Below are 57671 nucleotides of genomic sequence, written 5' to 3' on the forward strand. Positions count from 1 at the left end.
GTTTAGCTATTGTAGCCTTAGCAATTATCTTCGACAGAGTCACTCAGCAGTACGGTCAAAGAATTCAAAAGCACAGAGGTCAGCTTAAGAAGTAATTTTAGCGCGAACGAATTTTCTAGACTCATATTTCAAAATCAATAAAGATCCGAAATATGAATTTTTCTTTGGAGATTGGTCCAAAAACAGATCTTGAAACTTTACCTCCATTAAGTGATGTCTATATCACTATGCTCCCAGGAGGAGATTATAAAGAAACAGCAGACAAAGCAGCTGAGCTTGTAAAAAAAGGATTTAATCCAGTTCCACATTTTCCGGCAAGATCTATGGGGGATGAAAATGAGCTTAAGGATTATGTTAAAAGGTGCAAAGATGCAGGAGTGAAACAAGCTTTAATTATTGGAGGAGGAAGAGAGCCTCTTGGAAAATTTGATAGTTCATTTCAACTTTTAGAAACAGGTTATTTTGAAAAAATGAAAATAGGAATAGCTGGACATCCAGAAGGAAGTCCTGATATATCCGACACAGATTTAGAAAAAGCAATGACAGATAAAAAGCCTTACGCTGATTATATAGTAACACAGTGGTTATTAGATCCTCAGCCTATCATTGATTTTATTTCTAAACAAAGCGTGCCAGTGCATGTTGGAATCACTGGGCCCTTAAAAATATCTAGCTTAATTAAATTTGCTAATATTGTTGGGGCAAAAAATTCCTTAAACTTTCTTAAATCTAATTTTAGTAAGGCGTTAGATTTATTGAAACCTAAAGACCCTAATGATTTAATTGGGAAAGTTAAATCGCACACTGATAACTTCCACATTTATACATTCGGCGGCTTGAAGGAAACTAACAAGTGGTTGAGGGAGAATAGTTATGTCTAATGAATTTGACTATACTAAATTAAAACATGTTACTTCTGTTGATCAGTCAGACAGAGAAGTACCATATAACTTAAGACAAAGTGGGCCAACAAAAGTTGAAATGTTAATTTCAACAAGGGTAAGAAAATCACCTTATTGGCATTTATCAATGCAGGCAGGTTGTTGGAGAGCAACTGTATACAATCGTATTTATCACCCAAGAGGTTATGTAAAACCTGAAGATGGTGGAGCGATGGTTGAATACGATGCTATCGTAAACCATGTAACAATGTGGAACGTTGCTGTTGAAAGACAAATAAGAGTTAAGGGTCCAGATGCAGAAAAATTTACTGACTACGTGATCACAAGAGATGCAACTAAAATTTCACCAATGAGAGCAAGGTATGTAATTTTATGTAATGCCTATGGTGGAGTTTTAAATGATCCAATTCTTTTAAGAATATCTGAAGATGAATTTTGGTTTTCATTATCAGACTCTGATATTGGAATGTATCTTCAGGGTGTAAATGCAGATGGAAGATTTGATTGTACTATTGAAGAAATTGATGTGAGTCCAGTTCAAATACAAGGTCCTAAATCAAAAGCACTAATGAAAGATTTGTGTGGAGATCAAGTGGATTTTGACAACATGCCTTTCTACGGACTAGCTGAAGCAAAAGTTGGAGGAAGAGATGTTGTAATTTCACAATCTGGTTTTTCAGGAGAAGCTGGTTATGAAATCTATCTAAGAAACTCTACATTATATGCCGAAGATATGTGGAATGCAGTACTTGCAGCTGGAAAAGCACATAACTTAATGGTTATTGCACCAGCGCACCATAGAAGAATTCAAGCTGGAATTCTTTCTTGGGGTCAAGATATGGATGCTCAACATAATCCTTTCCAATGTAATCTAGGTTATCAAGTTTCATTATCTGGAAAAGGTGAATGGCAAAAAAAAGGTGACTACGTAGGTAAAGCTGCTCTTGAAAAAATGGGCGCTGAACTAAAAGAGGGAAAAAAACCATATAAACTTCAATTGGTTGGACTTGAATTTGGTGGTAAGCCAGTTGAAGATTATGCGCCTGACTTTTGGTTAATTTCACCAGAGAGTGGTGGAGATCCTGTAGGATTTATTACGTCTCCTTGGTATCACCCTGAGAAGAAGCAAAACATTGCAATGGGATATGTACCATTCGATGGAAATTTAAATGCAAATGGTTTTCCAAAAGGAAAAGTAGGAACTAAATTTAAAGTTCATCTACCTGAACAATACTCAGATACTCCAGGAACACCTGTTGATGCTGTAGTAGTGGATATTCCATTCAAAGAGTCTTTCAACGCTAACACAAGAGAAGTTGTAAAAGGCTAAATTTATTTAGGGGGAGTTATTCAAACTCCCCCAAAATTCGATGACAAAAGGGTTTTTAATCGCAGTTTGCATTATTATTGCGATTGCTTTAATAGTATTTCCATTAATCGTTTCTTACAAAGCTCAAAGAAAAAAAAAGATAAAAATTAATGTTTGGTGAATTTTTAAATATAGTTTTTAAGTCAATAAAATTAGATAAAACACTTTATTCTGATAACAGAAATTTTGGTGAGGCTTCAATATATTTTGCTGGATTGATAATGATTTTAGACGGAGTTGCTGGAGCCGTTGCTGCAAACACTGTAATTAAAACTGCTGTTGCAATGTCGGGTCTGACTGCAATTGTTACGTGGTTGATATGGGCTATTTTTATTTTTGTTATAGGAGTTAAACTTTTTCCAGATAAACAGACTAAAGTTTCATTTAAAAAAGTACTAACAGCAGTTGGATTTGCTCATGCACCAGGTTTATTAAGATTTTTTGCAGTAACTCCAGATTTAATGATACCTATAATTTTTCTTACTCAATTCTGGATTTTTGCAGGCTTAATAATTTCTACAAAACAAATTTTAAATTTAAAATCTAATTTCAAATCTTTTGGTATTATATTGTTGTCTTTTTTAATAATTGCTTTTTTGTCAATTTCTTTTGTAATGAGCAGAATGAATATGCTCCCAGTTAATCAAATTAGCTAAATTGGAAAAATAGTTTTAGAAACTCTGCAAGATTTACAAATTTTAAAACCAGTTAATATTAGATTTTGAGATACACTCTCATCTTCATCTTTACACTCATCACAAATATTATTTAAATCTTCAATATTTTCTTGATTATTAATTTCATCAAAATTATCAGTCATTGTCTGTCAAACCTGCTCCCGCTCCACCTTGTTTTAGACTGTCAGATTCCTCAACAAAAGTATCTTCAGACAATTTGTATAAATTATTCCACTCCTCTTCAGTAAAGCTATCTATATTTTCTAAAAAACTAATCTTCAAATGATTTGCAACAGATGGAAATTCATAGTTAGCAATATTAGAATAGATATTTACATTTAAATTTAAAATAATTTCTTTTTTATCAAGGTTTATTTGGATTTTTTTTCCAATAATTTCTGATGCCCTACTCAAAAAAGCTAAAAAAATTGATGGGTAAGCAACGTTATTTAACTCAATTTTCTTAAGTGTTTCCAAAAATTTTGATTGGTCTAAAAAACTAACTCCTAAGACAATTGGACAATAAGGATTTGTAGAAGGTATGTTGTTTTCTAATATTAAATTTAAATTCTCAAAACTATTTATTTTTCGTTCACAAAAATAATCATTTATATGTTTAATTCCTGGAAGACCAAACGATTCTAAAAGTCTAATACACTTTGCTGTTTCTTCAGCAACTCCCCATGAATATCCAATAGCTTTCGTTGCTCTTTTAACAGTAGTTTCAATTTCACTTAATGATTTCATGATTAAATATTAGTTTTATAAACCCACTGCTCGTCATAATTTTTTAATTCATGTGGTAGTGGTGCTCCTTGAAACATGCATATTCTTAACCATTTATCAGATCTTGGGTCAAATTTTAAAGCTCCAAAAAATGATAGCTTTAACCTTAACATATCTATGGGTATTATGTTTTTGCCAATAGTATTATCTTGAATTTCAGAATAAGGAAATTTTTCAACAATAAAAGCTCTTCTAATTACATGTCTTAAATCTGAATTATTTATTAAAAATTCAGATATACTTTGACTATTTTTTGAAACTGACAAAATATCATAAAGTTTTTTTATATCTCTTGCTATAGCTAAAGGTTGTTCTAATTCTGAACCATGTTCTTCAAATCTATCAGCTAATCTTGGTTCTTCTTTGTTTTTTGAGATGAACCAAAAATTTTGATTGTTTTCTTTTTTTTCAAAATTAATTTCTAAAATATTTGGATATTTTTTTACTATAACATTTCTTAAATCTTCAACAGTTCTATGAGTAGGTATATTAAAATATTTTTCTTCATCAGAACTCATTTCTTTTACTAACGGGTCAGTAATTTCATTGTATGGCTCCATCATAATAGACACTACATACTCAATGCATTCTTCACATGTTTCTTTCTCTAACCATTCATAAATTGAATTAAATGGATAATCACTTGTAAAATTAAACTCTGTTTCAATGAATTTTAAAAATTTTTGAATGTCTGTTAGTAAATTATTAATTTTATTTTTTTGATATTCGCTCTCTGTGTTCCAACTGGTAATATTAGTTAGTGATTTTTTTACACAATCGATAAAAAGCTCTCTATCATTCTTATTTACATCTTTTATTTCTCTAATTTTTTTTAGAGCCACTTCTCTACATAAAATCCAATTATTTAATAACGTTGGATGATTAACAATAAAAGGTGCCATGCCCAATCCTGTTGAGTTACCAATACCTAAATTTTTACAAATTTGTTCATCTAACTTAACAGCCTTTTTTGGATTCATGTGGTAAGCGACATGATTGACTTGATCAAACGTAAATTGTCTTACTAGATAAACCAACATCATTTCCAGTCTAAATGGTCCGTTGATTTCATCTCGATTTTTAATTCTAAATCTATCTGCTAAACCAAATTTACCAGAACCATAAACAGCTGTAGTTCTGTATAAATACCCAACTTTTGACAATAAATTTAAATCAGGCTGCAATCCTTTGCTTAAGTTTTCAGTTACATGATTAAATAATCTTACAGATTTATTTGCTCTTGATAATGTTAGCTCTTTATAAGATAGCCTTCCAACTTCCTGTTTGGGTACTTCATTTTTTAATCTTTCAATATCTTTTTTACCTGGAACCCCGTCATGGAGAGTGAAGGCAGCATCCCACTTTGTAGCTATAACTCTATCCGATCTTTCTTCATCTTTAATCTGGTTTGCAAAACAAACTAATGAATAAACTCTTTTATTTTTTTTAAATGAATAAACTGCTTCACCATATCCATTTTCATCTAAATTAAATAAATCTCTACTAAATTCCCAATCTTTAAATTCACTCAAAAAACTTCTCAAAAAAGATAATTTAGACTGATGAAACGAACCTAAACGAGATAATTTCATTATGGTATTAGGATCTCTTAATTGTACTTTCATAAATTAAATAGATTTATAAAAATTGTACCAGTTATTTCCTAGTATTCCATGTGTCTCATCATCAGAAAAACCAATTTTTTTAAGACCTATTTCTATATTTGAAAATCCTCTTGCATCCTTAAACCAATCAGGTTGTTCTGGGAAGCCTGGTTTATTTTTTGATCCTTCTCCATAATTTTTGGTTTTAGTCCAAGTGCCATTTCTCATCCACTCAACTACACTATCAGGTTGATCGAGACAAAGATCTGAACCTATTCCAATTTTACTTACATCCATAATTTCTGCTGTCTTGGCAACCATTTCACAGAAACTATCAAGACTGCAATTTGTATTATCTCTCAAATGATGTGGATATAAAGATAATCCTAAAATTCCTCCACTGTCACTTAAAGCCCTGAGTAAATCTGAAGATTTATTTCTTTTTGCTGCATGCCAAAAAGATGGGTTTGCATGAGTAATAGCTATTGGTTTTTCACTTATTTCAATTGCATCAAATGTACTTTTTTCTGCAGAATGTGACATGTCAACAACAATACCTACTCTATTCATTTCTTTAATTGCTTCTCTACCAAAATTTGTTACTCCACTATCAATTTTTTCATAACAGCCTGTGGCCAACAATGACTGGTTGTTATATGTAAGTTGCATAAATCGACAACCTAATTGATGAACTTTTTCAACTAAACCAATATCATCTTCGATAGGAGAACAATTTTGAAAACCAAAAAAAATTGCAGTTCTGTTTTCATCTTTTGCTTTTTCAATATCTTTAAAACCATATCCAGGAAAAATAATATCAGAATTATCTTCAAATAATATTTTCCACTTATTTACTTCAGTTTGTAATTCATCAAAATCTTCATGATAAACTATCGTGACATGTACTGCATCAAGACCCGCTGTACGGTTAATCTCAAATATTTTTCTCGACCATTTACAGTATTGCAAATTATCAATTTTATAATTCATAATATGCTAAACTTTATTCAATCTGTTTTTTAAATACTATGAATTTTATTGAAATTTTTAAATTATTTTGAAATAAACATATTGATTAATTTTCATGAAAAAAAACATAAAACTTAAAGTGTCAATTGTTATGGGTAGCCAATCTGACTACAAAACAATGGCACTAGCTGAGAAAATACTTAAAAAAATGGGCGTAACATTTGAAACAAAGATTGTATCAGCTCACAGAACCCCAAAAAGAATGTATGAATTTGCTAAAAATGCAGAAAAAAACAATATTGGAGTAATTATTGCAGGCGCTGGAGGATCGGCTCATTTACCTGGAATGATTTCAGCTCTAACACATATTCCTGTTTTAGGTGTCCCTATTGAAAGTAAAAAATTAAAAGGCTTAGATAGTCTTTTATCAATCGCACAAATGCCAAAAGGAATTCCTGTTGGCAGCCTTGCAATTGGAGAGGACGGAGCTATTAACGCAGCGTTAATGGCATCTGCTATAATTGCGAATAATAATTTAAAGGTGAGAAAAAAATTAAAAAACTTTAGGACTTTACAAACAAAATCAGTGAAGAGATTACCTAAATAATATGTCAGAAATTACACTTGGTATCATTGGAGGTGGTCAACTAGGCAGTATGCTTGCTATTGCTGCTAAAAAATTAAAAATTAAAACTGTAATTTTTTGTGACGATAAAGATGCACCTGCTCAAAATTTTTGTACTCAATTTATTTGTGGAAATTACGAAAATAAAGAAAAGATAATGGAATTTGCAAGTAAAGTGGACTTAGTAACTTATGAGTTTGAAAACATTCCTTACAATACTCTTAATGAAATCAATAAATTAAAAACTGTTTCGCCCAAACCATCTGTAAATAGATTGATCCAACATAGATTGGCTGAAAAAGATTTTATAAATAAATTAAATATTAGAACTACAAGATATGCCTCGATAGATAAAAAATCAGATATGGAATCTTTGGAAGATTTGTTGCCAGGAATTTTAAAAACTACAACTCTTGGATATGATGGAAAGGGCCAATATCGAATTCAGTCAAAAGATGAATTTGACTCACTCAATGTAGACTTCACTAAAGGTTATATTTTAGAAAAACTAGTTAAATTAAAAAAAGAAATCTCAATTATAATTACAAGGTTTGATAGAGATAAATATGAAATCTATGAACCAATAGAAAATACTCATGAAGATCAGATATTAAAATACTCTAAAATACCATCAGAGATTAGTGAAAAAATTTTTAATCAATCTAAAGAATGGGCAATTCAAATTGCAGAAGAATTAAAATATATAGGAACATTGTGTGTAGAATTTTTTATAGATAGAAATGATAACCTATATGTGAATGAAATTGCTCCAAGAGTGCATAACTCTGGTCATCTAACCATAAATGCTTTTAACGTAAGTCAATTTGAAAATCATGTAAGGGCAGTTTGTGGACTAGAACAAATACCCTTAAAAAAACTATCAAATGCAAAAATGATTAATTTGTTAGGAGACCAAATTTTGCATTATAGAAATTTGCCAAAATTAAAAGATAATGAATTTTTCTTTGATTATCTCAAGAAAGAGGTAAAAGACAAAAGAAAAATGGGACACATCACAATTTTAGAGTAAATGTTAAAATCAATCGAAGGTAATTTTGATAACCCTGAAGTTAATGAACTTCTAAATAAACATTTTATAGAACTTAGAGCGGCTTCTCCAGAAGGGAGTGCTCATGTTCTAGATATCCCAGGATTAAAAGTACCATCTATAAAATTTTGGAGCTTATGGGATGAAGAAAAATTGATCGGATGTGGTGCATTGAAATTTTTAGATAATGACCACGGCGAATTTAAATCAATCAGAATTCATGACAATTTTAGAAAAAAGGGTCATGGAATGGATGTTATTAATCACTTAATTAACGAAGCTAAAAAGCTAAAAATAAAAAGATTAAGTATTGAAACTGGCGCAGGAGATTTTTTTATACCTGCAAGAAAGCTTTTCAAAAAATCTGGTTTTAATGTTTGTGAACCTTTTGCGCATTACAAAAAGGATGTTAATTCAGTATATTTAACTAAGCTAATTTAAACGAAACAATTAAATTTCTAAAAATTAATCAATTTTGTTGACAAAACTGAACAAAATCTAAAGAAAGCCAATATTACTTAATTATAAGTAATAAATTAATAACAAAAAGTAAGAAGAAAAATATGAGTCTACAAGGAAAAGTAAAGTGGTTCAATCCAACCAAAGGTTATGGTTTTATTGAAAGAGAAGATAAAGAAAAAGATGTTTTTGTACACGTATCAGCAGTAAGAGATGCTGGTATGAATGGTTTAGATGAGGGTCAGGCTTTGACTTTCGATGTTGAAGATGGTCCTAAAGGTCCTTCAGCAGTTAACTTAAAAACTGCATAATTTCACACTTCCTATTGGCTGGAAAAAATTATTTAAGAATATTAATATTTAAATTTCAGCCAATACCAAGAATTCAAAAACAATCTTTAAACACAATTTTTGTTTAAAGATTAAAAAATTGAAAAAAAATTTATGATTGGAATTTTAGGTGGAATGGGAACTCAAGCTGGTCTTGATTTCTGTAATAAAATAGCAATTTTAAATAGAGGAAAAATAGATCAAGAGTATCCTTTATTTATTCTTTATAATAAATCAAACATTCCAGGCAGACCAGAGTCTATTGGGTCTCAAACTAAAAATCTATCAAACAAATCTACAAATAAAACTAGTAAAATAAAATACAACAAAGTTTTAAATAGCTTGCTTAAAGGATGTAGACTGCTTGAAAAAAATAAATGTAAATTTATTGTGATCCCCTGCAATACAGCTCATTACTGGTATGATGATCTACAAAAAAAAATAAATATTCCTATTATCAATATGCCAAGTGAAGTTTTTAAATTTACTAAAAAAAATTGTAAAAAAAACTCTAAAGTAGGTTTGCTAGCAACTGAAGGAACTTTAAAAACAGGAGTTTATACGAAGTTTTTTGATAAAAATTATGAGTTAGTTCAACCATCAGAAAGTCTTCAAAAAAATTCTGTCAATAAAGCAATTAAACTTGTGAAAATGGGTAATGTTAAAGCTGCTGCTAAAGCTATTAAACCAGCAATTAATTCTCTTATTAAGCTCAAATGTAAAAAAATTATTTTAGGATGCACAGAGCTTCCTATTGCAATTTTTGCGTTTAAATCTTTTAAAAATATTAAATCCTCAAAAATTTTCTTAGATCCTAATTTAATATTAGCTCATTCAGCGATGAATAAATATAAAAGATAATATATGTCATCAAAAACTGAGAAACCTTATGTTTTGAGAGTTGCTGAATTTATTTATTTGAAAATAAATGAAATTAAAATTCAAAATCCAGAAATAAATAATATCCAGGCTTTTGAGATTTTTATGTCCACAAAAGATTATGACTTTGTAAGCTCAGGCGAATTTCATAATAAATGGCTATTAGACCTTAAAAATAACGATTTTATAGATAACAAAACTGGTAAAAAAATTAACAATGAAACCTTGAGATTACTAGAGCTTCAAAAAGACAGTATGATTAAATTTCTAATAAAAATTCCTAAACTTTATTATACAAAAAGCCATTTTCCTTTAGAAATATCGCAAAGAGCATTTGATCATCTTTGGAGAGTATGTGAAAGTTATGAGATGTGGTGTAAAGAAACAAAACAAAATAACTTAATTAAACTAAATTTGTAAAATAAGAATGGTTAAGATTTTTCCATTCATTTTTATTCTTCTTTGGTCTTCTGCTTTTATAACAACAAAACCAATAATTGATAATAGCGAACCATTTGCAGCTCTTGCTTTTAGATTTGCATTAGTAGCTTTAGGTTTTTTTTTATTTTCTATTTATAGAAAACAAAAAATTATAGTTGATAGAAAAAATTTTATAGAGTCTTTTTTAAGTGGTGTTCTATTTCATGGTTTTTACCTTGGTGGAGTATTTTACTCAATATCAAAAGGCATGCCAACAGGAATAGCGGCATTGATTGTAACTCTTCAACCTATCCTCACAAATATTTTAAGTGGACCAATTTTAAATGAGAAAGTTTCAATTAAACAATGGATTGGAGTTTTCTTAGGTTTTGTGGGAGCACTATTTGTTTTAGGTTTTGATGTAGGCTCAGAAATACCTACGCTTGGATTAGTTGCTACTATTATTGCTTTACTCGCAATAACATTTTCAACTTTATGGCAAAAAAAACTAAGTAATAATTTACCTCTGTCAGTAAGCAACATGAACCAAGCAATAGGTGGCTGTGTATTTCATTTGATAATAATATTTTTGTTTGCAGAACCTTACATTAATTTTACTCAAACATTTATAATAGCTATGAGTCATCAAATATTCTTGGTTTCATTTGGTGCTTTTACAATTTTAATGTTTTTGATTAAAAAAAACTCAGCGAGTAAAACAGTATCTATATTTTTTCTAATACCCACAACTTCTGCTATCATGGCCTGGTTATTTTTAAATGAAAACTTAACCACGTTAGATGTTTTTGGATTTTTGATTACTTCAATCGGTGTATATATAGCTACAAGAGATTGAGAGCTGTTAGATAGATTTATAACCAAACTCTAAACATGCATCTGTAACAGAGTGATATAAAGACTCTCCAAAACTTCTTAAAGCAAACAATCTTACTGTTTCAGGATTATTATCAAGCATATCGATGGTCAAAGCTATTCCGTTATATGTTGAGTTTATTGAATTATTTTTTTCTAAAATATTAAAATTATAAGGACATCCTTTTTTCAAAACTTCTTTTACATTTGGTCCCTCTAACTGAATAACTACTCTTGAGTGAGATAAATCAGTTACTGCAAAATCACTTTCAATAAAAATTTCAGAAATATTTTTGATTAATTCTTTTTTTGTTGAAGTTAAAAGCCAATTTTTTGGTCCATTCCAAAAAATTCTCGTTTCATTATTACAATTAACATTTAACGGCGTGTTATCTAATTTTAAACCATCAATACTAATATTTTCAGCTAAATTTGAATTTTTATACTGAACTATTTGAATTATTAACAAATCCTTGACCTCAGAAATTTTAATCAATTCATCTTCTTTTTTTTCGCTGAAATCACCAAAATTTCCTTTTTTATGAACTTCTTTTAAAGCTGATATAGAACTCATGATCTAACTCTTTCTCCTTTTGGATCAACATAGTGTGAAGAAACTATCTCAACTGGAATAACTTTGTTTTTTAATGGTGACATCACAAAAAGTTTTTCACCAATCATATTTTTTCCATCTTTAAGTATAGCTAAGGAAAAAGGATTATCATGCTCAACGCTCCAACAAGAAGCAGAGATATGACCTAGTTTTGGATTTGGAAGTGGCGCATTAGCATCTTTAACTAAATGAGAACCCTCTGGAATACTAGTTTTTTTATCCAATGGAACAACTCCAACAATTCTTTGTCTGTCTTCAGATATAAATGCTTTTCTTTGCAAAGATCTTTTTCCAATAAAATCTTTCTTTTTACTAACTAATCCTTCTAAAGCATTATCATATGGTATAGTTCTTCCATCAAGTTCAGAACCAGCCACATGTCCCATTTCTATTCTTAGAGTAGATAAGGCCTCTGTACCGTAGGGTTGTAAGTTAAATTCTTCTCCTAACTCAATTATCTTTTCCCACATAAAATTACCATTGTCAGATTCTACGTTTACCTCATAAGCTAATTCACCTGAAAATGATATTCTAAAAATTCTTGCTTTTACTCCAAACAAGTCTCCTTCCATGTAACCCATAAATGGTAGTCCTTCATTGGATACATCGTTCTTAGGAAATAACTTTTGTAGTAATGATCTTGATTTAGGTCCTGCTATTGCAGCTCCAGCCCACTGTTCAGTAGTTGATACAACATTAACATTTAAATCAGGCCATACCAATTGTAAGTAATACTCTAGATGAGATAGAACATTCGCTGCTTGTGCAGTTGTAGTTGTCATGTGATAATGATTTTCTGAAATTCTAGTAGTAGTTCCGTCATCCATTACAATTCCGTCTTCTCTAAGCATAACACCATATCTTGCTTTACCTATTGGAAGTTTAAGCCAGGCATTAGTATAAACTCTATTTAAAAACTCAGCAGCATCAGGTCCCTTAACGTCAATCTTGCCTAATGTTGTTACATCACAAACTCCAACATTTGTTCGAACATTTTTTGCTTCTCTTTTTGAGGCTTCAAATAAAGTTTCATTACCTCTTTTATAATATCTTGGCCTTAACCAAATTCCTGCATCTACAAAAACAGCATTATTTTTTTCATGCCATGAATGCATTGGAGATTTTCGAGTTGGTTTTGAATGTTTTCCAACCTCTCTTCCGACAATTGCTCCTATAGAAATAGGTGTATAAGGTGGTCTAAAGGTAGTATGACCAACTGAAGGAACTACCTTGTTTTCGATTTCGGAAACTAGCTGTAATCCGTTTAAATTACTTGTTTTTCCTTGATCTGTTGCCATACCTAAAGTTGTATATCTTTTCACATGCTCTATTGAACGGTATCCTTCCCTAAGAGCAATTTCTACATCAGAAACAGCGACATCGTTTTGAAAATCTAAAAATCTTTTATAGTTTTTTCCTTTCGGTAATGGAACGCACCAAAACTTATCATGCACAGAAGATTTTTTCTCTACGACATTTGGGATAGAAATTTTATTTTCCTCATTAGTTATTTTTTTTGATAAATCATTACCTGCCTCAAATGATGTTTTTAAAGTTTCCTCAAGAGAAAATATTCCATTAGCAGCACCCAATGTAGTTTCATTTTGTTTTGAAACACCTGGAACAAACGCGTCTATCTCTTCATTAAATTTAGTTTTATTTCCAGATTGTGATGCTAAATGAATAGTTGGTGTCCAAAAACCAGAAACGCATATGCAGTCACAAATTATATTTTCTGTCTTTCCCAATGTTTTTTTGTCTTCTGAAATAGTTGCTATATCTGCAGATTTAACTTTTTTATAACCTTGTGCCGCAACTACTACATATGAGTTTTTGATATTTATTCCTAAGTTTTTAGCTTCATCAATAATCTCAGATTGAGGACTTGATCTTGAATCTAATACAATTGGATCAATTCCATGTTTTTTAAATTCAATCGCAGTTTCATAACCGCTATCATTGTTTGTAAACACTAAAGGTTTTTTTCCAACCAAGACACCATAAACTTTTAAATATTCTTTTGCAGCAGAAGAAAGCATAACACCAGGAGTATCATTGTTTCCAAAAACAATTGGTCTTTCAATTGAACCAGAGGAAATTAGAACTTCTTTTGCTCTAATGTACCAAAGTCTTTTGTTTGGATGATATTTTTTAGTTTTGGGTAAATGATCACTAACCTTTTCGGACATCACCAACATATTATGATCATAATAACCAAAAACTTGAGATCTGTTTTTTACAATTACATTAGGCATTTCTTTTAATTCTGAAACAATACCTTCTGCCCAATCCTTTCCAGATTGATTTCCAATATTAACATCGTTTGTAAGCAAAGATCCTCCAAACCTTGGTTTGTCTTCTGCTAAAATAACCTTAGCTCCATTTTTGGCAGCAGCATATGCACTTGCTAAACCAGAAGGACCTGAGCCTGCAATCAATAGATCACAATATTCATATTTATGTTCATACCTCTCTTTGTCATGCTTAGTTGATGCAACGCCTAAACCAGCTGCTTTCCTAATGAATGGTTCGTAAATTTTGTACCAGAAACTTTTTGGCCACATAAAAGTTTTGTAATAAAAACCTGCAGGTAAAAATATTTTTAAAAAATTGTTTATCGCTCCAACATCAAAGTTTACACTTGGCCAACAATTAACACTGTTTGCTTCTAAGCCCTCAAATAATTCTTGTTCTGTTGCTTTAATATTTGGCTCCGTTTCACCATTTCTGTAAAGCTGTACAACGGCATAAGGTTCATCTACTCCTGCTCCAAAAAACCCTCTTGGTCTATGATATTTAAAGCTTCTCCCTACCAAATGTACACCATTTGCTAATAAAGCTGAGGCTAAAGTGTCTCCTTCGTACCCAAAATAAGTAACTCCGTTAAACTTAAAAGAAATTTTTTTACTTCTATCTATTAAACCACCTGTTTCTATTCGATAACTCTGAGTCATTAAGCAATTTCTTCGTTAGCTTTATAAGTTTTAAATATTTCGTGTGTTGCGGTATCTCTTTCAACTTTAATCCATTGTCTGCAACCAGATAAATGCTGCCAAAGTTCTAAATGTTTTCCTCTTGGGCTTACTCTGTTATATACAAAATTATCCCACTCCTGATCAGTAACTTCTTTATTTAGCTCAGGTCTTTTAACAGTTGCATCACCACCATATGAAAATTCATTTTGAGATCTCATTCCACAATGTGGGCATTTAATATGAAGCATTTATGAAATCCAAGTTTTCGTTCCAAGACCTTTTTCATCAATCAGATAACCAGTACTAAATCTGTTTAAGCTATAGCCTGCATTTAATTCATGAACTCTGTCTTGAGCAATAGTATGAGCAAATGTCCATCCTGATGCTGGAGTTGCTTTAAAGCCTCCGTAACACCATCCACAGTTTAAATATAAACCCTCAATGTGAGTTTTATCAATTATTGGAGAGCCATCCATTGACATATCCATGATCCCACCCCAAGTACGAAGCATTTTTAATTTACTTAAAAATGGCATCATCGCAATTCCTTCAGTTAACACATGTTGTAAGGTCGGAAGATTACCTCTTTGAGCATAACTATTATAACCATCAAGATCTCCACCCATTACCATTTCACCCTTGTCTGATTGACTGATGTAAAAGTGACCTGCACCAAAAGTAACTACCTTATCCAAAACTGGTTTAACTGGTTCAGAAACACAAGCTTGTAAAAGATGTGTTTCAATTGGCAAAGTCATATTTAATTTTTCTGCTAAAATATTTGTGCTACCTGCAACACATAGACCAACTTTCTTTGCTTTGATATTTCCTCTCGATGTTCTAATCCCCTTAATTTTTCCTGCAGAAATATCAAAACCTGTAACTTCACAATTTTGAATTATATCTACTCCCATTGAGTCAGCTTGACGCGCATATCCCCAAGCAACAGCATCATGACGAGCAGTTCCAGCGCTGGGTTGCATCAATCCACCAAAAATTGGAAACCTTACATTATCTGAAAAGTCAGCCATAGGAATTAATTCTTTTACTTCTTCTCTATTCAAAAGAACTGCATCAATTCCATTTAATCTCATTGAATTTCCTCTTCTTGCATATGCATTCATTTGTGCATCTGAGTGTGCAAGATTAATAATTCCTCTTGGAGAAAACATTACGTTGTAATTTAAGTCCTGACTCATCTTTCTCCATAAATCCATTCCAAACTCACTGAAAAGACCATTTTCATCATGCATATAATTAGATCTTATAATTGTAGTGTTACGCCCAACATTTCCACCGCCAATCCATCCTTTTTCAATGATAGCTACTTTTGTAATTTGATGCTCTTTAGCTAGATAATATGCGGTAGCTAAACCATGCCCTCCGCCCCCAATAATAACAACATCGTACTCTTCTTTAGGATTTGGATCTTTCCAAGCTAAATCCCAATTTTGATGGCCTGTTAATGCATTTTTAACTAAGCTAAAAATAGAATACTTTTGCATGATAGAATTTTATATTAATGAATTTAAATAGTTCTTATTTTTTTTATATATATATTTTAGAAGTTTCGAAAAATCTCAAATAAGATAATTATTATGCAAAAAAATTTACAATAAAGGATAACGAATGAGCGAAGTAAAATCAGATATTCAGATAGCTAGAGAAGCTAAAATGCAACCAATAAATGATATTTTAGCAAAAATAAATGTACCTGATGAAAGCTCTGCGTTTAGTCCTATGGGCAGACACATCGCAAAAATAAATTTAGAATATTTAGAACAACTTAAAGACAAACCAGATGGAAAATTAATTTTAGTAACTGCAATTACTCCAACTCCAGCAGGTGAAGGAAAGACTACAACTTCTGTTGGATTAAATGATGGTTTAAATAAAATTGGAAAAAAATCTATCGTGTGTCTTAGAGAACCAAGCTTAGGTCCTTCTTTTGGTATGAAAGGTGGAGCAGCTGGTGGAGGTTATGCTCAAGTTGTTCCAATGGAACAAATTAATTTACATTTCACAGGTGACTTTCATGCAATTACTTCTGCTCATAATTTATTATCAGCATTAATCGACAATCATATTTATTGGGGAAATAAACTTGATATCGATGTTAGAAGAATTGTTTGGAAAAGAGTTATGGATATGAATGATAGATCATTAAGATCTATCAATATAAATTTAGGTGGAATAGCAAATGGTTTTCCAAGAGAAGATGGCTTTGATATCACTGTTGCATCAGAGATAATGGCAATCTTTTGCTTATCAAATGATTTGGAAGATTTAGAAAAAAGAATTGGAAATATAACTATTGGGTATACTAGAGATAAAAAACCAGTTTACGCAAAAGACTTAAATGCTCAAGGTCCTATGACAGTTCTTTTAAAAGAAGCTATCAGACCTAATGTTACACAAACTTTAGAAAACAATCCTGCAATTATTCATGGTGGTCCATTTGCGAATATTGCTCACGGTTGTAACTCAGTTATTGCAACAAAGACTGGTTTAAAATTAGCAGACTATGTAGTGACTGAAGCAGGATTTGGTGCTGACCTTGGTGCAGAAAAATTCTTAGATATTAAATGTAGAAAATCAAATTTAAAACCAAGCTGTGTTGTAATTGTTGCAACTATAAGAGCGTTAAAAATGCACGGTGGTGTTGCTAAAGATGATTTAAAAAATGAAAATGTTGAAGCTTTAAAAAAAGGGTTAGTAAATTTAGAAAGACATATTCAAAATGTTCAAAAGTTTGGTTTACCTGTAGCAGTAGCTGTTAATCATTTTATAAAAGATACTGATAATGAAGTAAAAGCGCTTATAGATTTTTGTGATAATTTAGGTGTTAAAGCTAGTCTATGTACTCATTGGGCAAATGGGGGTGAAGGAACAAAAGAATTAGCAGCTCATGTTTCAGAATTATGTGAAAAAGATGAAGCTAAATTTCAATTTTTGTATGAAAGCAAAACACCTTTGTTTAAAAAAATAGAGACTATTGCAAAAGAAATATATAGAGCAGATGAAGTAATCGCTGATACAAAAATTAGAGATCAACTTAAAAACTTTGAAGAAGCTGGATATGGTGATTTGCCAATTTGTGTTGCTAAAACTCAATACAGTTTTTCAACAGATCCAAATCTTAAAGGAGCACCGACAGGTCATGCTTTGCCAGTGAGAGAAGTAAGACTATCATCAGGAGCAGAGTTCATTGTTGTTATTTGCGGTGCAATCATGACTATGCCTGGATTACCAAGGGTTCCTGCAGCAGATTCTATTAAACTAAATGAAAAAGGTGAGATTGAAGGATTATTCTAAATTAAGATAATCTAACCAATTCTCTAACTCTCTCATTCTGGAAATTTTATCTAATTTTTTGTTTTCTATTTCTATATTTTTAATGTGATCATCAATATGATTTTGGTCTTTAAAAGCACCACGTTCTATAAGTCTATCTTTTCTAAAAATAATTAAGTTAATCATCTTGTTGTAAGTAATTTCTGGATGATACTGAAGGCCCCACACATCACAATTTCCAATTTTAAAATTTAAACCTTGAACGTTATTAATTGGGTTCGAAGCTAGCAGTGTTGAATTTTCTGGAAGAGTTACAACTTCATCAAAATTAAATGCTGGAGTATTAAACTTTTTATTTTTGTTTTTATACAATGGATGATTTAAACCATTTTCATTAACTTCAATATCTCTTGCAATGCCTCGATGTGACCCCTTCTCAGCTTTTTTTACTTCACCACCGGCAGCAGTAACTGCAACTTGCATTCCCCAACATATTGCTAAAACTTTTTTAATTTTTTTCTGGCATTCCTTCATAAATTCTATTTGTCTTAAAATTTCAGGTGTCTTGTTATAAATATTTAAACTACTTCCACCCCAAATAAGACCATCATAACTTTCTAGTGGATCTATATTCTTGCTTATATTTTCATCTGAAGATGGATTAACCACATCTATATTTAATTGATCAGTAAAATGAGAAAGACTATGTTTTAAGCTTTCTGTATGAGTTTGAATGCCTGCCTCTGTAAAACTTTGATTTTCCTCTTGTAAATTACCTTCTACTACCAAAATTTTCTTCATTAAAATAATTCTCCTGAAATACTTTTTTTATACATCTCTTTTAAATCTTCTTTTGTTATTTTTTTTGGATTGCCTCCTGTAGATGGATCTTCAAATGCCATTAAAGAAAGTTTTTCTAAATCGATTTCATTACAGTCCATAACATCTGAAAGTTTATGAGGAATATTTAATTCTTTACGCAAATTTAATATCCATTCTAAAAAACTTTCAAATGTATTATTTAAATTAAGATAATTACAAACAGATATAATCTTGTTTTCAATAACTGATTTATTGAAAGTTAAAACATAAGGCATAAATATCGCGTTACTTAAACCATGATGCACATCAAATTGTGCATTTATTGGATGACTTAGAGAATGTATTGCACCAAGACCCTTTTGAAATGCAGTAGAACCCATACTAGAGGCAGCTAACATTTCAGATCTAGCTTCTATATTCAAACCATTTTTATAAACCTCTGTTAATGAATTTTTAATTAACCTCATACCCTCAAGCGCGATACCATCTGCCATTGGGTGAAATCCAGGTGCACAAAAAGCCTCGAGATTATGAGCAAGTGCATCCATACCTGTTGCAGCTGTTATTCTTGGTGGAAGATCTTTGGTTAAATGTGGATCTAAAATTACAATAGAAGGCAAAATTTTTGGATGAAAAATTATTTTTTTTATTCCTGTTTCTTCATTAATGATGGCTGAAGCCCTTCCTGTTTCTGAGCCTGTTCCAGCTGTGGTTGGAATTGCTATAATTGTAGAAATTTTATTTTCATCAGCTCTTGTCCAATAATCTCCTATATCCTCAAAATCCCATATAGGTCTTTTTTGACCGCACATAAAAGCTATTCCCTTACCAACATCTAATGCACTACCTCCTCCAAAAGCAATTACTCCATCACAGTTTTTTTCTATATATAAAGAAACTCCTTCCATTACATTTTTCCCAGTTGGGTTTCCTGAAAATTGTGAAAATACTTGTAAATGATCAAAGTCATTTTTTAATTTTTCAATTACTTTTGAAGTCATTGGTAGATTTAAAAGATCCTTGTCAGTTACAAAAAGTGGACTTTTAATTTTTAAGTTCAAACAGGCGTTTGTAAGATCTTCAATTTTACCTGCTCCAAACCAAATAGTAGTAGGATAATTCCAGTTCATAAATTAATTAATCACAAACAATATTTTTACCTAAATGCATTATTTTCAGAATCAAATAAATGACATTGATTTAAATCAAAACTTAAGCCAAGCCTGTCACCAACTTCAACTTTACTAGCTCCATCAGTTTGGACTACTAATGGCTCCCCCTCTTTTTCTAGATATAAAAAAGTAGAAGAACCTAATTTTTCAATAACGAATACCTTACTCTCCCAACATTTTTCACCTTTATTTATTAAGATATGCTCAGGTCTAATACCAATCTTTACATTATCGCCAGGTGAAACTTTGTCTGAAGTTTTTGGAACAATAATTTTTCCTTGTCCTGAAATTTCAACTTCTGTTCTAGAATTATTAGAGCTTATAACTTTAGAATTAATAAAGTTCATCTTTGGTGAACCAATAAAGCCCCCAACGAATAAATTTTCAGGCTCATTGTATAATTTTAAAGGTGATCCTTTTTGAGAAACAATACCTTGATCCAATACAACTATATCATCTGCAAGTGTCATTGCTTCTGTTTGATCGTGTGTAACATAAATCATTGTTGCATTTAATTGATCATGCAATTTAGCAAGCTCTACCCTCATCTGAACTCTTAAAGCTGCATCTAAGTTAGACAATGGTTCATCAAATAAAAATACTTTTGGTTTTCTTGTAATGGCTCTACCAATTGCAACTCTTTGTCTTTGTCCTCCTGATAATTGTTTTGGTTTTCTTTCTAAATATTCTTCAATTTGAAGAATTTTAGCAGCCTCCATAACTCTCTCGGTAATCTCCTCTTTAGATTTTTTTTCAATCTTTAGACCAAAAGCCATGTTGTCAAAAACTGTCATATGTGGATATAAAGCATAAGATTGAAAGACCATTGCTATATTTCTTTCTTTTGGTGGAAGATCATTTACAACTTGTCCGTCTATTGAAATTGTTCCTGAATTAATTTCCTCTAAGCCTGCAATCATTCTTAACATTGTTGATTTACCACATCCACTTGGTCCAACTAATACAGTGAAAGATTCACTTTTAATATCTAGAGATACATCTTTAATCACATGTGTAGATCCAAAAGATTTATTTATGTTTGAAATATTTATCTCTGCCATCTTAAGTTAATATTTATATTGTAATTTTATTTTTAATTTGTTTATATTTAAAAAGCATATTTTTAAACTGGAGAAATTACAATGAGCAAAATTGCAATTATTGGAGCAGGACCTTGCGGTCTATCAATGTTAAGAGCATTCGAACACTTAGAAAATAAAGGTGAAAAAATTCCCGAAATAGTTTGTTTTGAAAAACAGGAAGATTGGGGAGGTTTGTGGAATTATAATTGGAGAACAGGTAGTGACCAATATGGAGACCCAGTTCATAATAGTATGTATAGATATCTGTGGTCAAATGGCCCTAAAGAATGTTTGGAATTTGCAGATTATTCTTTTGATGAACATTTTGGGCAACCAATTCCTTCTTTTCCTCCAAGAGAAGTTCTACAAGATTATATTCTTGGAAGAGTAAGCAAAGGTAAAATTAAAAATAAAATAAAACTAAACACAAGAGTTACAAATGTAAATTTTAGCAATGAAAAATTTGAAATTACTTATCAAGACAAAGTTAAAGATGAAATTTCAAAAGATACATTTGATTATTTGGTTGTTTCTACTGGTCATTTCTCAGTTCCTTTTATTCCTGAATACAAAGGAATGAATTCTTTTCCAGGAAGAATAATGCATTCACATGATTTTAGAGATGCAGAGGAGTTTAGAGGAAAAGATGTGATTGTTTTAGGAAGCAGTTATTCAGCTGAGGATGTTGCTCTACAGTGTAATAAATATGGGGCCAAAAGTGTAACTATTGGATATCGAAATGCACCTATGGGATTTAAGTGGCCTAAAGGTATGAAAGAAGTGCATTATCTAGATAGATTGGAAGGGAAAAAAGCAATTTTTAAAGATGGTACTGAACAAGATGCAGATGCAATAATCTTGTGCACAGGTTACTTGCATCACTTTCCATTTTTAGATGAAAGCATAAAGTTAAAAACACACAACAGATTATATCCACCGAAATTATACAAAGGAGTTGTTTGGCAAGATAATCACAAACTTTTATATCTTGGTATGCAAGATCAATTCCATACTTTTAATATGTTTGATTGCCAAGCATGGTTTGCAAGAGATGTAATTATGGGAAAAATTAAAATGCCAAGTGCTGATGAAATCAATAAAGATATAGATAAATGGGTTGCTATGGAGGAAAAATTAGAAAACCCAGATCAAATGATTGATTTTCAAACTGAATACACAAAAGAACTTCATGATATGTCTGATTATCCAAAAATAGATTTTGAACTAATCAGAAAACATTTCAAAGAGTGGGAACATCATAAAGTAGAGAATATCTTAACTTACAGAAACAAATCGTTTTCATCACCTGTAACAGGTTCTGTTGCACCTATACACCATACTCCATGGGAAACTGCAATGGACGACTCGATGAAAACGTTTTTAAATAAATAATTAATAGTTAACTTTTAATTTTTTATTTTTTGTGATCGCACTTAATAGTGCATGCATAAGCGGTATTTTATTTTTATTAATTTTTTTCAATATGTAGGGTGCAATCTCTTTAGCTAGATCTGCTCCCTCTACTGTGTCATTTTTCATAAACTTATTTTTTGCAATTTTAAAAGTATAGCCTTTTCCTAAATATTCGCCCATTTTGCTATTTCTTCCTCCAACAGCACTAACATATAAATCACCAACTCCAGCTAACCCATGAACTGTTTCTTTTTTACCTCTAAAATATTTTATTAAATATTCCATTTCATCTAATGATTTTCTAAATAAAGCTGAAGCGGTATTTTCACCTTCACCCGATCCAATAATCATTGAATATATGTTTTTAATTGCAGATGAAAATTCAACTCCTTTTACATCACTTGAATATTCTGTTTTGTAATATTTAGTTGAGATTAATTTTCCTATTTTTTTTGCAATATTAATATTCTTGTTTGCTATCACGGTGTAACTTTTGATTTTTTTTGCTAACTCTTTTGCCAAACAAGGTCCTTTTAAAACTGAAATATTTAAATTTTGATTTCCTTTGTATAGCTGCTCCGACATAGTAATAATTTTTTTATTATTTCGATCATATTTAAGACCTTTGGTCAAAACGAGAATAGAGATTTTTCTCTTTATATTTTTTAAATGCTGTCTAACCATTTCAATTCCAATAGAACTTACAGCAACAACAATTAAGTCCCATTTTTCATTAAGTAAGTCTGATGAAAATTTTTTTATAGAAACTCTCTTAGATAATTTAAGTTTTAATACTGGATGAAATTTGTTTTTTTCTATTAATTTATTTAATAGATCTTTACTGTAAGGCTCGGTTAAAGTTACTTTATGATTATTATCAACAAGGGGAAAAGTAAATGCAGCACCCATTGCGCCCGCTCCTATAATTAAAACTTTTTTCATAAGACTAGTTACGCTAAAGTTTTTTTAATTGCTAGTTTCCATCCTGCTAAAAGTTCGTTTCTTAATGTTTTTTTAATTTTTGGTGAGAAAACACGATCTTTTTTCCACATATTTTTGATTTGATTTAAAGATTTATATTCTCCTATTTGAAGTCCAGCTAACAAAGCTACACCCAAAGCAGTTGTCTCTAATATTTTTGGTCTAACAACTTTTAAATTAATAATGTCAGCTAAAAATTGTGTGAACCAATTGTTTGCAACCATTCCGCCATCTACCTTAATTATTCTTGGTTTCAAACCATCCTTATTCATCGAGTCAAATAAATCAAAACTTTGATAACCAACAGATTCTACTGTTGCTCTCACTATACTTTTCCAATCACTGTCTCTTGTTAGTCCTGTAATTACTCCTCTTGCATCTGGTCTCCAATAAGGTGCCCCCATTCCGCTAAAAGCTGGTACAACAAAAACACCATCATTAATTTTAGATGACTTTGAAATTTTTTCTGTTTCAGGTGCTTTATTAATTAATTTTACTTTATCTCTTAGCCATTGTACTCCTGCGCCAGCTATAAAAATTGAACCTTCTAAGGCGTAAGTATTTTTATTATTTAATCGATAACAAATGGTAGTCAGTAATTTATTTTTTGAATTAATTTTCTTTGGACCGGTATTCATAATAACAAAAGCACCGGTACCATACGTACTTTTTATAGATCCTTTTTCAAAACAAGTTTGTCCAAATGCTGCAGCTTGTTGATCGCCAAGAACTGCAGAAATTGAAATTTCAACTCCTGTAATTTTTTTATCTGTTTTTCCAAAATTATCTGCTGAGTTTTTAACTTCTGGTAAAATTTTATGAGGAATATTTAGTTTTTTTAAAATTTCTTTATCCCATTTATTATTATTAATATTATACAGCATTGTTCTGCTTGCATTAGATGCTTCCGTTAAATGCTGCTTACCTTTTGTTAATTTCCAAATCAAAAATGTATCTACAGTCCCAAATAATAAATCATTTGAACTAAGAAGTTTTTTTGAAATTTTAACATTATCTAAAATCCATTTAATTTTAGTTGCTGAAAAATATGGATCTATAAATAATCCAGTTTTATTTCTAAATGAATTTTCATAATTTTTTTTCTTAAGTAATTTACAGTAGTCTTGAGTTCTTCTATCTTGCCATACAATTGCATTATAAATTGGCTTTCCTGTTTTTTTATTCCATAGAATTGTAGTTTCTCTTTGATTTGTAATTCCGATTGTGAGTATGTGGCCTTTTAATTTTTTTGCTTTATTTATTACTTGTTTTAAAGCGCTAAGTGTTGTGGACCAGATCTCATTTGGATTATGTTCAACCCAGCCATTTTTTGGAAAATATTGTTTAAATTCATATTGTGAAACAAAAACAATATTACCTTTTGTATCAAATAAAATTACTCTTGAAGATGTCGTTCCTTGATCGATGGAAATAATAAATTTTTTCAATGGACTAAGCTATACCTAAGTGTTTTTTTCTTTTCTCAACCCAAGTTCTGATTAAATTATCAAAAATCAATCCTATGAAAGCAACACAGATACCTAGTGTTAATCCTATTCCAGCTCCATTTTTATCTGACAATGCTTTTAAAATATATTGTCCTAAATCCTCTGTTCCAATAAAAGCTCCAATTATGACCATAAATAAAGCAAATACGATTGTTTGATTTATTCCAAGCATCATATGTGGGAAAGCTAATGGAAATTCAATCTTAGTTAATCTTTGAAATTTATTAACACCAGACATCGTTGCTGCTTCATGCAAACCAGCAGGTACACTTCTTAATCCTTCAATAGTGTATCTGGTTGCTGGAATTGTTGCGTAAACAATTACTGCAATTAAAACTGAAGTATCTGTAATTCCAAATAACATCATTACTGGAATTAAGTATACAAACGATGGGAACGTTTGAAAAATATCACAAACCCCTAACATAAACGCTGCAGACTTTTTATTTTGGAAACATAAAGTTCCAACTGTAAAACCTATTATGCAAGAAACTAATACTCCAAAAGTTGCCATGTATAATGTAACCAATGCTCTATCCCACCATGGACTTAATGCTATAAATAAAGTTAAAGCGGCAACAACTAATGCTGATCTAATTCCTCCAATTAGATAACCAGCTCCTACAGCTAATACTAAAGTGGCAACAGCTGGCATTCTTAAATATAAAGCTCTCATTGGTTGAAGCACTTCTGTAATTAACCATGTATTAAATGCTTTTATGTAAACAAAGAATGTATCAAAAATCCAATCAACACCCTTGTTCCAAAAATCAGCTGTTGAAAATCCTTTGTTGTGCGGAACTTCAAATAAATAATTAAATGTACCTTTGAAAACAAAAGTACCGATATAAGCAAGAACAATTCCAACAACTACTGATCCACCAAAAAATATAATATTTTTATTTCTTTGGAAAAAAGTAAGATTGCCGAAATAATCTTGTTGTTGATTTGCCCACGCTAATGACATTTTATCTAATAGAATTGCAATCAAACTAATACATAAACCTGCCTCAAGAGCGAGACCAATGTTAAGTTGGTTTAAAGCAAGCAATAGATTAAATCCTAGACCTTTAGCACCAATAAACGCAGAGATTACTGCCATAGAAAAACAAACCATAATTACTTGGTTAACTCCTATTAAGATATCTCTTCTTGCGGTTGGAATAAGTACTTTAGTCATTAACTGCCAATTTGTGCAACCACTCATTCTTCCTGCTTCGATCACCTCTGGAGGAACTGCTCGTAGTCCAAGAATGGTTAATAAAATCATTGGAGGAACTGCTACTACCATTGTAATTATTACAGCTGCATGATCACCAACGCCAAATAGAACAAGTGCAGGAACTAATACTGCATATTGAGGCATAGTTTGCATCACTAAAAGAATTGGATACAAAGCATTTTCAACTCTTTTACTTTTGTAAGCAGCAATACCTAGACTGATACCGAATGCAAATGACAAAGGAACAGCCACTAATATAAAAGAAAGTGTTTGCATTGAAGGTTTCCACTGACCAAAGATTGAAATATAGACCATTGTTAAACCTGCAAATAAAGCAAGTCCTATACCACTTAGTTTATATGCAAGTATTGTTGCTCCGGCTGCAACGATAGTCCAAGGTAAACCTGGTAATTCTAACCAAGGATAAGCATCAATAAAATCCCAGCTAGTGAACGCAACTATAGTTTCTAATCCACCAAGTAAAATTTCTCTAATCAACTCAATCAAAAACGTCATAAAAGACGTTAAATTTCTACTTATCTCTAATAACAGCGGTCTTGTTTTAAACTCTTGAGTATCTTCATTCCAAAACTCCATTGGCATCCACTCGTTCATTAAGAAAAATAAAGAGTCGTTTATCCAGATAGGCAACCAACCAAGTAAAGGTGGTAGTCTCCAAAACACATCAAACGCATAATAACGAACTTCTTTACCTAGAAAAAAATAAACACTTTGGTTAGGATCTTTTACAAATTCTGCTTGGCCTCTTATAAATTTATAAGTTTCAGGAACATCTATTGCAAAACATAGAGAAAAAAATACAACCAGCAAAAATATCCATTGAAACAACTTTGGGTATTTTTTTAAATATTCCATGGTCTAGCTACTATTTTTTCTTCCTCCAAAAACTGTATCAATGATTGTTGAAGGTTTTATTGAACCAATAATATTGTTATTGGAGTCAACCACTCCTACAATTTTTTCTTGGGTAAGAATTTTTTCTGCAACATTTTCGATAATGTCATCTTTTGAAACTTTTAAATCTCCTAAATTATCTTTATTTGAACTATCCATCACATCTTCAATAACTAAAACTTTTTCTCTTGGAACTTCTTCAGTAAATTTTCTTACATATTCTGTAGCTGGATTTAAAACAATGTTAGCAGGTGTATCTAGCTGTTCTATAATACCATCTTTCATAATCGCAATTCGATCCGCTAATTTTAAAGCTTCATCAAAATCATGAGTAATAAACATAATTGTTTTTTGTAATTTTTCTTGAAGTCTTAAAAATTCATCTTGCATTTCTTTTCTTATTAATGGGTCTAATGCTGAAAATGGTTCATCTAAGAACCAAATATCGGGTTCCACCGCTAAAGATCTAGCAATCCCAACTCTTTGTTGTTGACCTCCTGAAAGTTCTCTTGGAAAATAATTTTCTCTTCCATCAAGTCCAACTAGTTTGACCATTTCCATTGCTCTACTAATACTGTCTTCAGTTTTAATACCCTTTATCTGAAGTGGGAAAGCAATATTTTCTACAACTGTTTTATGAGGCAACAAAGCAAAGCTTTGGAAAACCATTCCCATTTTATTTCTTCTAAGCTCAATTAATTCTTTATTGTTTAATTGAAGTAAGTCTTGGCCTTCTATAAAAATTTTTCCTCCAGTTGCATCTGTTAATCTTGAAATACATCTTAGTAATGTTGATTTACCTGAACCAGATAAACCCATTACTACAAGCATTTCTCCTTTTGCAACTTCAAACGAAGCGTTGTTAACTCCAACTATGCAACCGTTTTCTTGAAATGTTTTTGCATCTACATTACCGTTAGATTCTTCAAGCATTTTTTTGGCATTCTCACCAAAAATTTTATAAACTGACTCACACTTAATAACGGTCTCAGACATAAATCTTTTCAAAGTTATATGAAATTCAATAAAATTTAAATGTTAATTATTGTAACCTTTCATCATTAAAAATTCTTAATATAGTAAACTCTTGTATCAATACCTGTGCTTAAAAAACTTAAGGCTTCTCCACTGACAGTGATACTTTCATCAATTCCTACATTGTTTCCACTTACGGTAAAACCTGCATAACACTTGCCTTTTTCTTGATCCCACTTAACAAATGTTTCATCAATTTTATTTCCATTTTTTGTGTAAATCTCATGTGCTCTAAAATTTAAAAAATTAGCTCCCATAATTGCACGTTGTGGAATTAATTTTGTAGCTTTACATACTTGTTCATACACTTCATCAGTTAATCTATAATGGTCAGTTCCATCAAATGACACTAATATTCCTGAAGGTAATTTAGATATTAATTCACTTAGTTTTCTTTCTTCAGCAATTCTTTGTTCTTCTAATTTCATTTTTTCTACAAGCTCATCTCCCCCTCCAAATATTCCATTTAAAACAGCAAAAAAAGCTATCACTATTACTGTAACAATAACTAATCCAATAAATTGCTTTGTTGAGTTTGAATTGTCTTCAGTTTTATTTAAACTATTTTCCTTTGACATTACTCTTGTAACTTTCCGTTTACCCAAGTGCCTGATACTTGTTTACCATCTGCCCAAGTAAATGTTCCTTGTCCATTCATAAAACCTTTGGACCATTCACCGTCATAAGTAGATCCATCTGGAAAAGTCAAAACTCCTTTTCCGCTCCATTGACTATTTTTAAATTCACCTTTGTAAATATATCCGTTAGGCCATGTCTCAACTCCTTGGCCTTCTTTTTTTGTTGCAACCCATTCACCTTCATAAGTTGTCTTATCGGTATAAATCCATTTACCAAAACCATTTTCACAGTTTCCTTCTTTACATCCTGTACTTCGAGCAAATGCAGATGAGTTAATTAAAGAAATTAAAAATATGAAAATTAGAAATTTTTTCATTTTGTCACTTTACACAAATTACAATAAAAAAAAATCCCCCCCAAACAAGTTGGGGGAGATTTTAATTTTTTTAACTTTTACCCTTATTTAGTAAAAGGTTTCCAAACTGACTCGTTGTCAGCTAACCATTTTTTAGCTGCATCTTCGTGAGTCATTTTATCAACATCAACTAAAGCTGCCATCGCACCAATGTGACTTGTTGAGAATGACATCTTTTTAAATGCTGCTGCTGCATCTGGGTGAGTTTTTGGGAAATCCTCATGAACAGCTTTTTTCAAGTATCCATCAGGAGAACCACATTTACCATCACCACCATCTTCTGGTCTGCAACCTGCTGTGTAAGGAGGGAAGTCAATAAATGTGAAACCAGCACCATCTGTAAAGTTTGGTGTCCAGTTAAAGATTATAGTTCCTCTTCCTTCTTTTTCAGCAGCTGCTAATTCAGCCCAAAGTGCATCTGCACCTCCAGCAAATTTAACCCACCAAAGATCACCTAAACCTAAAGCTTCAATTCTTTGTGGAATTAAATCACCGTGCCAACTTTGAGGTCCTTCCAACATTCTTCCTTTTCCATCTGGAGAGTCAGGTGTTGTAAAGTTTTTAGCACAGTCTGGATTTTTTAAAGCTGTCCAATCTGGTAGACCTGGGCACAAACCTTTTTCAACAACCCAGTTCGGGTAGCCCATATCTTCAAGAGTTCTTGCCTCATGATCACCCCAGTCAAGTAAACCACCTTTGTCTAAAGCAGTAGTAAATGACTTACCGAATGCAGACTCCCATACTTCGTGAGAAATAGTTACGTCTCCAATTCTGATTGATTCATAAACTGCTTGTGAGTCAGCGTTTACATATTTTACGTTGTTACCCATGCTTTCAAAAATTCCACCAATAACGTAAGCCATTACAATTTGAGATGACCAGTTATGAGTTGGGATTACGATGGGCTTTTTGCTATCAGCGTTAGAAATTCCTGAGAAACTTACTACAGAAATAACTAGAGCAGATAATAATGACATTATTTTTTTCATTTTTTTCCCCTCTATTAATATTAATAACGACACTCTATGTTAAAACGAATAGCTAGGTAAAGAATTATTAGTTCTAAAAAATATATATATATTTAATCAATAAAAATGATGATAAAAAATATATCAATATTAAAAAATTTTAAAAATGTTTGGAACAAGTAAAGACATTAAAAATCCTGGATTAAATATTTTACCACCTGGGGTTGAAAGACATATTGTAAATGGCGGCGCTCTTACTGCTTTTCAAATTTTTCCAGACGATGAAATAGAAATTATTAATGATGAAGGAAATCAAATTTGTGAAATAATTTGTTTTAATAAAGATGGAAAGTCAGAATTAGGAATTTTAAATTTAAAAGAAAACAGTCAAAAAAATTTTATAAGAGACATTTTAAATAGAAAAGATGAAACAATCTTAGCAACAAATTATCAATTAAAAAAAAGAAACTTAAATATAAAAGAATCTAAATCGTCCATAATTTTTGATCTTGATACAAAAGCTGAAGAAAAGATTAAACTTAAATCAAAAGATAAATGTTATGCAATCTTTGCTGCACCTGGCGAAAATATGGATGTTACCAAACAAAATCCACCGACAGATTTAACTATATTTATTAAAAGAGCAAAAATTACAAATGATAAAGAGCTAAGCGTTATACCTGATCCAGTTTTTGAACCACTTTATGAAGAAAACATAGATAAAGAAACCTCAACATCTTACCAAGTTAAAGAAGGAGATTACATTCAAGTTATAAGTCCAACTGGGAGACAATGTTCAGACTTTGTAGCATTTGATACAAAAAAATTAGAAAAAGGAATTGAAAAAGGATTGGATTGGCAAACAACTAGAACGTTTATGGGAAACACTTTTCCCGGTCCTGGATTACATTCAAAATTTTATGATACTGATCATGAACCCTTAGTAGAAGTAATAAGAGATACCGTTGGTAAACATGATACTTTTAATCTTGCATGCACTTCAAAATATTATGAAGATGCAGGTTACTTTGGTCATCCTAATTGCTCTGACAATTTAACTGAGAGTATGTCTAAATATGGAGTTCAAAAACAAAAGGGATGGCATGCAATTAATTTATTTTTTAATACTTCGGCTGCTGGATTAAACTCGGTAATATCAGACGAATCTTATTCTAGACCAGGTGACTATGTAATGTTTAGAGCGTTAAAAGATTTAACAATAGGTACCACAGCATGTCCTAGCGATATTGATGCTTGTAATTCATGGAATCCTACTGAAATTTTTGTTAGAACTTATGACAAAAATAAAGAATTTAGAAAGTCATTTGCTTTTCGAATGAAAACAGATTCAGAAAAAAAATTAACAAGAAATTCAGGTTTCCACGAACGTACATCTCAACTAACTAGAAATTATGTTGATGCAAGAGGTTTTTGGCTTCCAAATGATTATACGAAACACGGAATAGTAAATGAATATAATGCCTGCAGAAACGACGCCGTTTTAATTGACTTATCTTCTCTTAGAAAATTTGAAATAATAGGTCCAGATGCTGAAGAATTATTAAACTACACACTTACTAGAAACATCAAAAAATTATCAGTTGGCCAAGTTGTTTATTCTGCAATGTGCTATGAAAATGGAATGATGTTTGATGATGGAACATTATTAAGATTAAGTGAAACAGGATTTAGATGGATATGTGGTGATGAATATGCTGGAGAATGGCTAAAAGAAATAGCAAAGAAAAAAAATTTTAATGCGAATGTGAAAAATTCAACTGACCAAATTAGTAATGTTTCTATACAAGGTCCAAAAAGTAGAGAAATTTTAAAAAAGATAATTTTTACACCACCTACTCAACCATCTATTGATGAGCTTGGTTGGTTTAGATTTACAATTTGTAGAATTGAAGAATTACAAGGTATTCCATTAATCGTTTCCAGAACAGGTTATACAGGTGAGCTTGGTTATGAAGTTTGGTGTCATCCAAACCATGCTCCTGAGGTTTGGGATAAGTTAATGGAAGCGGGAAAAGATGATGGATTAATTCCTGCTGGTTTTGCTGCTCTTGATAAACTTAGAATAGAAGCTGGATTAATTTTATTTGGAAATGAATTTGATGGTCAACAAGATCCCTTTGAAGCAGGAATTGGATTTGCGGTTCCTTTGAAAACTAAAGAAGAAGATTTCATTGGTAAAGAAGAATTGATTAAAAGAAAAAACAATCCACAAAAAAAATTAGTTGGCTTAGAATTAATTGGAAAAGAAATTGCTGGGCATGGTGATTGTGTTCATATTGGCAGAGCTCAAGTAGGTGTTGTTACAAGTGGATGTCTATCATCAACTCTAAATAAAAATGTAGCCTTGTGTAGAATTGATGCTCAATACTCAGAAATTGGAACAGAAGTTGAAGTTGGAAAAATAGATGGTCACCAAAAAAGAATTAATGCAAAAGTTGTTGGGTTTCCATTCTACGATCCAACTAAATCTAGAGTAAGATCTTAAAAAAATGCCAAAAGAAAAAAAGACCCTTTTAGATTTTTGGGAAGAGCAAATGAAACAATCTCATACTTCTAGTAATTATTTTTTCAGAAAGTCACCTTCTCATTATCATATGATGTTGTTAGTTATGTCTGCATTTAAAGAAGGCTCAAAATTATCTGTTGAAGAATTAAAAACAAAATTATTTAAAACATCTAGGCCAAAATCAGCATTAATAATTACTGAAGCTTGTGAAAAAGGATTCTTTAAACTAGAAAAAACTTCAACTGATCAGCGAATTAAAAATATAGTCCCAAGTGAGTCATTTATTAAAGAATTTAATGACTACTTAGAAACACTAAAAAACATCAGTTATTAATTCATTTTTTGACTGATTTAAAAAGTATCTAATTTTTATATATAATTTTTACTTCTATAAATAATTATATTAATTAACATTATCAAAAAATAATGTTTTGATATGGCGACATTACCCTCAAAAGCAAAAGTAGTGATAATCGGTGGTGGTATACACGGTTTAAGTACTGCATGGAAACTTTCAGAAACTTACAAAAATCCTGGCGACATAGTTGTATTAGAAAAAAAAGATACAGCTGCTGGTGCAAGTGGAATTGCATGTGGTGTTGTAAGAAATAATTATTTTCAGCCAGCAATGAGAGAGTTGATGGCTCATTCAGTTTCGGTTTGGGAAAGTGATCCGAAAGCATTTAAATATAATCCAGTTGGATACTTACAAATATCTCCAGAAGTTATGCATGAGGATGTTGCGAGTATTTATGAACAACAAAAAGCAATTGGATACGAGTCAGTTTTTATTGAAGGTGAAAAAGATTGCACAAATTACATGAAGGGAATTTTTGATGATTGGCAAGCTCAAGGTATCACTTCTGTACTTCATGAGAAAAAAGGTGGATACGCATTTAATAAAGACTCAATTAAAGCATTAGAAAGTAAATCTACATCTAATGGTGTTCAGGTTATGAAAGGTGTAAGAGTAACAGGTTTTAAAAAAGGAAGTAACAGTCAAGCAGTAACTGGTGTTGAAACTGACAAAGGAACTATTGAGTGCGAACAAGTAGTTGTTGGTGCAGGACCATGGGCAAGAGATTTTTGGAATATGTTAGAGTTACCAAAGACAGCTCACATAAAAGGTAAAGATGGTAAGATGCATGAAACTGATATGTGGACTTATTGGATGCTTCAAGAAGGAGTTATCGGAGTTGAGCCAGATTTCTTAAAAACAAATGATGGTAAACAACCACCTGTAGTTCACGTTGACTCAACGGCACCTTTATATTCTGACAAAACAAAAAAATTATTAACAGATAAAATTTGGGGAATTTATTACAAACCTGATATTGAAGGTTTAGGTGTACAAGGTGGAACTTCTCCTTACATTGTTAAAAAACATTTTGATGAAGTAAATGTTGATCCTTATGGAATTGAATCTCCAGAGTATCAAACAACAGACGCTTTTAGTGAAATGTGGTGTTCAGCACTTGCGCACTGCCAAAAAAGATTTGAAGGAAAATCAGATTTATACAGAAAAGGACCATCAGGTGGTTTAGGCTGTATGACACCTGACTCTTTTCCTATCTTCGATAGATTTTTTGAAAACGTTTACATGATTGCTGATGCTAATCACGGATATAAAATGATTGGTGTTGGTGAACTTGTTGCAAAAGAAATTCTTGGTACTGAAAGTGATTTATTGAAGCCGTTTAGATTCAACCGTTACGAGAAGGGTGAACTTCATCCGACTTCTAACAGTCCGTTCCCTTGGAGTTAAACTCTAAGCCTAGACACGAATAAAGTTTTCAGCTACGCTTGAATATTTAATAATTCATTGAGGGGTGAAAATGACGGATCTAGAAAAACATGTTAACCAGCCAGGTAGAGCTAAACTAGTAAAAAAAGTTCGAGAAAAAATTAACGAACTTGGGATAACTTATATTTATTATCAATTTATTTCTGTAACAGGAAGAGTCGTAGGTAAAGGTATACCTGCAGATCACTGGGAAAGAACAGCAGAAAAAGGATTTCAATTAGTTTACGGAGCAACAGCAAACTTATTTTTAGATCGTCATAATAACTATATTGGTTATGGTCCAGAGGCTATGGAACTTGTTGGAATTCCTGATCCAGAAACTTTTGTTCAACTACCTTGGGACAAAAGAGTTGGAAGAGTTTTTGTAACATGTTTTAGAAACAGAGAAGAAAGAAAAAATCCAGGAGGTCACTTAACTTCAGACTGTAGAGGAAATCTAAGAATTTTCATGGATGAATTTAAGAAAAAACATGGTCTAGAATTAAGAGTTGGTACTGAGCCTGAAATGATGTGGTTAACAAAAAATGAGGATGGAACCCCTACAGGTAAAGGTTTTTCTAAACCATTCTGTTATCACATTGATCAATTTGAGTCGTTGAGACCAGTATTTATGAAGGTAATTGAATACGCAAAAGCGATGGGACTTGATATGATTCAAGGGGATCACGAAGATGCACCAGGTCAATTAGAATTAAACTGGACTTATGATAACGTTTTAAGAAACGCAGATAGATTATCAACATACAGACAAATTTGTGCTCAAGTTGCAAGAGAACATAACTTGATAGCTTGCTTTATGACTAAACCTTTCATGGGAGTTTCTGCAAGTGGATGTCATACTAATATGTCTCTATGGAAAGGTGGAAAAGTTAAAGTAAACAAACTTGGAAACAAAAAACTTCCAGGTGTTGAAGAAGTATTTAGTTACGTTGAAGGTGGAACAAATACTTTTATGCCTGATACTAAAGATATGCAATTACCAGGTAAAATTGGTTTGCAATCAATTGCGGGTATCATGGAACACTTGCCAGCACTAACAGCATTAGGATCTTCTACTGTTAACTCTTATAGAAGATTATGGGACCAAGGTTTCTGGGCACCAGTTTATGCTGACTGGGGATACCAAAATAGAACTTGTGGATTAAGAGTTTCTGCACCAGGTAGATTTGAATACCGATCAGTAGACTCTATGCATAATCCATACTTATTAGGTGCAGCATTACTAAAAGCATGTGATCATGGAATTAGTAAAAAATTAAAACCAGCTGCTCCTGAGTCTAGAAATATTTACGAAGCTCAAAAAGCTGGTAAAGATGTTAAAAAACTTCCATTAAGTCTTGGTGAAGCTTTGGCTAGACTTGCAGAGGATGAGGTTATCAAATCTGCAATGCCAGATGAAATGTATAAAGTTTTCCACTGGTACAAAAATGATGAGTGGGAAAGATTCTTGGGTGCTACTACTCAATGGGATCTGGATACTTATCTTGATTGCTTACCGTAGGTCGTTAATTAATAGATAGATAGAAAGGTATAAAGGATATGTGTGGGATAGCAGGATTAATTCATAGAGGAAAATCCTCAAATGTTGGAAGCGAATTACAAGGAATGCTTCAAGCGTTAAAACATAGAGGTGAAGACTCTACTGGGTATGCTTTGTATGGAGATACAGACGGCAAAAATTTCATCATGCGTTTTAAAGTTGGTGAGAACGTTGGAGAAGGAAGTTCATCAATTATGGAAGATGTTTCTGTATATGATGAAAGAAAAAAAGTTGTAGATCAAACTTTAGCTGAAATGGGAGCTAAAGTTGTTAAAGAAGAAAGAACACTTCCCTACTCTTTAAGATATGAAATTGATTACAATGCAAAAGATTTGTTAGATTTTTCTCAAAGAATAGAAAGCATTCCGGGTGTAGAGATTTTATCTATGGGTAAATCATTAGAGGTTATTAAAGATTTAGGTAACGCGAAAATGGTTTGTGATAGATATAGTCTAGATAAACTTGTTGGAACTCATGCAATAGGTCATGCTAGAATGGCAACTGAGTCTGGTGTTGATATCAAATCTGCCCATCCTTTCTGGGGCTATCCTTTTAGTGACGTTTCTGTAGTTCACAATGGTCAGTTAACCAACTATTGGAACAATAGAAGAGTTTTAGAAAATAAAGGAATGAGATTTATGTCTGAGTGTGACTCAGAACTAATCGCAGTTTATCTTGCAGAAAAAATGAGAGATGGAGCAACTTTAGAAGAAGGTATGAAAGAGAGTTTAACTGGTTTAGACGGAGTATTTACTTACTTCGTGGCGACAAAAGACTCTTTAGGTATGGCTAAAGACACTATGGCTGCAAAACCTTTAGTTTTATATGAGTCAGATGATTTAGTTGCAATGGGATCAGAAGAAATAGCTATTAGATCTGTATTACCACAAGAAATAGACACATATGATCCATTTGATGGGGAGGTAAAAGTATGGCAAATCTAAAAACTGTATCTAAAAAATCTAAAGCCCAATCTATGGGTATGCATACTGAGGTTTTAACAGGAAGAACTCAACAAAAATTCTTTAATCCTGATGAAGCTGAAAACTTTTATTATTTTGGAACATACGATGTAGATTTTAATAAAAGAACTGAGCTTGATGTAAAAGATATGACAGCTCCAGAAGCTAATAAGGAAATTGATAATTTAATGAGCCAAGGTTACGGAACAATTGTAATCAAAAACCCTCAAGGAAAACACAGTTTAGGTGTTGGTATTTTAAATAAACTTAATTTAATTTTTGAAGGAAGTTTAGGATACTTTGGCATGGGTTCGTGCGATGGTCCAATCGTTAGAATTAACGGAAGAGTTGGTTGGTCATGTGCTGAAAACCTTATGGCTGGAAAAGTAGTTATTGAAAAAAATGCTGGCTCTTGTTTTGGTGCGGCTATCAGAGGTGGAGATTTAATCTGCAAAGGTAGCGTTGGTGCTAGAACTGGTATTGATATGAAAGGTGGAACTATCATTATTGGTGGAGATGCTGGTGCATTCACTGGTTTCATGATGCAGAGAGGAAGAATAATAATTCTTGGTAATGTTGGAATTAATTTAGGAGACTCGATGTACGATGGAACTATTTTTGTTGGTGGTGAAATTGGATCTTACGGAAGTGATGCAGTAGACGCTGAGCTAACAGATAGTGACCAAGATTGGTTAAAAAGAAAATTAAAAGTTGCAGAAATTGGTGAAAATTTTGATGTAAGTAAAATGAAAAAAATTGTAGCTGGTAAAAAACTTTGGAATTACGATAATTTAGAACCTACAGAGAAGAAGGGAGCAATTTAATGCCTAAGAAGAAAAGCAAAAAAAATGGTAAAGGTGTTGGTGGAAAAGCTGATGTCCATGCACATGAAGAAGGAAAAAGAAATAAAAGTCTACTAGGACATAATGCTATTTTTACTCCTGAAGTAATAGACGACATTCACATTAAATCTCAATTAGGAAGATACAGAATGCGTGGAATGGCATTAATGAAAAAAATTCCAACATTCGATGATTTGGTATTTTTACCTGGAACGCTTACAAGATTTGTAATCGAAGGTTATAGAGAAAAGTGTGAAACTAAAACTGTAATTGGTCCAAGATGTGAAAACCCAATTGAATTAGATATACCTGTTTACATTACAGGAATGAGTTTTGGTGCACTTTCATATGAAGCAAAAACAGCTTTAGCAAGAGGAGCTACTATGGCAGGAAGCGCTACTTGTTCAGGTGAAGGTGGAATGATACCAGATGAAAGAAGATATTCAGAGAAATGGTATTACCAATGTATTCAATCAAGATATGGTTTCAATCCACATCATGCTCAATTAGCAGATGGAATTGAAGTGTTTATTGGACAAGGACAAAAAGTTGGTATGGGTGGACACTTAATGGGTCAAAAAGTAACTGACCAAGTTGCTGAAATGAGATCATTACCCTCTGGTATTGACCAAAGATCACCAGCTAGACACCCTGACTGGTTAGGTCCAGATGACTTGGCTCTAAAAGTTGAAGAGTTAAGACAGTTAACAAAAAATAAAGTTCCAATTCAGTTAAAACTTGGTGCATCAAAAGTTTACGACGATGTACGTATGGCTGCAAAATGTGATCCAGACTCTATTTATCTAGATGGTATGGAAGGGTCTACAGGAGCAGGACCTCACATTGCTGCTGCAAACACTGGAATTCCAGGAATTGCTGCTATTAGAGAAGCAAGAAGAGCAATTGATGATGTGGGTAAAACTGGAAAAGTAACATTAATTTATGCAGGTGGAATAAGAGATGGTGCTGATATGGCTAAAGCTTTAGCACTTGGTGCTGATGCAATTGCAATTGGTACTGGTTCAATGATTGCACTTAATTGTAATAAAGATATTCCAGAAGCTGATTTCGAAAAAGAAATGGGTGTAAAAGCTGGAGAGTGTTATCACTGCCACACTGGAAGATGTCCAGTTGGTGTTGCTACACAAGATCCTAAATTAAGAGCAAGATTAAATCCTGATGATGCAGCATTGAGAGTATATAACTATCTACACTCAATGACTTTGGAAGCTCAATTATTAGCTAGAGCTTGTGGTAAGACAAATATTCATTCGTTGGAACCAGAAGATTTAGCAGCTTTAACTTCTGAAGCTTCTGCATTAGCGAAAGTTCCACTTGCAGGTACAAACTACACTGTTGGTGTTGATAACTATCATAAAATATAAGAGGTAATGATGGCTAAAAAGAAAACTAAAAAAACTAAATCGAAAGCTAAAGTTTCAAAAGTTAAGTTTGGAGTAAAAAAACAAACTGCTAGAGAAAAAATGATAGGCCAGTCGATTGGTTATAGATATGACGTTAACCTGTTGCCTGATTATAAGAAAATAACTCCATTCTTAAAAAAATATATTGAGGCAATGGGATGGGATGATTTAAATTGGTTGGAAGATGTACACATGGGTTACGAAGAAGGAAGACCTGCTGTGTTTTGTAGAAATGCAAATGGATGGGTAACAATTCCAAAATCAATTAAACTTCCTAACAATCAACAAGACAGAGACATGATTGCAAGAGAGCTTTTAGTTAAATTTCAAATGTCTCCAAAACATCCTCTTGTTGATTTGAAAAAAGCTTATTTAAAGTTTTAATACTACAATCAAAAGTTGATTTATTTTAAAAAAACCTAGTTTAATAACTAGGTTTTTTTATGCTCTTTATATTTGTATCGAACCATAAAATTTTATATGATTTTTAAAACTAATATGGGGAGAGAATAATGACTGATCAGTTAGCTGCTCTTACTACCATATTTACAGAATTCTACTATTGGGTAACAGTAGTACTGATGTTTTTAATTCACGTCGGATTCTGTATGTATGAAGTTGGAGCTTCTCGATACAAACACCATCAACATACTCTTATGAAAAACACAATGCTGATACCTTTGGTAACAGTAACTTGGTTTTTATTTGGTTGGTGGATTTACTGGGCTTTTCCAACAGGACCTGGATTAGCACCTTCAATAATGAATGAGAGTACCGCTCTAATCACAGACGAGTCTGCGTTTAGTGCTACTTGGTATACAGCTACAAGTGAACTTATGGCGATCAATCTAGGAGATCACATTTCTGGTGTCTTCTGGGCTGCATTCCTTCTGTTTTCTTGGACAGCTGCTTCTATCGTTTCAGGAGCAATCATTGAAAGAATTACAACTTTTGCATTTGGTATTTTAGCAATTGCAATTGGATCTGTATTTTGGACAATTGATGCTGCTTGGGGATGGCACTTTGATGGATGGATGCTAAAACTTTTAGGATATCATGATGCATATGCATCAGGAGTAATTCACGCAGTAGCAGGTGGATTTGCTTTAGGTGTTCTTGTGGTTTTGGGTCCTAGAATTGGAAAATTCTCATCAAGTGGTGAGCCAAGAAACATTGGGCCTAGAAATCCTTGGCTAGTAACAGTAGGATTATTTTTAATTTACACTGGTTTCTGGGGATTTTATGCTGCATGTAACATTCCAATTTTTGACTTAGGTCCAGAATATGGAATGGAAGGTATATCTTATTGGACAGCTACAAACATTTACGTAACTCCTACTACACTTAGTGGTATTACCTTTAACTTCTTGATGTCATTATCAGGAGGATTACTGGCCGGATATTGGATTGCTAAAGGTGATCCTTTCTGGACATACTCTAGTGGACTAGCAGGTGTTATCTGTGCTTCAGCTGGAAATGACTTATATCATCCAATTCAATCAATGATCATTGGTATGATCGGTGTTGTGATTGCATACAAACTACATTACTGGGTTGAACGTAAGTTCAAAATCGATGATGCAGTTGGTGCAGTAGCAGTTCATGGTTATGCAGGATTTGTTGGTCTTATAATTTGTGGTTTTGTTTTATGGGGCTACCCTTCATCTGGTTACAGTGTGGGTGCTATGTGGGATGGAACTACTTATGCAACAATCAATCCTGTAGGACAGTTCATTGGAGCAATAATTATGTTTGTTGTTCTTGGACTAATACCAGGCTATGTCATAGCTAAAGTACTTCACGGTATGGGTAAATTAAGAATCCCTCGTGAGGTAGAAATAGCTGGACTAGATTATGAAATGATGGAGGCTGCTAAAGAAGACGAAAAAGCAGTTTCATCTGCAACCAGGTAAAGGAGAAATATATGGCTACAGTAACAAACTGGATAGATCACCTTAACAAGCCAGCTGAAGAAGTGGTTGGTGCTGTTTACCCTGGTGCTGGATCTAGTGAAGGAATACTAGTAATCATTGCTGTAATCTTATGGATTGGTTGGCATGTCTTGACTGCAAAATCTGAGAGTGATGAACTTTCAAGATTAGCTAAAAAGAAACATGGTGCTAACGACCATAAAAGCAATATTACTGATTGGTAATTAAAATTAAAAGAAGGCGTCACATAATTTGTGGCGCCTTTTTTTTTGGAAAAAATTATGAAAGATCAAAATAATGAAGAATTAAGACCCTCTAAAATGAGAGGGGTAGCTTTTCCTAAGGCGAAATACGGAGTTATAGCTGCTGTGATAATTATTGTAGTGGTTAATCTAATCTACTATAAGGATTTTTTAATATCTTTATTTAAATAATCTTAAGAAATTATGTGTGGAATAGTTGGAATTTATTTAAAAACAAAAAAATACGAAAAACATTTAGGTAAATTTTTATCTGGAATGCTAGATGGTATGGCAACAAGAGGACCTGACAGTGCAGGATTTGCAATTTACACCAAAGAAAATAATAAAAATTATAAATATTCAATTTGTCTTAACAAATTAGAATTCAGCGAATTTAAAAAAAAAATATCCAAATATCTAAAAGGAATAAAATTAAATAACTACTCAGATCATGTAGTTTTAGAAACAAGAGAGAAACCCGCTAAAACTCTTAATTTACTAAAAGAAAAAATACCTGAAGTTTCTTTGGTTGGTTACGGAAAAAGTATTAATATTTTTAAGCAAACTGGAAATCCTAAAGATGTAGTTAAAAAATTTAAACTTTCCTCTTTTTCTGGAACACATGGAATTGGACATACAAGAATGGCAACTGAAAGTGCAATCACAACTGAAGGGTCTCATCCCTACTCTACTTCAGAAGATGAATGTTTGGTGCACAATGGTTCTTTATCAAACCATAACAATGTAAGAAGATCACTAATCAAAGAAGGTCAAAATTTTAATTCAGAAAATGATACTGAGGTCGCAGCAGGATATATTTCAAATCAAATATCAAAAGGGAAAGATTTAGAAAAAACTTTAAAAAATAGCTTAAAAGATCTTGATGGTTTTTATACATTTATAGCAGGAACAAAAAATGGCTTTGCATTGTTAAGAGATGAAATCGCTTGTAAGCCAGCAGTTGTTGCTGAAACAAAAGATTATGTTGCAGTCGCATCAGAATTTCAAGCAATGGCTCATCTTCCAAATGTAAACTCAGCTAAAATTTTTGAACCAAAACCTGGTGTGGTTTATCACTGGTAAAATATGAAGTTTGATTTAAATAAAAAAACACTTAGAGAGGTTAATAATCATCTGCAAAATATTGATCGAAAAAAAAATAATAGAAAATTTGAAATTTTAAATCCTCAAGGGCAACATGCTATATGTGCAGGATTAAAAGATGATATAGATATTAAAATTAAAGGACATACTGGATATTACTGTGCTGGTATGAATCAAAAAGCAAATATTACAGTTGAAGGAAATGTAGGAACTGGCGTTGCTGAAAACATGATGTCAGGTCAAGTTGTTGTAAAAGGAAATGCATCTCAATCTGCAGGTGCAACAGGTCATGGAGGAGTATTGGTTATTGAAGGTGATGCAAGCTCTAGATGTGGAATATCAATGAAAGGTATTAACATTGTTGTAAAGGGTTCTGTTGGTCATATGTCAGCATTCATGGCTCAAAAAGGAAATCTTGTTGTGATGGGTGATGCAGATTCTGATCTAGGGGATTCGATTTATGAGGCTAAAATATTTGTAAAAGGTAAAGTTAAAAGCTTAGGTGCAGATTGTGTTGAAAAAAAAATGGATAAAAAAAATATAGATGAATTAAGTAAACTATTCAAAAAACTTAATATTTCAGAAGACCCTAAAACTTTTAAAAGATATGGATCATCTAGAAAATTATATAATTTTAAAATTGATAACGTTGGATCTTATTAAATGAAAAAAAATCTTAAAGAATTTAAAACATTTCCAAGCTCAACTATTAAAGAGATACAAAGAGCTGCTAATGAAGGAATTTATCAAATAAGAGGTTTAGGAGCTAAACGTAAGGTTCCAGATTTTGATGATTTAGTTTTTTTAGGAGCATCAATGTCAAGATATCCATTAGAAGGTTACAGAGAAACTTGTAATACCTCAGTAGTCTTAGGAGACAGATTTGCCAAAAAACCAATTGAATTAAACATTCCAATTACAATTGCTGGAATGAGTTTTGGGGCCTTAGGAGCAAATGCGAAGGAAGCTCTTGGAAGAGGTGCTTCTGCAATGGGAACTTCTACAACAACAGGTGATGGTGGTATGACTAAAGAAGAAAGAGGTTCATCAAAATATTTGGTTTATCAGTTATTGCCATCAAGATATGGAATGAATCCAGATGATCTAAGAAAAGCTGATGCTATTGAAGTTGTTGTTGGTCAAGGTGCTAAACCAGGCGGCGGTGGAATGCTTCTTGGTCAAAAAATTAACAAAAGAATAGCGGGTATGAGAACTTTACCTGAGGGAATAGATCAAAGAAGTGCATGTAGGCACCCTGATTGGACAGGTCCTGATGATCTTGAAATTAAAATTCAAGAATTAAGAGAAATAACTAATTGGGAAAAACCAATTTATATTAAAGTAGGTGCTGCTAGACCTTATTACGATACAACATTGGCAGTAAAAGCTGGTGCAGATGTAGTGGTGTTAGATGGAATGCAAGGAGGAACTGCAGCTACTCAAGATGTATTTATAGAACACGTTGGAATTCCAACTTTAGGAGCTTTAAGAGAAGCGGTTGATGCACTTAAAGAATTAAATATGCATAGAAAGGTTCAATTAATTGTATCTGGAGGAATAAGAACTGGTGCTGACGTTGCAAAAGCAATGGCATTGGGTGCTGATGCTGTATCTATTGGATCAGCAGCAATGATGGCTCTAAATTGTAATGCTGAATTGTATGTTGATGATTATAAAAAACTAGGAACTGAACCTGGATATTGTCACCATTGTCATACAGGTAAGTGTCCGGTTGGAGTTGCAACACAAGATCCTAAATTAGAAAAAAGATTAGACCCAATAGAAGGTGGAAAAAGAATTAAGAATTATTTAACAACTTTAACTTTAGAGTTGCAAACATTGGCAAGAGCTAATGGAAAATCAGATGTAAGAAACTTAGAACCTGAGGATTTGGCGGCACTAACTGTTGAGGCTGCAGCAATGGCAAGGGTTCCATTAGCTGGTACAGATTGGATACCAGGAAAAAAATAATTGAATTCAACTTTTTAAACAAGTAGGATTAATTATGCCAAAAAATTTATCTCAAATTGCAAAGCAAAAAAAAATAAAATATTTTTTAATTAGTTTTGTAGATCTATTTGGAGTTCTGAGATCAAAATTAGTCCCTGCCCAAGCAATTGGTGAAATGCAAAAAAATGGTGCAGGATTTGCTGGATTTGCAACATGGCTAGATATGACACCAGCTGATAGTGATATGTTCGGTGTGCCTGATCCAGAAAGTTTAATTCAATTGCCATGGAATAAAGAAGTTGGTTGGTTAGCATCAGATTTATATATGGATGGTAAACCAGTAAAGGCATCACCAAGAGTAATGCTTAAAGAGCAAATTAAAAAAATGTCTCAAAAAAAATTACAAATGAAATCAGGCGTTGAGTGTGAATACTTTTTAATATCAGAAGATGGAAATTCAATAGCTGATGGAAGAGATATCCAATCTAAACCTTGCTATGACCAGTCTGCATTAATGAGAAGATATGAATTAATCAAAGAGATTTGTGATTGTATGCTTGCTATGGGATGGAAGCCATATCAAAATGACCATGAAGACGCAAACGGTCAATTCGAAATGAATTGGGATTATTCAGATTCACTTGTCACAGCAGATAGGCATGTATTCTTTAAGTATATGGTTAAAAGTTTAGCCGAAAAACATGGTTTAAGAGCAACATTCATGCCAAAACCTTTTCATAATTTAACAGGTAATGGTTGCCATGCGCATGTATCAGTATGGAATGGAAAAAATAATAAATTCTTAGATAAAAAAGATGATCTTGGGCTTAGTAAATTAGCCTACAATTTTTTAGGTGGTATAATGAATAACACTCAAGCTTTGTCTGCTTTTTTTAATCCAACAATAAATAGCTACAGAAGAATTAATGCACCACCAACAAAATCTGGTGCAACTTGGTCACCAAGCAGTATTTCCTATACAGGTAATAACAGAACTCACATGATCAGAATACCGGATCAAGGAAGATTTGAATTAAGATTAATGGATGGGTCTGCTAACCCTTATTTGTTACAAGCAGGAATAATTGCTGCTGGTCTAGAAGGTATAAATAAAAAGCTAAATCCAGGAAAACCACTTCACTGCAACATGTACGAAGATTTTAAAAAATATCCTAATTTAAAAAAATTACCTAATGATATTGAACAAGCCATAAAAATGCTTGAAAAGAGTAAATCTTTATCAAATGCTTTTGGTAAAGATGTTATTGCTAGCTATACAAAATTAAAAAGATCTGAAATTAAAAATTTCAAAAGCTCATCAACTTTTAATAAGAGAAAACCTGTAACTAAGTGGGAAAAAGACAACACCCTAGATTGTTGAAACAATGACTGTTTTATCTAATGGTCATCAATGGAAATTAACTGAATTTGTAGATAATAAAAAATATTCATTTGATAAAGATCAAATTTTAAACTCATTAACTTCAAAAGACCTGGATGATGCGTACAACTCTATCTCGAAATGGGAAGGATACTCTCCTACACCTTTAATTAAATTAAACAAATTAACAAAAGAATTAAATTTAAAAAATATTTTTTATAAAGATGAAAATAAAAGATTTAATTTAAAATCCTTCAAAGCCTTAGGGGGAGCTTATGCAGTTGAAAAAGTTACTAAAGGAAATAAAGAAATAGTCGTAGCGACTGCTACAGCTGGAAACCATGGTAGATCTGTTGCTTGGGGTGCAAAAAGATTAGGTTTAAAATGTAAAATTTTCATAAGTGAATTTGTAAGTGATGCAAGAGGCAAAGCTATGGAAGCACTTGGTGCAGAAGTTATAAAAGTTAAAGGCAATTACGAAAATTCTTTGATTGAATGCATAAAACAATCTACAGAAAATAATTGGCAAATTGTTCAGGATGTTGCTTGGAAAGATTATATGCTAGTACCTAAGTATACAATGGCTGGTTATTCAGTAATGATGAAGGAAATAGCTGAACAAATTAAAAATGAAAAAATTTCTCATATTATTCTACAAGCTGGTGTCGGTGGTATGGCTGGTGCAATGGTAGCTGGGATAGCGAGATACCTAGATAATATTCCTACGATAATTGTTGTGGAACCTGATAGTGCGGCTTGTGTTATGGAAAGCATTAAAACTGGAAAGATAGAAAAAATTGATATTAAACGAGAAAGTTTAATGGGTGGGATGTCGTGTGGAGAAGTGTCACTTGTGCCATGGGAAATCTTAAAAAACTCAGTTAAACACTGTATAAGTTTACCTGACGATGATATTGCAAAAACTATGAAATTACTTGGAAATGCAAGCTTTAGTGAAGATAGTATAATTGCAGGTGAAAATGCTGCACCAGGTGTAATTAGTTTAATTGCAAGCTGTGAAGATGAAGCAATTAAGACAAAAATTGATCTTAATGAAAATTCTAATGTATTAATTTTTGGTTGTGAGGGTGATACCGATCAAGAAATGTATCAAAAATTAGTAAATCAAAAATAATTATAATGAAAAGCACTGGAATATTTTGGATTAGAGAAGATTTTAGAATTGATAATAATCCAGCTCTTTCCTTTGCAACTAATAATCATGAGAATGTGATTGCGTTATATATTTATAACGATAATGAATTTGATAATAAAAGAGAAGCTCAGAAATGGTGGTTATTTAAATCATTAGAGTCAATAAAAACAGAACTTTCAAAATTTAAAATCAATCTAGAAATTTTAAAAGGTGATGAGTTAGATATTTTTTCAAAGCTTAAAAAAAAAGATGATGTATGTGTCTATTGGAATAAAATTTATGAACCAGATGTAATATCTAAAGGAAAAAAAATAAGAGATGTATTTATTAAAAACGAAATAGAATACAAATATTTTAAAGGAAATATTTTAAATGAATTTCAAGAAGTGACTAAAAATGATGGTACTCCATTTAAAGTATTTACACCTTTCTGGAGAACTGCTGAACAAATTTATCTAAATCAACCGCCAAGTAAAAATTACACTGTAAAAAAGAAAACTAAAGCTATCAATTTTTTTAAGAATTCTTTAGATCTCAAAAATATTTTACCAAATAAAAAATGGTATCAAAAATTTGATAAATATTGGAAAGTTTCTGAAAATGATTCTCAAAAAATTTTAAAAGATTTATTAGAAAATAAAATTAAAGATTATGGGACTAATAGAGATATCCCTTCTATAAATGGTACTTCTAGGTTATCCCCATATTTAAAATTTGGTCAAATACATGTGAATACAATTTGGAAAAAGTGTAGTGAGCTAAAATCAAAAGGAATAGGATATAGAAAATATATAAATGAACTTGGTTGGAGAGAGTTTTCTCATAGTCTAATTAATTACTTTCCTGAATTCTTAAAAGGCAACTTTAGAAAAGAATTTGATAAATTCCCATGGTCTAAAAATGAAAAGTTTTTAAAAGCGTGGAAAAAAGGTTTGACAGGTTATCCGATAGTTGATGCTGGTATGAGAGAATTATACGAAACGGGATGGATGCATAATAGAATTAGAATGGTTGTAGGATCCTTTTTGGTAAAACATTTAAGAATTAATTGGATAGAGGGAGAGAAACATTTTAGAAATTGCTTACTTGATTTTAATAAAGCTAATAATGTAGCTCAATGGCAATGGGTTGCGGGCTGTGGAGCTGATGCTGCGCCATACTTTAGAATTTTTAACCCTATTCTTCAGGGTGAAAAATTTGATAAGGAAGGAATTTATGTAAAAAAATGGGTTCCTGAATTAAATAGAGTTCCTGCAAAATTTATTCACAAACCTTGGGAAATGGAAGTCAAGTATCAAGAGGCTATCAAAACAATCATAGGTAAAGACTATCCACAACCAATAGTTATTCATGAAAAAGCAAGAGCTGCTGCATTGGATGCATTTCAATCTTTGAAGAAAAAATAACTTATTCTCCCAAAAAATGATGAATTATAGATCTTTTTTGAGACTCCAATCTATGTTCAAACAGATAGAGACCTTGCCAAGTTCCCAGCAATAATTCTTTATTTTTAATACTAAGTGAAATTTGATTATTCGTTAATGCAGATTTTATATGAGCTGGCATATCATCTTTACCTTCAGTTGTATGAACATAAAGCGAATTATCCATTGGTGCTAACTTATCAAAATATTTAATCAAATCAGTTTGTACATCTGGGTCTGCATTCTCCTGCACAATTAAAGACGCACTTGTATGTTGAATACTTAAATTTAAAATTCCATTCTTAAAATTATTTTCATTTATCCAATTAAGAGTTTGATCTGTAAATTCATATAACTTTTGACCATTTGTGTTTATTTGAAGATTAAAAAATTCTTGTTTCATGAATTCATCACTTTAGATGTCAATTCGTATAATCTACTGATTGTTCTTTCAAATGGTTTTTCTAATAGTTTTGATGATGTAAATTTATCCAAACTTTGATTAGCTGTTACTGCAATTGGAACACTATTATCATAAATTATATCTAATAAAGTGATAAATCTTTGCTGTTGGTTAGAATTAAAATTATCAAACTGTGGTATTTGATCGATTACTATAAAATCGCAATTTTTAATAATTTCTAAATAATCTTCTGCGCCTAAATTCTGATCACATAATGTTTTAAAATCAAATCTAGCCACCCCTTCATAAAAATTTTCTATTTTAAAATTTCTTCCTTTTACATTAATTATTTTCTCAGTTTTATTTTTATCTTTAGTAATAGTTCTAAAAAATTTATTTATTTTAAAATTAGTTTCTTCATCAAGTGGAAAAAAGTATCTATCTTGAGAATTATTAGATTTTCTATAGTCATCTTCAATTACAAGTTTGTATTGAAAGGATTGTTCCTCCATTATTTTTATAAATGGTTTGAACTGATCCCTTTGAAGACCATCCTTGTAAAGTTCAGAGATTTTAGTATTTGAAGTTACAATTATTTTTATATCTTCTTTGAAGATTTGATCAAATAATTTTCCTAAAATCATAGCATCAACAATGTTGGTTACTTGAAACTCATCAAAGTAAATTATGTATGCTTTTGATTTTAAATCTTTAACGAATTCATTAATAATATTTTCTTGGTTGCTACCTTTTCTTTCATGAACAAATTCATGGAAACTCAACATAAACTCATTAAAATGTAATCTTAATTTTTTATGATCCAATTGATCAAAAAAGAAATCTAAAATCATTGTTTTACCTACACCAACATCACCATATAAATAAAATCCTTTTTTAGAAGATTGGCTTTGAAAAATTTTTGATATTAAGGATTGGAAATTACCCTCGTAGTATTCTTGTAATTTTTTTACTAAATCTATCTGGCTAGGATTAATTTCTAAATTTTTTTTTTTACAGTGAGATATAAATTCTTTTTCAAAAGGTAGAGCCATTAACTTCTTTTAGTTTTAAAATCGATACCATATTCTGATCGTGGTCCTTTTCGTAAACCAAATGGTCCTGGAATAAATATTGTCATTGGTTTTGTGCCTGGTTCTAAATCAACTCTATGAAAAGCATTTGCCGATCTAAAACCAATGTATCCAGGCTTTCTCCAAAACCTTCCATTTTTTGTTGTTTCCCAGTACCCTCCTCTTAAAATTATTGTAATGTATGGGCATAAATGGTTATGCACCCCATCACCATGGTCATCATCTAACATTTCGTGAATTAATATATTAAATGGAAACCATTTAGGTCTATTTCTGAATATCACATAATATCTATTCATCCACGGTTTTACTTCTTCAAATTTTGGGTGTGATGGTCCTCTGTCTAGAACTACTTTTTTTCTTCCGATCTTTTCTAAAAATTTCAAGATCATATTTAATTGTATTGTACGATAGAACCGTTTCTAACTACATACAAATTATTATTAAATATAAATGGCTCTGAAACAATATCTCCAGAAATTTTTTCTACGTTTAAAACTTTTCCTTCACTTAAGTCAGCAATTATTATTTTTCCGTCAGTATTTGTTAAATACAAATTAGTATTCCCTATCACAAAGCCAACTGGTTCAATTTCTTTTCTTTTTTTAATTTTATAATTTTTAAAAAGATCTGTAATTCTAAGAATGTTGCCTTTGTTTTTTTCAACTACATACAAATATCCATCATTTGAAACTGTAAAAATTAAATTGCCAGTAATTATTGGAGTAATATTTGAATTTAACTCATTTATCCAATTAACTACTCCTGTTTTTACATCCACTGAATAAAATTCATTTTTATTATTTGAAAAAAAGATAGATTTTCCATCTGATACTAGTTTTGATATTTTAAAGTTATAAGTTTCATTTATGATGCTGCTGCTTTGAGTTGGTAATTGCCAAGTGATTAATCCAGTTTCAATATCAACTGCCGTGATATCTCCAATTGAGTTACTAAATACCACCATTTCATCAATTATAATTAATGAATATTTTGTATTTGATATTGTAAAAGAATCCTCAGTTTGTAAATTCCAACATTCTGATCCATCTTCAATTTTATAGCATCTCAAAGTATTTTTATAATCAACAACAAAAATTTTATTTTTATAACTTTTGATATCTGAATTAAATGGATAGGTATTATTCTTTGACCAATTCAATTCACCATTTTCAAGATTAATTGAATAATATTTCGCAATGCTATCTGTTATTAAAATATTATTTTCGTTAACTGCAAAATTTAACTTAGGTCTTAATTTTTTTTCTGACTTTGAATAATGATTTTTTTTCCATAACACTTTTTTATTATTGTCATATCTAATTATGGTACCTTTTTTATCAAAGAAAATTAATCCATCTGATAAAAAAATTGGCTTGTAATTAAGATTGTTTATTTCGTCTAACTTTGAAAATTTAAAACTATTTATTTTTTCTAGTTGGCCCTCATAACTTTGGGCACCGTAGTTATTGGTATTATCTATTACTTTGTTGGTTGTTCTCAATCCAGATAAATCAAGTTTAACTTCTTGATTAAATTCAGATGCTTTTACTTCTTCCTCTGCAAAAATTTGTTTTACATTTTCTTGTTCTGATAAATCTTTTTCCTTATCTTTCCAAATTCTTGAATTTTCATTCAAAGAACAGTTATTTAGAAGAAAAAATGTAATAAATAATGCTAATAGTCTATTCACTCAAATCTCTGTTTAATCTTTTCTCTGATTCAATTCTTATATCTGGATTTGGATTTTCTAAAGTTGTTATTTGTTGAAAAAACTCTTTTGCTTTTTGTTTTTGATCTTGTGCATAAAAATACTCAGCCATTAAATATAATGCATGTGATTTCCATACACTTTCTGAATTAATTAATGGGTTTAGCATATTTAACAAATCAGCTTCACTTGCCTGATCTGCATTAAATAGTGCCTTCTTATAAATAACTAAATTTTTAATTTCTTTATCTAGTGATGTTTCGTCAATTATGACATCAAATAATTTATTAACTTCGCTTTGATCAGAAAGGAGATTGTTATCAATTATAAAATAAAGAGAGAGTGGAGAATAAGTTGGATCTTTTTGATTAATTATCTCTAGTAATTTATTTAAAGTTATGTCTTTAGAACTTTCTGAATGATCGATCGTGATTGCATTAAAATTATCAGATATCTGTCTTTTTTTGTCTATTGTATATCTATCATAACTATAAACACCTATTACTATTAAGACTAAAATTATAACTGAAGAAATTAGTAGTTTTTTGTTATTTACAAAAAAATTCTTAATTTTTTCGTTTCTAGTATTTGCATTTATTATTGATAAATCTTCATCCATATTAAATCATGTTCCTTAACACATATTGGAGAATTCCTCCATTTTTATAATATTCCAACTCATTTTTAGTATCTATTCTAGATAAAGTCTTTACTTTTTTAATTTCTCCAGAGATATATTTGATCTCTATAACAACTTCATCAGAAGGATTTATGCCTTTTTCAATATCAACTACGCTTATTAGTTCTGAGCCAACTAAATTTAAGCTTTTTCTATTTTCTCCATCTTTAAATTGTAGTGGCAAAATTCCCATTCCAATTAAATTTGATCTATGAATTCTTTCAAAGCTTTCGGCAATAACTGCTTTTACTCCTAAAAGTTTAGTTCCTTTAGCAGCCCAATCTCTTGAGGAGCCAGTTCCATATTCTTTACCACCTATTACTACTAAATCAGTTCCTCTTTTTTTATACTCAACAACTGCATCATAAACGGGCATTACTTTTTCTTCAGGATATAATTTTGTAAATCCACCTTCGGTTCCTGGTGCCATTTCATTTCTAATTCTAATATTTGCAAAAGTTCCTCTCATCATAACTTCATGATTCCCTCTTCTTGAGCCATAAGAATTATAATCTTTAGGTAAAATTTGATGTTCCATAAAATATTCTCCAGTCGGACTATCTTTTTGTATGCTTCCAGCTGGTGAAATGTGATCTGTTGTTATCATATCACCTAATATTAATAACGGTCTTGCATCTTTAATTTCTTTAAATCCTTCTGGTTCATCAGACAAATCTTCAAAGAACGGAGGTTTTTTTACATATGTTGATCCTTCATCCCATTTGTAAATACTGCTTTTTTCAGTTTTAATTTGTTGCCATTGAGTAGGACCATCAGAAACATTTGAGTATCTTTGAATAAACATATCAGCATTCAAAGATTGTTTTAAAGTATCCTCTATTTCTTGATTTGATGGCCAAATATCTTTTAAAAATATATCTTTCCCATCTTTACTTTTTCCAAGAGGTTCTTTGTATAAATCAAACTCCATATGTCCGGCAATTGCATAAGCAACTACTAGTGGTGGAGAAGCTAAATAGTTTGCTTTGATGTGAGGAGAAATTCTTCCTTCAAAATTTCTATTTCCTGATAGCACAGAAACTGCATGAATATTTTCTTTTTGAATTGCCTCTACTATATTTTCAGGTAATGGTCCTGAATTTCCAATACAAGTAGTGCATCCATATCCAACTAAATTAAAACCTAATTGATCCAAATAAGTATTTAAACCAGCTTTTTCTAAATAGTCAGTTACTACTTGAGATCCAGGTGCTAATGATGTTTTGACCCATGGTTTAACTTCTAATCCGTACTCAACAGCTTTTTTAGCAAGCAGGCCCGCTCCAATTAAAACATTTGGATTTGAAGTATTGGTACATGAAGTTATAGCAGCAATTAAAATTGAACCATCTTGAATTTCATAATCAGTATTTGAAACTTTTGATATTGATTTTTGATCTTTATTAGTTGCTTCAGATAAAACTTTTTTAAATGAAGTTGGTGCATCAGTTAACAAAACTTTATCTTGAGGCCTTTTCGGACCAGATATAGTTGGTACAACTGTAGACATGTCTAATGAAATTACATCAGTAAATTCTAAATCATTACTTGCCCATAACCCTTGTTCTTTCGCATATTTTTCAACTACATCAACTGTGTACTGATCTCTTCCTGAAAATTTTAGATATTTTAAAGTTTCATCATCTATAGGAAAAAAACCACAAGTAGCACCATATTCTGGAGCCATATTTGCAATTGTCGCTCTATCTGCAAGGGTTAGATTTTTTAATCCATCTCCATAAAATTCTACAAATTTTCCAACAACACCTTTATCTCTTAACATTTTAACCACTGTTAAAACAAGATCTGTTGCCGTTGTACCTTCGGGCATTTTATTTTTAACTTCAAAACCAATCACTTCTGGTATCAACATAGATATAGGCTGACCTAACATTCCCGCCTCTGCTTCAATGCCACCTACTCCCCAGCCTAAAACAGAAAGTCCGTTAACCATCGTTGTATGACTGTCTGTACCAACAAGAGTATCTGGAAATATATAATTCTCACCTTTAAATTCTTCAGACCAAACTACTTTAGATAAATATTCTAAATTTACCTGATGACAAATTCCTGTTCCTGGAGGAACAATTCTAAAATTATCAAATGCTTGTTGTCCCCATTTTAAAAATGAATATCTCTCACCATTTCTGTTGAATTCTATATCTACATTTTTTTCAAATGAATCTGCTTTTGCAGATTGATCAACTTGAACAGAATGATCAATAACAAGATCAACTGCTGATAATGGATTGATTGTATTTGGATCTTTATTTTTTTCTTTAACAGCCTCTCTCATTGCAGCTAGATCTGCAACAGCAGGAATTCCTGTATAATCTTGGAGTAAAACTCTTGCAGGTCTATATGCAATTTCAGTTTTTGATTTTTTTGTTTCCAACCAATTTTTAATTGCTTCTATTTGAGATTTTGTAACACTCAAATCATCTTCATATCTCAATAAGTTTTCTAATAAAACTTTTAGAGATTTTGGAAGTTTATTAATCCCATCTAGTCCATTTTTTTCTGCTTCGCTTAATGAGTAATAATTGTATTCTTTATTGTTGATGCTAATTTTTTTTAGTGAATTGTAAGAATTTTTGTTTCCTGGTGTCATATTTTATAAATAAAAAGTTATTATGCTTGTTAAAAGAAGCAGTGACATAGCATAATTAAAATAATTAATAAATTTCTGATTTGTCGCAAATTTCCTAAAGAATTTACCCAAAAATGTCCAAAGAGTTATACTCGTTACTGAAACTAGTAAAGCCATAACAAGAATTTGAGTCGTATAACTCACAAATGTTTCACCCGGATTAATATAAGTTGATACAAGAATAATAGATGCGATAACACCTTTTGGATTTAAAAACTGAAAAATAAAAGTTTCATGAAATTTAATTGGATTTTTATTTTTATTTTCTTGGTTTGATGGACCTGAAAAAGAAATTTTATAAGCTAAATAAATCAAGAAAAGAGTTCCTAAGTATTTTAATATTTCTTGAATTAGAGGGTAAAGCTTAAATATATTTATCAAACCTAAAGCTAGGCATAATAATAAAAATGGAAAACCTAGAGTAACCCCGATTATATGCGGAAGCGTTCTAAGTATACCAAAGTTAAAACCTGAATAAAAAGCTACAAAGTTATTAGGACCAGGTGTAAATGCAGCAACAATTCCAAATAAAGTTATTGAGAGAATTTCAGGATGCATTGCTAAGCGATTGGTAAACCATTCTCAGCTTTTTGCGATGGGTGCACAAGTGTAACTTTTCCTTCATTATCAATTGCTCCTAAAACTAATACTTGTGAAACTACACCAGCAATATTTTTTTCAGGAAAATTACAAACTGCAATAACTTGTTTTCCTTTTAAATTCTCCTCATTATAATAATGAGTAATTTGTGCTGATGATTGTTTAATGCCAATTTCACTTCCAAAATCAACTTCAACTACTAAAGATGGTTTTCTTGCCTTTTCATTTTTTTTTACTGAAATTACAGTACCAACTCTAATATCTACTTTGTCAAAAATGTCATAGGTAATTTGCTCTTTAATCATAATATAATATAGTGTCTTAAATTTATGAGTATAGATAACAATTTATATGAAAAATCAATCAAGATTTTAACTGACTTAATAGCATTTAAAACTGTTTCAGGACAAGATAATAGTAATTTAATTGATTATTGTGAAAACATTTTAAATAGCATTGGAATAGAAACTTTTAAAGTTTACGATGATGATAAGAAAAGAGTAAATCTTTTTGGAACTTTAAAAGCAAAAAACCAAAGTACAAAAAAACCAATCATACTATCAGGACACACTGACGTGGTTCCAGTTTCTAAAGGTTGGAGCAGCGATCCATTTGTTGCAACAATTAAAAACGATAAGCTTTATGGAAGGGGCTCATGTGACATGAAAGGTTTTATTGCATGTACACTTGCTTATGCACCAATCTTTAAAGAAAGTAATTTAGATAGAGATTTGCATTTCTGTTACACTTTTGATGAAGAGACTGCATGTATTGGCGCTCCCCTGTTGATAGAGGAATTGAAAAAAAGAGATATCAAAAATGGAATTTGTATAATTGGTGAACCAACTACAATGAAAATTATTGATGCCCACAAAGGTATGAATGAATACACAGTTCACTTTGGAGGACTAGCAGGACATAGTTCAAAACCACATTTGGGAGTAAATGCCGCTGAATATGCAACTAGATATGTTGGAAAACTTTTAGAGATAAGAGAACAACTAAAAAAAAGAGTTAAAGAAAATAGTATTTTTGATCCTCCACATTCAACTTTATCAATTGGAGGCATTAAAGGTGGTATTGCTCATAATGTTATTGCAGACAAATGTAGTGTTGAATGGGAAACAAGACCAGTTGCAAAAGAGGATGGAGAATTTGTAACAAATGAAATTGATAAATATGCAAATGAAGTACTTTTACCAGAAATGAAAAAAGTATTTCCAGATTCTTATATTAAAAAAGAAACAATTGGTGAAGTGGTTGGGTTTAATAGATTGGACGAGTCTGAGGCATGTGAATTTGTATCAAATATAACTGGTGATAATTCCAGGGAAGTAGTTTCTTTTGGAACAGAGGCTGGTTTATTTCAAGAACTAGGAATTAGCACAGTTGTTTGTGGACCTGGATCTATAGAACAAGCCCACAAAATCGATGAGTTCATAGAATTAAATGAGATGAAAAAATGCCTTAAATTTTTAGAAGGTGTAAAAAATAAATCAGTAAATTAACTCCAACCACCTACTGCTTTCACCTCTAAAAATTCTTCTAAGCCATGTTCGCCAGCTTCTCTACCGATACCAGAATGTTTGAAACCTCCAAATGGTGCATCAACAGCAATACCAGCTCCATTAACATCTACCATTCCAGATCTTAATTTTCTAGCAACTCTTTGAACTTTTTCAGAGTCTTGAGTTTGAATATAGTTTGTTAATCCATAAGAAGTATCATTTGCAATTTTAATTGCTTCTTCCTCTGTTTCAAATGGGATAACAGATAAAACAGGTCCAAAAATTTCAGTTCTTGCAACATCCATATCATTATTTACATCTGCAAAAACAGTTGGTTTAACAAAGTAACCTTTGTCCAATCCATCAGGTTTACCTACTCCTCCAGCAACTAATTTTGCTCCTTCATCAATACCTTTTTGGATTAAAGTTTGAATTTTATTGTATTGAGTTTCTGAAATAACAGGACCTATATGTTCACCCTCTTTTTTAGGATCACCTACCTCAAAGCTTTCAGTATATTTTTTTAATCTTTCTATAGCCTCGTCATACATTGATTTTTCAACCAACATTCTTGTAGGAGCATTACAAGATTGTCCAGAATTTCTAAAACATCTTAAAGCACCTCGTTCAATTGCTTCTGGATCAGCATCTTTAAAAATAATATTTGCTCCTTTTCCACCTAACTCTAAGCTTACTCTTTTAAAATCTTTAGCAGCATTTTGAGAGATTAAAGCTCCAGCCCTTGTTGAACCTGTGAAAGAAATCATATTAATATCCGGATGGCTTGTAAGAGCGTCACCTGTTGTTG

The 57671-nt window shown here is 31.6% G+C and carries 58 protein-coding genes (2 of these 58 cut by a window edge); 31 read left to right on the top strand and 27 right to left on the bottom strand.

Annotation, left to right across the window (positions count from 1 at the left end; all coding sequences use genetic code 11):
* The 4 genes from ACTTAR_RS06500 to ACTTAR_RS06515 form a co-directional block, all read left to right on the top strand.
* Window positions 1-95, top strand: the final stretch of a protein-coding gene (locus tag ACTTAR_RS06500) for an ABC transporter permease (protein WP_440614127.1). It extends 793 nt beyond the left edge of the window; the window shows 95 of its 888 coding nt (coding positions 794-888); the start codon falls outside the window, past its left edge; its stop codon occupies window positions 93-95.
* A gap of 57 nt (window positions 96-152) precedes the next feature.
* The gene (locus ACTTAR_RS06505; protein WP_440698060.1) at window positions 153-881 is read left to right on the top strand and encodes a methylenetetrahydrofolate reductase; all 729 of its coding nucleotides are present in this window, start codon (window positions 153-155) and stop codon (window positions 879-881) included.
* Window positions 874-2232, top strand: coding sequence for an aminomethyl transferase family protein (locus ACTTAR_RS06510; protein WP_440698061.1), 1359 nt, complete (start codon window positions 874-876; stop codon window positions 2230-2232). The genes ACTTAR_RS06505 and ACTTAR_RS06510 overlap by 8 nt, the downstream gene beginning before the upstream one ends.
* A 149-nt stretch (window positions 2233-2381) precedes the next feature.
* The gene (locus tag ACTTAR_RS06515) at window positions 2382-2927 is read left to right on the top strand and encodes a hypothetical protein (RefSeq protein ID WP_440680988.1); all 546 of its coding nucleotides are present in this window, start codon (window positions 2382-2384) and stop codon (window positions 2925-2927) included.
* Here ACTTAR_RS06515 and ACTTAR_RS06520 read toward each other — a convergent pair.
* The 4 genes from ACTTAR_RS06520 to ACTTAR_RS06535 are packed head-to-tail and all read right to left on the bottom strand — an operon-like array spanning window position 2924 to window position 6328.
* Window positions 2924-3091 carry a hypothetical protein gene (locus ACTTAR_RS06520; protein WP_440680989.1) on the bottom strand — a complete coding sequence of 56 codons (168 nt, stop codon included), beginning with the start codon at window positions 3089-3091 and terminating at the stop codon, window positions 2924-2926. The two genes, ACTTAR_RS06515 and ACTTAR_RS06520, sit on opposite strands and share 4 nt — an antisense overlap.
* Entirely contained in the window at window positions 3084-3695 is a 612-nt protein-coding gene (locus tag ACTTAR_RS06525; RefSeq protein ID WP_440680990.1) for a DUF3726 domain-containing protein, read from the bottom strand. The genes ACTTAR_RS06520 and ACTTAR_RS06525 overlap by 8 nt, the downstream gene beginning before the upstream one ends.
* Before the next feature lie 2 nt (window positions 3696-3697).
* Complete coding sequence (locus ACTTAR_RS06530; RefSeq protein ID WP_440698062.1) at window positions 3698-5359, bottom strand: hypothetical protein; 1662 nt, start codon at window positions 5357-5359, stop codon at window positions 3698-3700.
* Window positions 5360-5362: 3 nt separating this feature from the next.
* Window positions 5363-6328, bottom strand: a complete 966-nt coding sequence (locus ACTTAR_RS06535) for a membrane dipeptidase (RefSeq protein WP_440698063.1) — start codon at window positions 6326-6328, stop codon at window positions 5363-5365.
* A 94-nt stretch (window positions 6329-6422) separates the two neighbouring features.
* On the opposite strand from ACTTAR_RS06535, the gene purE reads away from it, so the two are divergent.
* From purE to ACTTAR_RS06570, 7 genes are all read left to right on the top strand, one after another.
* On the top strand, window positions 6423-6914 hold the full coding sequence (gene purE / locus ACTTAR_RS06540; protein WP_440680993.1) for a 5-(carboxyamino)imidazole ribonucleotide mutase: 492 nt from the start codon (window positions 6423-6425) through the stop codon (window positions 6912-6914).
* Between the two features lies 1 nt (window position 6915).
* The gene (locus tag ACTTAR_RS06545; protein ID WP_440680994.1) at window positions 6916-7962 is read left to right on the top strand and encodes a 5-(carboxyamino)imidazole ribonucleotide synthase; all 1047 of its coding nucleotides are present in this window, start codon (window positions 6916-6918) and stop codon (window positions 7960-7962) included.
* Window positions 7963-8421, top strand: coding sequence for a GNAT family N-acetyltransferase (locus tag ACTTAR_RS06550; RefSeq protein ID WP_440698064.1), 459 nt, complete (start codon window positions 7963-7965; stop codon window positions 8419-8421).
* Window positions 8422-8543: 122 nt separating this feature from the next.
* Window positions 8544-8750, top strand: a complete 207-nt coding sequence (locus ACTTAR_RS06555) for a cold-shock protein (RefSeq protein ID WP_440680997.1) — start codon at window positions 8544-8546, stop codon at window positions 8748-8750.
* 132 nt (window positions 8751-8882) lie between these two features.
* Window positions 8883-9629: an aspartate/glutamate racemase family protein gene (locus ACTTAR_RS06560; protein ID WP_440698065.1), complete on the top strand. Its 747-nt coding sequence runs from the start codon at window positions 8883-8885 to the stop codon at window positions 9627-9629.
* Window positions 9630-9632: 3 nt separating this feature from the next.
* Window positions 9633-10067 (top strand): hypothetical protein, encoded by a 435-nt coding sequence (locus ACTTAR_RS06565; protein WP_440698066.1) that lies wholly within the window; start codon window positions 9633-9635, stop codon window positions 10065-10067.
* A gap of 7 nt (window positions 10068-10074) precedes the next feature.
* The gene (locus ACTTAR_RS06570) at window positions 10075-10923 is read left to right on the top strand and encodes a DMT family transporter (protein WP_440698067.1); all 849 of its coding nucleotides are present in this window, start codon (window positions 10075-10077) and stop codon (window positions 10921-10923) included.
* Window positions 10924-10929: 6 nt separating this feature from the next.
* Here the strand turns inward: ACTTAR_RS06570 and ACTTAR_RS06575 are convergent, their stop codons facing one another.
* The 4 genes from ACTTAR_RS06575 to ACTTAR_RS06590 are packed head-to-tail and all read right to left on the bottom strand — an operon-like array spanning window position 10930 to window position 16033.
* Window positions 10930-11514 (bottom strand): sarcosine oxidase, encoded by a 585-nt coding sequence (locus tag ACTTAR_RS06575; protein WP_440698068.1) that lies wholly within the window; start codon window positions 11512-11514, stop codon window positions 10930-10932.
* Window positions 11511-14507, bottom strand: coding sequence for a sarcosine oxidase subunit alpha family protein (locus tag ACTTAR_RS06580; RefSeq protein WP_440698069.1), 2997 nt, complete (start codon window positions 14505-14507; stop codon window positions 11511-11513). The genes ACTTAR_RS06575 and ACTTAR_RS06580 overlap by 4 nt, the downstream gene beginning before the upstream one ends.
* Window positions 14507-14776, bottom strand: a complete 270-nt coding sequence (locus ACTTAR_RS06585) for a sarcosine oxidase subunit delta (RefSeq protein WP_075506172.1) — start codon at window positions 14774-14776, stop codon at window positions 14507-14509. Before ACTTAR_RS06585 ends, ACTTAR_RS06580 begins: the two co-directional genes overlap by 1 nt.
* The gene (locus ACTTAR_RS06590) at window positions 14777-16033 is read right to left on the bottom strand and encodes a sarcosine oxidase subunit beta family protein (protein ID WP_440698070.1); all 1257 of its coding nucleotides are present in this window, start codon (window positions 16031-16033) and stop codon (window positions 14777-14779) included.
* Window positions 16034-16157: 124 nt separating this feature from the next.
* Between ACTTAR_RS06590 and ACTTAR_RS06595 the strand changes: the two genes are divergently transcribed.
* Window positions 16158-17843 (top strand): formate--tetrahydrofolate ligase, encoded by a 1686-nt coding sequence (locus ACTTAR_RS06595; protein ID WP_440681009.1) that lies wholly within the window; start codon window positions 16158-16160, stop codon window positions 17841-17843.
* Here the strand turns inward: ACTTAR_RS06595 and ACTTAR_RS06600 are convergent.
* The 3 genes from ACTTAR_RS06600 to ACTTAR_RS06610 are packed head-to-tail and all read right to left on the bottom strand — an operon-like array spanning window position 17835 to window position 20877.
* A complete protein-coding gene (locus ACTTAR_RS06600; RefSeq protein WP_440698071.1) occupies window positions 17835-18623 on the bottom strand; it encodes a type 1 glutamine amidotransferase in 789 nt (262 codons plus the stop codon). The genes ACTTAR_RS06595 and ACTTAR_RS06600 overlap by 9 nt on opposite strands.
* Window positions 18623-19774 (bottom strand): iron-containing alcohol dehydrogenase, encoded by a 1152-nt coding sequence (locus tag ACTTAR_RS06605; RefSeq protein WP_440698072.1) that lies wholly within the window; start codon window positions 19772-19774, stop codon window positions 18623-18625. Before ACTTAR_RS06605 ends, ACTTAR_RS06600 begins: the two co-directional genes overlap by 1 nt.
* A 26-nt stretch (window positions 19775-19800) precedes the next feature.
* Complete coding sequence (locus tag ACTTAR_RS06610; RefSeq protein WP_440698073.1) at window positions 19801-20877, bottom strand: ABC transporter ATP-binding protein; 1077 nt, start codon at window positions 20875-20877, stop codon at window positions 19801-19803.
* Between the two features lie 81 nt (window positions 20878-20958).
* Between ACTTAR_RS06610 and ACTTAR_RS06615 the strand changes: the two genes are divergently transcribed.
* Entirely contained in the window at window positions 20959-22290 is a 1332-nt protein-coding gene (locus ACTTAR_RS06615) for an NAD(P)-binding domain-containing protein (protein WP_440698074.1), read from the top strand.
* Here ACTTAR_RS06615 and ACTTAR_RS06620 read toward each other — a convergent pair whose 3' ends face one another.
* The 7 genes from ACTTAR_RS06620 to ACTTAR_RS06650 all read right to left on the bottom strand — a co-directional run bounded on the left by ACTTAR_RS06620 (window position 22291) and on the right by ACTTAR_RS06650 (window position 29955).
* Window positions 22291-23253: a 2-dehydropantoate 2-reductase N-terminal domain-containing protein gene (locus tag ACTTAR_RS06620; RefSeq protein ID WP_440698075.1), complete on the bottom strand. Its 963-nt coding sequence runs from the start codon at window positions 23251-23253 to the stop codon at window positions 22291-22293.
* An 8-nt stretch (window positions 23254-23261) separates the two neighbouring features.
* Window positions 23262-24740 carry a glycerol kinase GlpK gene (gene glpK, locus ACTTAR_RS06625; RefSeq protein WP_440698076.1) on the bottom strand — a complete coding sequence of 493 codons (1479 nt, stop codon included), beginning with the start codon at window positions 24738-24740 and terminating at the stop codon, window positions 23262-23264.
* Window positions 24741-24744: 4 nt separating this feature from the next.
* A complete protein-coding gene (locus tag ACTTAR_RS06630; protein WP_440698077.1) occupies window positions 24745-26898 on the bottom strand; it encodes an ABC transporter permease in 2154 nt (717 codons plus the stop codon).
* A gap of 3 nt (window positions 26899-26901) precedes the next feature.
* A complete protein-coding gene (locus tag ACTTAR_RS06635) occupies window positions 26902-27933 on the bottom strand; it encodes a quaternary amine ABC transporter ATP-binding protein (RefSeq protein ID WP_440633620.1) in 1032 nt (343 codons plus the stop codon).
* Window positions 27934-27998: 65 nt separating this feature from the next.
* Window positions 27999-28550 carry a hypothetical protein gene (locus tag ACTTAR_RS06640; RefSeq protein WP_440698078.1) on the bottom strand — a complete coding sequence of 184 codons (552 nt, stop codon included), beginning with the start codon at window positions 28548-28550 and terminating at the stop codon, window positions 27999-28001.
* Window positions 28550-28927, bottom strand: a complete 378-nt coding sequence (locus ACTTAR_RS06645) for an MORN repeat-containing protein (RefSeq protein ID WP_440698079.1) — start codon at window positions 28925-28927, stop codon at window positions 28550-28552. Before ACTTAR_RS06645 ends, ACTTAR_RS06640 begins: the two co-directional genes overlap by 1 nt.
* Window positions 28928-29010: 83 nt before the next feature.
* Window positions 29011-29955 carry an ABC transporter substrate-binding protein gene (locus ACTTAR_RS06650; protein ID WP_440681018.1) on the bottom strand — a complete coding sequence of 315 codons (945 nt, stop codon included), beginning with the start codon at window positions 29953-29955 and terminating at the stop codon, window positions 29011-29013.
* A gap of 145 nt (window positions 29956-30100) precedes the next feature.
* Here ACTTAR_RS06650 and gcvT point away from each other — a divergent pair, with 145 nt between their 5' ends.
* The 17 genes from gcvT to ACTTAR_RS06735 all read left to right on the top strand — a co-directional run bounded on the left by gcvT (window position 30101) and on the right by ACTTAR_RS06735 (window position 48203).
* Window positions 30101-32440, top strand: coding sequence for a glycine cleavage system aminomethyltransferase GcvT (gene gcvT, locus ACTTAR_RS06655; RefSeq protein ID WP_440698080.1), 2340 nt, complete (start codon window positions 30101-30103; stop codon window positions 32438-32440).
* Window positions 32441-32444: 4 nt separating this feature from the next.
* Entirely contained in the window at window positions 32445-32795 is a 351-nt protein-coding gene (locus ACTTAR_RS06660; protein WP_440656951.1) for a hypothetical protein, read from the top strand.
* A 102-nt stretch (window positions 32796-32897) separates the two neighbouring features.
* Entirely contained in the window at window positions 32898-34226 is a 1329-nt protein-coding gene (locus ACTTAR_RS06665) for an NAD(P)/FAD-dependent oxidoreductase (RefSeq protein WP_440698081.1), read from the top strand.
* A gap of 70 nt (window positions 34227-34296) precedes the next feature.
* A complete protein-coding gene (locus tag ACTTAR_RS06670; protein ID WP_440681021.1) occupies window positions 34297-35766 on the top strand; it encodes a glutamine synthetase family protein in 1470 nt (489 codons plus the stop codon).
* 38 nt (window positions 35767-35804) lie between these two features.
* The gene (locus ACTTAR_RS06675) at window positions 35805-36749 is read left to right on the top strand and encodes a glutamine amidotransferase (RefSeq protein ID WP_440681023.1); all 945 of its coding nucleotides are present in this window, start codon (window positions 35805-35807) and stop codon (window positions 36747-36749) included.
* Entirely contained in the window at window positions 36737-37591 is an 855-nt protein-coding gene (locus tag ACTTAR_RS06680) for a GXGXG motif-containing protein (protein ID WP_428079748.1), read from the top strand. Before ACTTAR_RS06675 ends, ACTTAR_RS06680 begins: the two co-directional genes overlap by 13 nt.
* Window positions 37591-38994 (top strand): FMN-binding glutamate synthase family protein, encoded by a 1404-nt coding sequence (locus tag ACTTAR_RS06685; protein ID WP_075506196.1) that lies wholly within the window; start codon window positions 37591-37593, stop codon window positions 38992-38994. The genes ACTTAR_RS06680 and ACTTAR_RS06685 overlap by 1 nt, the downstream gene beginning before the upstream one ends.
* 9 nt (window positions 38995-39003) lie before the next feature.
* Window positions 39004-39417, top strand: coding sequence for a hypothetical protein (locus tag ACTTAR_RS06690; protein ID WP_075506197.1), 414 nt, complete (start codon window positions 39004-39006; stop codon window positions 39415-39417).
* Between the two features lie 128 nt (window positions 39418-39545).
* Entirely contained in the window at window positions 39546-40946 is a 1401-nt protein-coding gene (locus tag ACTTAR_RS06695; RefSeq protein ID WP_440698083.1) for an ammonium transporter, read from the top strand.
* Window positions 40947-40957: 11 nt separating this feature from the next.
* Window positions 40958-41188 (top strand): hypothetical protein, encoded by a 231-nt coding sequence (locus ACTTAR_RS06700; protein ID WP_440618156.1) that lies wholly within the window; start codon window positions 40958-40960, stop codon window positions 41186-41188.
* Between the two features lie 57 nt (window positions 41189-41245).
* Window positions 41246-41398, top strand: coding sequence for a hypothetical protein (locus tag ACTTAR_RS06705; protein ID WP_440634356.1), 153 nt, complete (start codon window positions 41246-41248; stop codon window positions 41396-41398).
* A 12-nt stretch (window positions 41399-41410) separates the two neighbouring features.
* Window positions 41411-42289 carry a class II glutamine amidotransferase gene (locus tag ACTTAR_RS06710; RefSeq protein WP_440618154.1) on the top strand — a complete coding sequence of 293 codons (879 nt, stop codon included), beginning with the start codon at window positions 41411-41413 and terminating at the stop codon, window positions 42287-42289.
* A gap of 3 nt (window positions 42290-42292) precedes the next feature.
* Window positions 42293-42973 carry a protein glxC gene (locus ACTTAR_RS06715; protein WP_440698084.1) on the top strand — a complete coding sequence of 227 codons (681 nt, stop codon included), beginning with the start codon at window positions 42293-42295 and terminating at the stop codon, window positions 42971-42973.
* Window positions 42974-44281: an FMN-binding glutamate synthase family protein gene (locus ACTTAR_RS06720; RefSeq protein WP_440698085.1), complete on the top strand. Its 1308-nt coding sequence runs from the start codon at window positions 42974-42976 to the stop codon at window positions 44279-44281.
* A gap of 34 nt (window positions 44282-44315) precedes the next feature.
* Complete coding sequence (gene glnT, locus ACTTAR_RS06725; RefSeq protein WP_440698086.1) at window positions 44316-45641, top strand: type III glutamate--ammonia ligase; 1326 nt, start codon at window positions 44316-44318, stop codon at window positions 45639-45641.
* Between the two features lie 4 nt (window positions 45642-45645).
* Window positions 45646-46776, top strand: a complete 1131-nt coding sequence (locus tag ACTTAR_RS06730; RefSeq protein ID WP_440698087.1) for a diaminopropionate ammonia-lyase — start codon at window positions 45646-45648, stop codon at window positions 46774-46776.
* Window positions 46777-46781: 5 nt separating this feature from the next.
* Complete coding sequence (locus tag ACTTAR_RS06735) at window positions 46782-48203, top strand: cryptochrome/photolyase family protein (RefSeq protein ID WP_440698088.1); 1422 nt, start codon at window positions 46782-46784, stop codon at window positions 48201-48203.
* A 1-nt stretch (window position 48204) separates the two neighbouring features.
* On the opposite strand, the gene ACTTAR_RS06740 is transcribed toward ACTTAR_RS06735, so the two are convergent.
* Genes ACTTAR_RS06740 through ACTTAR_RS06775 form a run of 8 tightly spaced genes read right to left on the bottom strand, consistent with a single transcriptional unit; the run spans window position 48205 to window position 55657 of the window.
* A complete protein-coding gene (locus ACTTAR_RS06740; RefSeq protein ID WP_440618148.1) occupies window positions 48205-48624 on the bottom strand; it encodes a secondary thiamine-phosphate synthase enzyme YjbQ in 420 nt (139 codons plus the stop codon).
* Window positions 48621-49676, bottom strand: coding sequence for a cell division protein ZapE (zapE, locus tag ACTTAR_RS06745; protein WP_440698089.1), 1056 nt, complete (start codon window positions 49674-49676; stop codon window positions 48621-48623). The genes ACTTAR_RS06740 and zapE overlap by 4 nt, the downstream gene beginning before the upstream one ends.
* Window positions 49676-50107, bottom strand: a complete 432-nt coding sequence (locus ACTTAR_RS06750; protein WP_440698090.1) for a hypothetical protein — start codon at window positions 50105-50107, stop codon at window positions 49676-49678. Before ACTTAR_RS06750 ends, zapE begins: the two co-directional genes overlap by 1 nt.
* A gap of 2 nt (window positions 50108-50109) precedes the next feature.
* On the bottom strand, window positions 50110-51408 hold the full coding sequence (locus tag ACTTAR_RS06755) for a PQQ-binding-like beta-propeller repeat protein (RefSeq protein WP_440698091.1): 1299 nt from the start codon (window positions 51406-51408) through the stop codon (window positions 50110-50112).
* A complete protein-coding gene (locus ACTTAR_RS06760; RefSeq protein ID WP_440698092.1) occupies window positions 51401-52045 on the bottom strand; it encodes a hypothetical protein in 645 nt (214 codons plus the stop codon). Before ACTTAR_RS06760 ends, ACTTAR_RS06755 begins: the two co-directional genes overlap by 8 nt.
* 1 nt (window position 52046) lies before the next feature.
* Window positions 52047-54716 carry an aconitate hydratase AcnA gene (gene acnA / locus ACTTAR_RS06765; protein ID WP_440698093.1) on the bottom strand — a complete coding sequence of 890 codons (2670 nt, stop codon included), beginning with the start codon at window positions 54714-54716 and terminating at the stop codon, window positions 52047-52049.
* A 3-nt stretch (window positions 54717-54719) separates the two neighbouring features.
* A complete protein-coding gene (locus ACTTAR_RS06770) occupies window positions 54720-55313 on the bottom strand; it encodes a LysE family translocator (protein WP_440698094.1) in 594 nt (197 codons plus the stop codon).
* A 2-nt stretch (window positions 55314-55315) separates the two neighbouring features.
* A complete protein-coding gene (locus ACTTAR_RS06775; protein ID WP_440681193.1) occupies window positions 55316-55657 on the bottom strand; it encodes a tRNA-binding protein in 342 nt (113 codons plus the stop codon).
* Between the two features lie 27 nt (window positions 55658-55684).
* Between ACTTAR_RS06775 and argE the strand changes: the two genes are divergently transcribed.
* The gene (gene argE / locus ACTTAR_RS06780) at window positions 55685-56863 is read left to right on the top strand and encodes an acetylornithine deacetylase (protein ID WP_440681037.1); all 1179 of its coding nucleotides are present in this window, start codon (window positions 55685-55687) and stop codon (window positions 56861-56863) included.
* Here the strand turns inward: argE and ACTTAR_RS06785 are convergent.
* Window positions 56860-57671, bottom strand: the 3' portion of a protein-coding gene (locus tag ACTTAR_RS06785) for an aldehyde dehydrogenase family protein (protein ID WP_440681038.1). The gene runs 622 nt beyond the window's last position; only the last 812 of its 1434 coding nucleotides appear in the window; the start codon falls outside the window, past its right edge; the stop codon is at window positions 56860-56862. The two genes, argE and ACTTAR_RS06785, sit on opposite strands and share 4 nt — an antisense overlap.

Source organism: Candidatus Pelagibacter sp. HIMB1709 (assembly GCF_052047635.1).
GTDB lineage: Bacteria > Pseudomonadota > Alphaproteobacteria > Pelagibacterales > Pelagibacteraceae > Pelagibacter.

Coding starts and splice junctions, on each gene's coding strand:
- ACTTAR_RS06550 (WP_440698064.1), top strand. CDS start 7,963: ATGTTAAAATCAATCGAAGGTAATTTTGATAACCCTGAAGTTAATGAA.
- ACTTAR_RS06525 (WP_440680990.1), bottom strand. CDS start 3,695: ATGAAATCATTAAGTGAAATTGAAACTACTGTTAAAAGAGCAACGAAA.
- ACTTAR_RS06770 (WP_440698094.1), bottom strand. CDS start 55,313: ATGCATCCTGAAATTCTCTCAATAACTTTATTTGGAATTGTTGCTGCA.
- ACTTAR_RS06640 (WP_440698078.1), bottom strand. CDS start 28,550: ATGTCAAAGGAAAATAGTTTAAATAAAACTGAAGACAATTCAAACTCA.
- ACTTAR_RS06730 (WP_440698087.1), top strand. CDS start 45,646: ATGACTGTTTTATCTAATGGTCATCAATGGAAATTAACTGAATTTGTA.
- ACTTAR_RS06670 (WP_440681021.1), top strand. CDS start 34,297: ATGACGGATCTAGAAAAACATGTTAACCAGCCAGGTAGAGCTAAACTA.
- ACTTAR_RS06685 (WP_075506196.1), top strand. CDS start 37,591: ATGCCTAAGAAGAAAAGCAAAAAAAATGGTAAAGGTGTTGGTGGAAAA.
- ACTTAR_RS06575 (WP_440698068.1), bottom strand. CDS start 11,514: ATGAGTTCTATATCAGCTTTAAAAGAAGTTCATAAAAAAGGAAATTTT.
- ACTTAR_RS06520 (WP_440680989.1), bottom strand. CDS start 3,091: ATGACTGATAATTTTGATGAAATTAATAATCAAGAAAATATTGAAGAT.
- ACTTAR_RS06570 (WP_440698067.1), top strand. CDS start 10,075: ATGGTTAAGATTTTTCCATTCATTTTTATTCTTCTTTGGTCTTCTGCT.
- ACTTAR_RS06580 (WP_440698069.1), bottom strand. CDS start 14,507: ATGACTCAGAGTTATCGAATAGAAACAGGTGGTTTAATAGATAGAAGT.
- ACTTAR_RS06530 (WP_440698062.1), bottom strand. CDS start 5,359: ATGAAAGTACAATTAAGAGATCCTAATACCATAATGAAATTATCTCGT.
- zapE (WP_440698089.1), bottom strand. CDS start 49,676: ATGGCTCTACCTTTTGAAAAAGAATTTATATCTCACTGTAAAAAAAAA.
- ACTTAR_RS06680 (WP_428079748.1), top strand. CDS start 36,737: ATGGCAAATCTAAAAACTGTATCTAAAAAATCTAAAGCCCAATCTATG.
- ACTTAR_RS06615 (WP_440698074.1), top strand. CDS start 20,959: ATGAGCAAAATTGCAATTATTGGAGCAGGACCTTGCGGTCTATCAATG.
- ACTTAR_RS06700 (WP_440618156.1), top strand. CDS start 40,958: ATGGCTACAGTAACAAACTGGATAGATCACCTTAACAAGCCAGCTGAA.
- ACTTAR_RS06750 (WP_440698090.1), bottom strand. CDS start 50,107: ATGATCTTGAAATTTTTAGAAAAGATCGGAAGAAAAAAAGTAGTTCTA.
- ACTTAR_RS06505 (WP_440698060.1), top strand. CDS start 153: ATGAATTTTTCTTTGGAGATTGGTCCAAAAACAGATCTTGAAACTTTA.
- ACTTAR_RS06610 (WP_440698073.1), bottom strand. CDS start 20,877: ATGGCAGAGATAAATATTTCAAACATAAATAAATCTTTTGGATCTACA.
- ACTTAR_RS06585 (WP_075506172.1), bottom strand. CDS start 14,776: ATGCTTCATATTAAATGCCCACATTGTGGAATGAGATCTCAAAATGAA.
- ACTTAR_RS06735 (WP_440698088.1), top strand. CDS start 46,782: ATGAAAAGCACTGGAATATTTTGGATTAGAGAAGATTTTAGAATTGAT.
- ACTTAR_RS06510 (WP_440698061.1), top strand. CDS start 874: ATGTCTAATGAATTTGACTATACTAAATTAAAACATGTTACTTCTGTT.
- ACTTAR_RS06650 (WP_440681018.1), bottom strand. CDS start 29,955: ATGAAAAAAATAATGTCATTATTATCTGCTCTAGTTATTTCTGTAGTA.
- acnA (WP_440698093.1), bottom strand. CDS start 54,716: ATGACACCAGGAAACAAAAATTCTTACAATTCACTAAAAAAAATTAGC.
- glnT (WP_440698086.1), top strand. CDS start 44,316: ATGCCAAAAAATTTATCTCAAATTGCAAAGCAAAAAAAAATAAAATAT.
- ACTTAR_RS06715 (WP_440698084.1), top strand. CDS start 42,293: ATGAAGTTTGATTTAAATAAAAAAACACTTAGAGAGGTTAATAATCAT.
- ACTTAR_RS06760 (WP_440698092.1), bottom strand. CDS start 52,045: ATGGATGAAGATTTATCAATAATAAATGCAAATACTAGAAACGAAAAA.
- ACTTAR_RS06710 (WP_440618154.1), top strand. CDS start 41,411: ATGTGTGGAATAGTTGGAATTTATTTAAAAACAAAAAAATACGAAAAA.
- purE (WP_440680993.1), top strand. CDS start 6,423: ATGAAAAAAAACATAAAACTTAAAGTGTCAATTGTTATGGGTAGCCAA.
- ACTTAR_RS06645 (WP_440698079.1), bottom strand. CDS start 28,927: ATGAAAAAATTTCTAATTTTCATATTTTTAATTTCTTTAATTAACTCA.
- ACTTAR_RS06720 (WP_440698085.1), top strand. CDS start 42,974: ATGAAAAAAAATCTTAAAGAATTTAAAACATTTCCAAGCTCAACTATT.
- ACTTAR_RS06565 (WP_440698066.1), top strand. CDS start 9,633: ATGTCATCAAAAACTGAGAAACCTTATGTTTTGAGAGTTGCTGAATTT.
- ACTTAR_RS06620 (WP_440698075.1), bottom strand. CDS start 23,253: ATGAAAAAAGTTTTAATTATAGGAGCGGGCGCAATGGGTGCTGCATTT.
- ACTTAR_RS06695 (WP_440698083.1), top strand. CDS start 39,546: ATGACTGATCAGTTAGCTGCTCTTACTACCATATTTACAGAATTCTAC.
- ACTTAR_RS06590 (WP_440698070.1), bottom strand. CDS start 16,033: ATGCAAAAGTATTCTATTTTTAGCTTAGTTAAAAATGCATTAACAGGC.
- ACTTAR_RS06560 (WP_440698065.1), top strand. CDS start 8,883: ATGATTGGAATTTTAGGTGGAATGGGAACTCAAGCTGGTCTTGATTTC.
- ACTTAR_RS06675 (WP_440681023.1), top strand. CDS start 35,805: ATGTGTGGGATAGCAGGATTAATTCATAGAGGAAAATCCTCAAATGTT.
- ACTTAR_RS06665 (WP_440698081.1), top strand. CDS start 32,898: ATGGCGACATTACCCTCAAAAGCAAAAGTAGTGATAATCGGTGGTGGT.
- ACTTAR_RS06705 (WP_440634356.1), top strand. CDS start 41,246: ATGAAAGATCAAAATAATGAAGAATTAAGACCCTCTAAAATGAGAGGG.
- ACTTAR_RS06515 (WP_440680988.1), top strand. CDS start 2,382: ATGTTTGGTGAATTTTTAAATATAGTTTTTAAGTCAATAAAATTAGAT.
- ACTTAR_RS06740 (WP_440618148.1), bottom strand. CDS start 48,624: ATGAAACAAGAATTTTTTAATCTTCAAATAAACACAAATGGTCAAAAG.
- ACTTAR_RS06630 (WP_440698077.1), bottom strand. CDS start 26,898: ATGGAATATTTAAAAAAATACCCAAAGTTGTTTCAATGGATATTTTTG.
- ACTTAR_RS06605 (WP_440698072.1), bottom strand. CDS start 19,774: ATGAACTGGAATTATCCTACTACTATTTGGTTTGGAGCAGGTAAAATT.
- ACTTAR_RS06555 (WP_440680997.1), top strand. CDS start 8,544: ATGAGTCTACAAGGAAAAGTAAAGTGGTTCAATCCAACCAAAGGTTAT.
- ACTTAR_RS06535 (WP_440698063.1), bottom strand. CDS start 6,328: ATGAATTATAAAATTGATAATTTGCAATACTGTAAATGGTCGAGAAAA.
- ACTTAR_RS06545 (WP_440680994.1), top strand. CDS start 6,916: ATGTCAGAAATTACACTTGGTATCATTGGAGGTGGTCAACTAGGCAGT.
- ACTTAR_RS06600 (WP_440698071.1), bottom strand. CDS start 18,623: ATGAAGAAAATTTTGGTAGTAGAAGGTAATTTACAAGAGGAAAATCAA.
- ACTTAR_RS06690 (WP_075506197.1), top strand. CDS start 39,004: ATGGCTAAAAAGAAAACTAAAAAAACTAAATCGAAAGCTAAAGTTTCA.
- ACTTAR_RS06660 (WP_440656951.1), top strand. CDS start 32,445: ATGCCAAAAGAAAAAAAGACCCTTTTAGATTTTTGGGAAGAGCAAATG.
- gcvT (WP_440698080.1), top strand. CDS start 30,101: ATGTTTGGAACAAGTAAAGACATTAAAAATCCTGGATTAAATATTTTA.
- ACTTAR_RS06595 (WP_440681009.1), top strand. CDS start 16,158: ATGAGCGAAGTAAAATCAGATATTCAGATAGCTAGAGAAGCTAAAATG.
- argE (WP_440681037.1), top strand. CDS start 55,685: ATGAGTATAGATAACAATTTATATGAAAAATCAATCAAGATTTTAACT.
- ACTTAR_RS06635 (WP_440633620.1), bottom strand. CDS start 27,933: ATGTCTGAGACCGTTATTAAGTGTGAGTCAGTTTATAAAATTTTTGGT.